44 protein-coding genes and 3 pseudogenes are annotated in these 46,258 nt (G+C 44.8%); 42 read left to right on the plus strand and 5 right to left on the minus strand.

Going from position 1 to position 46,258, the window contains the following annotated elements; genetic code table 11:
* Positions 1-180 (minus strand): annotated as a pseudogene (locus tag BVJ53_RS05965) (hypothetical protein); the annotation flags it as partial.
* A 225-nt stretch (positions 181-405) separates the two neighbouring features.
* Here BVJ53_RS05965 and BVJ53_RS05970 point away from each other — a divergent pair.
* From BVJ53_RS05970 to BVJ53_RS06065, 20 genes and pseudogenes are all read left to right on the plus strand, one after another.
* Positions 406-762: a type II toxin-antitoxin system RelE/ParE family toxin gene (locus tag BVJ53_RS05970; RefSeq protein WP_129301614.1), complete on the plus strand. Its 357-nt coding sequence runs from the start codon at positions 406-408 to the stop codon at positions 760-762.
* Positions 752-1,018, plus strand: a complete 267-nt coding sequence (locus tag BVJ53_RS05975) for a helix-turn-helix domain-containing protein (RefSeq protein WP_049170578.1) — start codon at positions 752-754, stop codon at positions 1,016-1,018. Before BVJ53_RS05970 ends, BVJ53_RS05975 begins: the two co-directional genes overlap by 11 nt.
* Positions 1,019-1,359: 341 nt before the next feature.
* Positions 1,360-2,886, plus strand: a complete 1,527-nt coding sequence (locus BVJ53_RS05980; protein WP_129301615.1) for a flavocytochrome c — start codon at positions 1,360-1,362, stop codon at positions 2,884-2,886.
* 183 nt (positions 2,887-3,069) lie between these two features.
* Complete coding sequence (locus BVJ53_RS05985) at positions 3,070-3,378, plus strand: PTS sugar transporter subunit IIB (protein WP_129301616.1); 309 nt, start codon at positions 3,070-3,072, stop codon at positions 3,376-3,378.
* Between the two features lie 19 nt (positions 3,379-3,397).
* A complete protein-coding gene (locus BVJ53_RS05990; protein ID WP_129301617.1) occupies positions 3,398-3,757 on the plus strand; it encodes a PTS lactose/cellobiose transporter subunit IIA in 360 nt (119 codons plus the stop codon).
* 20 nt (positions 3,758-3,777) lie between these two features.
* The gene (locus BVJ53_RS05995) at positions 3,778-5,100 is read left to right on the plus strand and encodes a PTS sugar transporter subunit IIC (protein WP_129301618.1); all 1,323 of its coding nucleotides are present in this window, start codon (positions 3,778-3,780) and stop codon (positions 5,098-5,100) included.
* Between the two features lie 25 nt (positions 5,101-5,125).
* Positions 5,126-7,063 carry a BglG family transcription antiterminator gene (locus BVJ53_RS06000; RefSeq protein WP_129301619.1) on the plus strand — a complete coding sequence of 646 codons (1,938 nt, stop codon included), beginning with the start codon at positions 5,126-5,128 and terminating at the stop codon, positions 7,061-7,063.
* Complete coding sequence (locus BVJ53_RS06005; RefSeq protein WP_129301620.1) at positions 7,056-8,495, plus strand: glycoside hydrolase family 1 protein; 1,440 nt, start codon at positions 7,056-7,058, stop codon at positions 8,493-8,495. Before BVJ53_RS06000 ends, BVJ53_RS06005 begins: the two co-directional genes overlap by 8 nt.
* 177 nt (positions 8,496-8,672) lie before the next feature.
* Complete coding sequence (locus tag BVJ53_RS06010; RefSeq protein WP_129301621.1) at positions 8,673-10,769, plus strand: BglG family transcription antiterminator; 2,097 nt, start codon at positions 8,673-8,675, stop codon at positions 10,767-10,769.
* The gene (locus tag BVJ53_RS06015; protein WP_129301622.1) at positions 10,770-11,081 is read left to right on the plus strand and encodes a PTS sugar transporter subunit IIB; all 312 of its coding nucleotides are present in this window, start codon (positions 10,770-10,772) and stop codon (positions 11,079-11,081) included.
* 150 nt (positions 11,082-11,231) lie between these two features.
* Positions 11,232-12,518, plus strand: a complete 1,287-nt coding sequence (locus tag BVJ53_RS06020) for a PTS sugar transporter subunit IIC (protein WP_129301623.1) — start codon at positions 11,232-11,234, stop codon at positions 12,516-12,518.
* A gap of 14 nt (positions 12,519-12,532) precedes the next feature.
* Positions 12,533-12,955: a hypothetical protein gene (locus tag BVJ53_RS06025; RefSeq protein WP_129301624.1), complete on the plus strand. Its 423-nt coding sequence runs from the start codon at positions 12,533-12,535 to the stop codon at positions 12,953-12,955.
* Positions 12,956-12,977: 22 nt separating this feature from the next.
* Complete coding sequence (locus BVJ53_RS06030) at positions 12,978-13,838, plus strand: class II fructose-bisphosphate aldolase (RefSeq protein ID WP_129301625.1); 861 nt, start codon at positions 12,978-12,980, stop codon at positions 13,836-13,838.
* A 21-nt stretch (positions 13,839-13,859) separates the two neighbouring features.
* On the plus strand, positions 13,860-14,492 hold the full coding sequence (locus BVJ53_RS06035) for a P-loop nucleotide/nucleoside kinase family protein (protein WP_129301626.1): 633 nt from the start codon (positions 13,860-13,862) through the stop codon (positions 14,490-14,492).
* Complete coding sequence (locus BVJ53_RS06040; protein WP_238150144.1) at positions 14,485-14,778, plus strand: hypothetical protein; 294 nt, start codon at positions 14,485-14,487, stop codon at positions 14,776-14,778. Before BVJ53_RS06035 ends, BVJ53_RS06040 begins: the two co-directional genes overlap by 8 nt.
* Before the next feature lie 5 nt (positions 14,779-14,783).
* Complete coding sequence (locus tag BVJ53_RS06045; RefSeq protein ID WP_129301627.1) at positions 14,784-15,293, plus strand: hypothetical protein; 510 nt, start codon at positions 14,784-14,786, stop codon at positions 15,291-15,293.
* A gap of 963 nt (positions 15,294-16,256) precedes the next feature.
* A complete protein-coding gene (gene mazE / locus BVJ53_RS06050; RefSeq protein ID WP_129301628.1) occupies positions 16,257-16,487 on the plus strand; it encodes a type II toxin-antitoxin system PemI/MazE family antitoxin in 231 nt (76 codons plus the stop codon).
* A gap of 303 nt (positions 16,488-16,790) precedes the next feature.
* Positions 16,791-16,976 (plus strand): annotated as a pseudogene (locus BVJ53_RS06055) (TrmB family transcriptional regulator); the annotation flags it as partial.
* Positions 16,969-17,829 (plus strand): sulfite exporter TauE/SafE family protein, encoded by an 861-nt coding sequence (locus BVJ53_RS06060; protein WP_129301629.1) that lies wholly within the window; start codon positions 16,969-16,971, stop codon positions 17,827-17,829. The pseudogene BVJ53_RS06055 and the gene BVJ53_RS06060, both read left to right, overlap by 8 nt.
* A 30-nt stretch (positions 17,830-17,859) precedes the next feature.
* Complete coding sequence (locus BVJ53_RS06065) at positions 17,860-18,855, plus strand: ornithine cyclodeaminase family protein (protein ID WP_129301630.1); 996 nt, start codon at positions 17,860-17,862, stop codon at positions 18,853-18,855.
* A 137-nt stretch (positions 18,856-18,992) separates the two neighbouring features.
* Here BVJ53_RS06065 and spxB read toward each other — a convergent pair whose 3' ends face one another.
* A complete protein-coding gene (gene spxB, locus BVJ53_RS06070) occupies positions 18,993-20,795 on the minus strand; it encodes a pyruvate oxidase (RefSeq protein ID WP_129301631.1) in 1,803 nt (600 codons plus the stop codon).
* A gap of 394 nt (positions 20,796-21,189) precedes the next feature.
* Between spxB and BVJ53_RS06075 the strand changes: the two are divergent.
* From BVJ53_RS06075 to BVJ53_RS06155, 17 genes and pseudogenes are all read left to right on the plus strand, one after another.
* Positions 21,190-21,480 (plus strand): annotated as a pseudogene (locus BVJ53_RS06075) (HTH domain-containing protein); the annotation flags it as partial.
* Positions 21,481-21,855: 375 nt separating this feature from the next.
* Positions 21,856-22,173, plus strand: a complete 318-nt coding sequence (locus BVJ53_RS06080) for a PTS sugar transporter subunit IIB (RefSeq protein WP_129301632.1) — start codon at positions 21,856-21,858, stop codon at positions 22,171-22,173.
* 9 nt (positions 22,174-22,182) lie between these two features.
* Positions 22,183-22,506 carry a PTS lactose/cellobiose transporter subunit IIA gene (locus BVJ53_RS06085; RefSeq protein ID WP_129301633.1) on the plus strand — a complete coding sequence of 108 codons (324 nt, stop codon included), beginning with the start codon at positions 22,183-22,185 and terminating at the stop codon, positions 22,504-22,506.
* 19 nt (positions 22,507-22,525) lie between these two features.
* Complete coding sequence (locus BVJ53_RS06090) at positions 22,526-23,020, plus strand: PTS cellobiose transporter subunit IIC (RefSeq protein WP_129301634.1); 495 nt, start codon at positions 22,526-22,528, stop codon at positions 23,018-23,020.
* 20 nt (positions 23,021-23,040) lie between these two features.
* The gene (gene celB, locus BVJ53_RS06095; RefSeq protein WP_129301635.1) at positions 23,041-24,405 is read left to right on the plus strand and encodes a PTS cellobiose transporter subunit IIC; all 1,365 of its coding nucleotides are present in this window, start codon (positions 23,041-23,043) and stop codon (positions 24,403-24,405) included.
* A gap of 46 nt (positions 24,406-24,451) precedes the next feature.
* Complete coding sequence (locus BVJ53_RS06100) at positions 24,452-25,888, plus strand: 6-phospho-beta-glucosidase (protein ID WP_129301636.1); 1,437 nt, start codon at positions 24,452-24,454, stop codon at positions 25,886-25,888.
* A gap of 170 nt (positions 25,889-26,058) precedes the next feature.
* Positions 26,059-26,796 carry a GntR family transcriptional regulator gene (locus tag BVJ53_RS06105; RefSeq protein ID WP_129301637.1) on the plus strand — a complete coding sequence of 246 codons (738 nt, stop codon included), beginning with the start codon at positions 26,059-26,061 and terminating at the stop codon, positions 26,794-26,796.
* A 302-nt stretch (positions 26,797-27,098) separates the two neighbouring features.
* A complete protein-coding gene (locus tag BVJ53_RS06110; RefSeq protein WP_129301638.1) occupies positions 27,099-27,941 on the plus strand; it encodes an SAM hydrolase/SAM-dependent halogenase family protein in 843 nt (280 codons plus the stop codon).
* A 109-nt stretch (positions 27,942-28,050) separates the two neighbouring features.
* The gene (locus tag BVJ53_RS06115; RefSeq protein WP_129301639.1) at positions 28,051-28,611 is read left to right on the plus strand and encodes an ECF-type riboflavin transporter substrate-binding protein; all 561 of its coding nucleotides are present in this window, start codon (positions 28,051-28,053) and stop codon (positions 28,609-28,611) included.
* A 1-nt stretch (position 28,612) separates the two neighbouring features.
* Positions 28,613-30,313 (plus strand): ABC transporter ATP-binding protein, encoded by a 1,701-nt coding sequence (locus tag BVJ53_RS06120; protein WP_129301640.1) that lies wholly within the window; start codon positions 28,613-28,615, stop codon positions 30,311-30,313.
* Positions 30,310-31,134, plus strand: coding sequence for an energy-coupling factor transporter transmembrane component T family protein (locus BVJ53_RS06125; RefSeq protein WP_129301641.1), 825 nt, complete (start codon positions 30,310-30,312; stop codon positions 31,132-31,134). Before BVJ53_RS06120 ends, BVJ53_RS06125 begins: the two co-directional genes overlap by 4 nt.
* A gap of 22 nt (positions 31,135-31,156) precedes the next feature.
* Positions 31,157-32,737 carry a hypothetical protein gene (locus tag BVJ53_RS06130; protein ID WP_129301642.1) on the plus strand — a complete coding sequence of 527 codons (1,581 nt, stop codon included), beginning with the start codon at positions 31,157-31,159 and terminating at the stop codon, positions 32,735-32,737.
* Positions 32,738-32,974: 237 nt separating this feature from the next.
* The gene (locus tag BVJ53_RS06135) at positions 32,975-33,310 is read left to right on the plus strand and encodes a PTS lactose/cellobiose transporter subunit IIA (RefSeq protein WP_238150145.1); all 336 of its coding nucleotides are present in this window, start codon (positions 32,975-32,977) and stop codon (positions 33,308-33,310) included.
* Positions 33,303-34,694: a glycoside hydrolase family 1 protein gene (locus BVJ53_RS06140; protein WP_129301643.1), complete on the plus strand. Its 1,392-nt coding sequence runs from the start codon at positions 33,303-33,305 to the stop codon at positions 34,692-34,694. Before BVJ53_RS06135 ends, BVJ53_RS06140 begins: the two co-directional genes overlap by 8 nt.
* Before the next feature lie 19 nt (positions 34,695-34,713).
* Positions 34,714-35,004: a PTS sugar transporter subunit IIB gene (locus BVJ53_RS06145; protein WP_129301644.1), complete on the plus strand. Its 291-nt coding sequence runs from the start codon at positions 34,714-34,716 to the stop codon at positions 35,002-35,004.
* A gap of 3 nt (positions 35,005-35,007) precedes the next feature.
* The gene (locus tag BVJ53_RS06150; protein WP_129301645.1) at positions 35,008-36,327 is read left to right on the plus strand and encodes a PTS sugar transporter subunit IIC; all 1,320 of its coding nucleotides are present in this window, start codon (positions 35,008-35,010) and stop codon (positions 36,325-36,327) included.
* Positions 36,328-36,382: 55 nt separating this feature from the next.
* A complete protein-coding gene (locus BVJ53_RS06155; RefSeq protein WP_129301646.1) occupies positions 36,383-38,260 on the plus strand; it encodes a BglG family transcription antiterminator in 1,878 nt (625 codons plus the stop codon).
* Positions 38,261-38,392: 132 nt separating this feature from the next.
* Here the strand turns inward: BVJ53_RS06155 and BVJ53_RS06160 are convergent, their stop codons facing one another.
* Positions 38,393-39,877, minus strand: a complete 1,485-nt coding sequence (locus BVJ53_RS06160) for an SLC13 family permease (RefSeq protein WP_129301647.1) — start codon at positions 39,875-39,877, stop codon at positions 38,393-38,395.
* A 1-nt stretch (position 39,878) separates the two neighbouring features.
* Positions 39,879-41,156 (minus strand): FAD-dependent oxidoreductase, encoded by a 1,278-nt coding sequence (locus BVJ53_RS06165; RefSeq protein WP_129301648.1) that lies wholly within the window; start codon positions 41,154-41,156, stop codon positions 39,879-39,881.
* 146 nt (positions 41,157-41,302) lie between these two features.
* Between BVJ53_RS06165 and BVJ53_RS06170 the strand changes: the two genes are divergently transcribed.
* On the plus strand, positions 41,303-42,199 hold the full coding sequence (locus tag BVJ53_RS06170) for a LysR family transcriptional regulator (protein WP_129301649.1): 897 nt from the start codon (positions 41,303-41,305) through the stop codon (positions 42,197-42,199).
* 169 nt (positions 42,200-42,368) lie between these two features.
* On the opposite strand, the gene BVJ53_RS06175 is transcribed toward BVJ53_RS06170, so the two are convergent.
* Complete coding sequence (locus BVJ53_RS06175) at positions 42,369-42,980, minus strand: KpsF/GutQ family sugar-phosphate isomerase (protein ID WP_129301650.1); 612 nt, start codon at positions 42,978-42,980, stop codon at positions 42,369-42,371.
* 275 nt (positions 42,981-43,255) lie between these two features.
* Between BVJ53_RS06175 and BVJ53_RS06180 the strand changes: the two genes are divergently transcribed.
* Genes BVJ53_RS06180 through BVJ53_RS06195 form a run of 4 tightly spaced genes read left to right on the plus strand, consistent with a single transcriptional unit; the run spans position 43,256 to position 46,241 of the window.
* Positions 43,256-43,729 carry a PTS sugar transporter subunit IIA gene (locus BVJ53_RS06180; protein WP_129301651.1) on the plus strand — a complete coding sequence of 158 codons (474 nt, stop codon included), beginning with the start codon at positions 43,256-43,258 and terminating at the stop codon, positions 43,727-43,729.
* Entirely contained in the window at positions 43,722-44,012 is a 291-nt protein-coding gene (locus BVJ53_RS06185; RefSeq protein ID WP_129301652.1) for a PTS sugar transporter subunit IIB, read from the plus strand. Before BVJ53_RS06180 ends, BVJ53_RS06185 begins: the two co-directional genes overlap by 8 nt.
* A 24-nt stretch (positions 44,013-44,036) precedes the next feature.
* Complete coding sequence (locus BVJ53_RS06190) at positions 44,037-45,296, plus strand: PTS ascorbate transporter subunit IIC (RefSeq protein ID WP_129301653.1); 1,260 nt, start codon at positions 44,037-44,039, stop codon at positions 45,294-45,296.
* Between the two features lie 45 nt (positions 45,297-45,341).
* A complete protein-coding gene (locus tag BVJ53_RS06195; protein WP_129301654.1) occupies positions 45,342-46,241 on the plus strand; it encodes a dihydrodipicolinate synthase family protein in 900 nt (299 codons plus the stop codon).
* Positions 46,242-46,258: the final 17 nt, after the last annotated feature.

Here is a 46,258-nt window from a genome sequence, read left to right on the forward strand (position 1 = left end):
TGTTTCAAAGGCTTCAGGCGTCCACCGTTTCGGCGTTTGCATATACATCGTTGTACCAAACGTTTGCAAGGTTGCCGTGATCGTTTCGATGTCAGTAAAGTACAACGTTGCGTTTGGGATAGGTGAACTGACAAAAGTGTTGATGGTGTCTTGAATACTGTTGAGTTCTGCTTGCGACATTGGTTTTGCCTTTCTATCGCTGTAGCTGCGTTTCACGACCGTTGTGATTGGGCTGTATGTCGTTATCATAAGCGAGTTGGGGTAGTGAAACAAGGCTGGTCAAAAAGTAGTAAGTGTCAAATAATACAGAGTGCTTTCGTGGGATGTGTCCAATGCGCATATTTTCGCAAAACAAATATATGCATAAATTGATCGAAGAAAAATATACGATATAATTTAGACGCGATGAATAATCCAAAATTCGAATCTTATAAGCGACCCAACGGACACGATGAATTCAAGGAATGGCTTTATGCACTTCCAGAAAAAGATGCTGCAAAACTTCTGCGAGTGATTGAAGAAACCGAAAAAAACGGAATGCTTGTCGCACAGCGTTTAAACTGGGCTAAGAAAATTAGCTCAAACTTGTATGAAATTAGAAACAACGTAGCATCTAAAATTCAACGGACCCTTTATTTTCACGTCACAGATAATCGCTACATTATTACGCATGGCTTCACTAAGAAGACAAACCAGACTCCTACAGCAGAAAAGAAACATGCTGAAGAGCTGAGGAAAGAATGGTACGCTCATGAAAATTGATGACATGATTAAGGAAAAACGTAAAAACCCAGAATTCAACAAGGCATACGAAGCGGAGGGCGAAAAGCTTGCCACTGCGGTCGCACTTTATCATGCAAGAGAGGCTGCTGGTTTGACTCAAGCCGAGTTAGCTGAAAGAGCCGACACGACACAAGCGACTATTGCGAAGATTGAACGAGGAGATAACGTCTCATTTGAGAAGCTTCAGTCTCTTGCCCATGCACTAGGTAAAAAGCTCATAGTCAAATTTGGCTAACAGAATCAAGATTCTACCAAATGCTAGTACTCGACAAATCACCCACCCTATCAACCGCATATTGTTCGAATACGTAGACGCCTTACAGCGTATTTGTAAGCATACTTAGCTACCGCGCTATGACTATTGCGCGGCAGTGACGGTGGCGGCTTTCTCACAAGGGGAGCCGTTTTTTTTGCAAAAAGGATCCAGTGTAGTCAGCACCAAACCTCTGCATAACTTACCACGTCGACCACAATCTGCAGTATCTAACCTAACTTTTCCAAAAGTTGAGAAAAGCTCCTAACTTTGTTAATCTATTCACGTATATTGGCAAGCGCATTCACGGAGGAGGACTTATTTTGAAAAAGTGGGCTAAAATTACGGGGATACTGGTATTGCTGAGCGCTATTTTGGTTGGCTGTAGCAGTTCGGCCAGTTCAAAATCCAGTTCGTCAAGCTCGAAATCGAGCAAGGCGGCTAGTACAAAAGTCACAAGTGGCGCCTCGCAACAGACGTACACGGATCCGAAAACGATGAAGGACAAGTATGATATTGTCATCGTCGGAGCCGGTGGTGCGGGGATGACGGCCGCGATTGAAGCTAAGCAACAAGGGATGAATCCGGTTATTTTTGAAAAGATGCCGGTTGCTGGCGGGAACACCCTGAAGGCTTCGAGCGGTATGAATGCCAGCCAGACGAAAGTTGAAACTGCTCAAGGCGTTAAGGATAGTAATGATCTTTTCTATGAAGAAACGTTAAAAGGCGGTGGCGGCACGAATGACAAGGCGCTGCTCCGTTATTTTGTCGACAACTCTGCCAGTGCCATTGATTGGCTCGATTCTATCGGCATTAAGCTGGATAAGCTGACCATTTCTGGCGGCATGTCCGTGAAACGAACGCATCGGCCACATGATGGTTCGGCTGTCGGCGGCTATCTGGTTGACGGACTGGTAAAGGAAGTCAAGAAGGAAAAGATTCCGCTGTTTGTTAATACCGATGTCACCAAATTGAACAAAACTGATGGCAGGATTAGTGGCGTGACAGTTAAGATTAATCAGGATAAGACGCGAAAAATCGCAGCGAAAGCCGTGGTTGTCACGACTGGTGGTTTCGGCGCAAGTAAGCAGATGATCAAAAAATATCGCCCGGATCTGGCCCATTACGTGACGACCAATCAAGCCGGGGCAACCGGCGATGGCATTAAGATGATCGAAAAAGCCGGTGGTTACGCGATTGATATGAACAAAATCCAGATCCATCCAACCGTTAACCAAAGCAAACACATTCTTATCGGTGAGGCAACCCGTGGTGAAGGCGGCATTTTGGTCAACCAAAGCGGAAAACGTTTCTATAATGAAATGAACACGCGCGACAAGGTATCCGCCGCCATCAACAAGCAAAAAGGCAAATATGCATGGGTAGTCATCGACTCAGGTGTGCGGCAACGTTCAAGCGCGATTGATTTTTATATTAAAGATAAGCTTGATGTTGAAGGCAAAACCCTCAACGAGCTCGCCAAGAAAATGAAGGTGCCAGCCGCCACCTTGACTAAAACCGTCACTACTTGGAATAAGGCAGTCGCCGCCAAAAAGGACGCGGAATTTGGGCGGACAACTGGCATGGATCACGGACTCACCACCGGCCCGTTCTACGCTTTCAAAATTGCACCGGGTATCCACTACACAATGGGCGGCGTGAAGATTAACACGAAAACCGAGGTGTTGACTAAGCAACAGCAGCCAATTCCGGGGCTTTATGCAGCAGGCGAAGTTACTGGTGGGCTGCATGGGAACAACCGGATTGGTGGGAATTCCGTAGCTGACATCGTGATCTTTGGTCGGCAAGCGGGAACACAGTCTGCGGCTTATGTGAAGGCGCAGCAGTGATTTGAGTGAAAAGGGTGAAAGGCGCTTCTCGTGAGGAGGGGCGCTTTTTATTTATGTCCTTAGAGCTTTTGAACGAGGTCGCCTACAAATTATTTCCGGGGGTAGGAAGCAAAAGTGTAAGCGTAAACAAAAGCTGAAGTTAGGATAAAGATGTAAACAAATAAACCAGTGAGGTGGAACAAAATGAAAAAAGTATTGTTGATCTGCGGCTCAGGTGCCTCTTCGGGTTTTATGGCAGCAGCAGGGCGGAAAGCAGCAAAGAAAGCTAAAGCTGATCTCGAATTCAAAGCCCGTTCTGATTCGGAATTAGATGATTATCTGAAGGAAAACGACCTTTTGTTGATTGCGCCGCACCTAAAGTACATGTTGAAAGATGCGGCCAAAGAAGCAGCTCCGTTTGGGGTTAAAGTTGCCATTATTCCACAAAAGGTTTACGGGTCTCTTGACGGTGCGGGTTTGGTCAAGTTTGCCGAAGAAGAACTTAGCAAGTAAAAGAAGGGATGGAAATAAAATGGGAGAAAAGGTGAATGAAGAACAGGAAAAGCTCAATCGGGATGACTTAAATGAAATATCGATGCAAGTAATCCTTCACGCTGGTAATGCCCGCGAGCAACTGCTGAATATTTTAGACAAGTTAGCGGATCCCGTGTTTGACCAAGCGACGATCGAAGCCGATTTCAACAAAGCTAAAAAAGAGTTGAATGAAGCTCACTCAAAGCAGACTGCGATGATCCAAAAGGAAGCGGAAGGCGAATTCATTCCGTATTCTGTTCTATTCGTTCACTCACAGGACACATTAATGACGATTCAAAGTGAACTTTTAATGACCGAGAAAATGATCAAGATCGTCCGATCATTGCGCAACGGTTGATAAAAAAGGGGGAATAACTCATGCAACATTTTATGGATTGGATGACCGATTCGTTTGCCCCAAAGGTGAATAAACTCGCAAAGAATCCTTGGATTGCAGCGGTGCAAGATGGCATTTTGGCGGCAATGCCGATGATCTTCATTGGATCTTTTGCCACTATTATTGGCATTTTGCGTAACTATTGGCCGGCAATTCCCGATATTAGCTATATCAGCACATTCAGTTTTGGACTCTTTTCCTTGTTTCTGTCATATTTAGTTCCAGAAGCTATCATGAGCCGCAAGAAGCATAAAGATGTGTCACGGCAGGCAGGACTTGCTGGCATCGCATTCTTCTTATTGCTGATCTACCCATCCATCACTGCTAAAGGCATCATTTCGTTTGATGTTAACAGTCTCGGTACTGGTGGCATGATTGCAGCTTTGGTGGCTGGCATTTTTGTTGGTTTTGTCATGAACATCTTTGCCAAAATGCAGATCTTTGGAGAAGATTCAGCCTTACCGGATTTTGTTGCAATGTGGTTCAACACGTTGATTCCGATTATCGTCATTTTATTCGTTGGCTGGTTGTTCACCTTCCAACTGCACTTTAACCTTTACAACGGAATCAATGACTTGTTTAAACCTTTATTGGCACTTGGCGGCGGATTCTGGGGTTTTGTAATCATCAACTTCATCGGCTTCAGTTTCCTATATACTTTTGGGATTTCTACGTGGGTGATTTATCCGATTCAGTCGGCGATTGCTTTGCCGGCTATTGCGGAAAACGCGAAGAACTTTGCCGCTGGGGCAGCAGCAACCAATATTTACACGAATGAAGCTGTCGATCTTTACATCATTGGTGGCGGGGGCTCTACACTGGCGCTTTGCATCATGATGGCCTTCATGGCAAGGTCGGCACGTCTGAAGGTGGTTGGCCGTGCCGGTTTGATCCCGTCTATCTTTAACATCAATGAACCGATCATTTTTGGAGCGCCAGTTGCATTTAACCCGTTACTAATGGTCCCGATGTGGATCATGGGCTTGATTGGTCCAATTGTTACTTGGTTTGCACTTTCATGGGGACTTGTTCCTATTCCACATTCGGTCTTCCAGCTATGGTACGCGCCATTTCCAATTTTAGGTTATATTGTCACGGACTCAATCGCAGGGGTCATTTTCACGACAGTCATGTTTGTTATTTCTTGGCTGGTCTATTACCCATTCTTTAAAGCCTATGATCGGCAAGAAGTCAAAAACGAGGCTGCTGAAGATGACGATGAAGAAAATAGTGAGGAGAAAGAAGAGAGTGCCGCAAGCGCTGAAGACAGTGTCAGTGGTGAACCTGTACCGGGAGCTAATTAGGTCGATTTGAGGAGGTGCCTGTGCATTGAAGGTCAACGATACTGATATAGTCGAATTCCTACGTAAACAATCAAGTTGGGTCACCGCGGAAACACTTGCTCATCAATTTGGCGTTTCGGCTAGAACGATAAGGAATCACATTCAATCTATCAATACCGATGACCTTGTTGTGCTTTCTGGCCCATTGGGTTATAAGGCAAAACTGCTACTTCATGGTAGGCAAGAAAAAGCTGATGAGCACGAGAAAAATACAGAACAGAAACTTTTGTATGAATTATTAGATAGTCATGGAAGCAGTGTGTCCTTGGATGACTTTCTTGCGAACCATTATCTTTCTGAATCGAGTGCTCGCGAGATTATCCGTGAATTCAACAAGCATCATGCCCCGGATAAGGTTCAGATTGTGGAGAAAAAGCGGCAGCTAAGGTTGATCGGGGAAGAAAGCGATAAAAGAAGACTATTCAAGTCATCGTTGCACGCTAACAAAGTCGCGTCCGTTCCAGAAGTTAATATTCAGAAAATTCAAAAGTTGATACCGAATATTCCTTTGTTAGATATGGAAAAAATAGTCAATGAGACGGTTAACCAGGATTCACTTACCATCAATCAATACCAGTTGTTTGATCTGTTGATGCACTATGCGATTTCAGTTAACCGAATCCAAAACGGAAAAGCAATGCATCATCTTTCCGCAACCCATGAAGAGTTAGCTGAACGTAATGAATACCGACTAACCTTACGAATCACGGCAAAATTAGAGAAACGGTATCACATTAAGTTTTCCGAAGCTGAAATTGATGGCTTAACACTAGCACTTATCGGCAAAACAATCATCAAGAACTTTGCTTCAATGCATATGGGAAACCTGAGCCGTTTTGTTCCGCAGCGCGTTATTGATGTGACACAACAGGCACTGGAAAAAGCAGATGAGGAATACGGGTTTAATCTGCAGAACCCTAGCTTCAGTGTTAAGTTCATCATTCATGTTAATAATGCTCGCGATCGAGCGACATATCATGACTCGGACCAGCAGGACGTGGATCAATTTAGTTTTCTAAAGCAGGAATATCCGCTGTACTACGATCTAGCTTTGTACATTGGCAAGCAACTGCAAAACAGTCTGAATTTGACGATGAACGCCCAGGAGTTGACTTATATCATCCTGCATTTAGGCGCGTATCTTAACAGCGACAATGTCGACCGCATTAACACTGTTCTGATCTCTCCTTCTTATTACGATATTGGAAATGGCCTGCAAACTGATATTTCTAGAGATTTCAGTCAGGACATTCAAATCTCTGCAGTCTACAATGCATTGCAAATCGAAGCGTTAAAGAAGTTACGGTCTAAACTGGTCATCGCCACTATCGACACTAATATTCCGTTCGATAAGTCTAACTATGTTGTTAAGATTCATCCGTTTATGACCTCTCAGGATCATGAAAAAATCGAACGAACCATCAGTGTTATCCGTCGGGCAAATCGCGTAGACGAAATTGTTGCTTATTTTATGCAATATACGTCGGCAGACAATTTTTTGATTGATCCTCAAATCAGTGAAAGAGATACCCTCTTCAAATATGTGACAAAGTTGCTGACTGAGAGGGGCTTTGTTTCTCCAGAATACTATGATGAGCTGAGTGAACGGGAACAACTCTCATCGACCAGCTTTGGGAACATCGCAATACCACATCCACTCAACATGAAGGCTAACAGGACAGGGATCTTTGTTGTCATCGATCATGACGGTATCAAGTGGAATCCTTCCACAAAAGTCAACATTGCTTGTTTTATTGCGACAAGCAAAGCAAATCAAAAAGTGTTTAGCATTGTTCTTCAGAACCTGATCAATATTTTGTCAGTTAAGGAGAACGTGGATCAAATTCTAAAAGTTGATCGTTATGAAGACTTTCTAAGCGTATTAATTCAAATACTGAAAGGTGGATATGATACAAATGTCTAAACTAAAGTACACCGATAAGTTTCCTAAGAACTTTCTATGGGGCGGCGCCATTGCTGCCAACCAAGCTGAGGGAGCATGGGATGTTGATGGTCGTGGGCCCAGCCAAGCTGACACCATGTTGCTGCCGGACAAATATTCTAGAACTGTCTCACTCAGTACGGATATGCATAAGTCGGATATAGAAGCAGCACTAAAAGATACCAAAGGAAACTATCCACGGCGCCGCGGCATTGATTTCTACCACACTTACCCTGAAGATTTAGAATTAATGCACGAAATGGGCTTCAAGTGTTTCCGCACCTCATTCAGCTGGAGCAGAATTTTCCCAAATGGAGATGAGGAAAAGCCGAATGAAAAAGGAATGGCATTCTACGATCGATTGATAGATAAGATGCTGGAACTCGGTATGGAGCCTGTCATGACGATCTCACACTATGAAATGCCGGTTACTTTGATCACAAAGTACGGCGGTTGGGCTAACCCGAAACTCATCGACTTTTTTGTTCGTTTCTCAAAGGTTTTGATCGACCGTTACAGCAAGAAAGTCAAATACTGGATCATTTTTAACCAGATTAACGATGTTACTGAGTGGGGCGAATATGCAGGTTTAGGTATTTTGAAAGGCGAATATCCTGACCAACTTACGGCACGATACCAAGGTGTTCATCATCAATTCGTTGCTAATGCCAAAGTGGTTAAGTATGCACATGAGGTGAACTCCGATCTGCAAATGGGGGTCATGCTGGGATTAACACCAGTCTATCCAGCTACTAGCAAACCTGAAGACACGATGACAGCTTACAACCTATGGCGTCGAGAAGACCTTTTCTTCTCAGATGTATTGGTTGAAGGTGAATATCCGGGTTATATGATTCGGTATTTCCATGATCACAACATTAAAGTGGACGTTAAATCAGACGATCTGAAGTTGATCAAAGAAAACACGGTCGACTATGTTTCGTTCAGCTATTATTTCAGCACCATCGCAAGCGCTGACCAACCAGATAAGCGTCAACTTAATCCAAACATCGAAAAGTCGATCTGGGATTGGTCGATCGACCCAACTGGCTTTAGATATGGATTTGACTTTTTATGGGATCGATATCACTTGCCGTTGTTTGTAGCGGAAAATGGGTTGGGAGCATTGGATAAAGTCGAAGACGGCAAGGTGCATGATCAATACCGTATCGATTATCTCCGTGCCCATATTGAACAGATGCATGAAGCAATCAAAGATGGTGTGAACATTTTTGGCTATGCGTCATGGGGTCCAATTGACATCGTAAGTTACTCGCAAGCGGAAATGAGCAAGCGTTATGGGTATGTCTACGTGGACTTGGATGACAAAGGTAACGGTAGCGGAAAACGAATTCGCAAAGACAGCTTCTACTGGTATAAAAAGGTCATTGAAAGTAATGGTGAGGATTTATAGTTCGGCAGATTGTTCAGACAGAAGCAGCTTCCTTATTGCGGGGAAGTTGCTTTTTTGCGTCCGATTAAATACATATACCTCGTGAGGTGTACTTCATTTCCGAAACACAAGAAACAGGTTCTACTTTTCCAATTGTAAGCGCTTGCCTAATATGAAAGCTGTAAGGGGGGTAAGACAATGCGAGAAGGATTGACGAATCTTCTGCGTACATTGTTGGACAGTTCAGAAAGTTCGATAGCAGATTTGGGTCAACAGTTCAAGGTCACGACAAAGACGATTCGCAATGAGATTCAAGTTCTAAATGAAGTTTTGGCAGAAAAAGAGTTGCCCTTATTCGATATCAAAAGAGGTGTCGCGTATAACCATATCTCACCGCAACAGCAACGCTCACTGTCTGACGTCCTTGACTTTAACAGTATCAGCCAGGGCGCGTTAACCCCTGAACAACGAAAGGTTTATCTATTGCTGGATTTGCTTCAGGCGAACTCTCCCGTTTATCTCGTGGATGAACAAGCGGCCATGCAGATTAGCAAAAGTACGATGGATGCCGATTTACGCAACTTGCGGGCTGACCTCGCAAAGTACAGTTTGACTCTTACGACAAGCCCAAAGTTGGGTGCGCAGATTGAAGGTAATGAACGATCGATTCGCACCATGTTTGGAGATGTCCTGACACGCCAACATGCGCTAGTAACGTTAATTGCTCAACAATTGATTGCCAGTGGCATGTATGTCAACAAAATGAAGGAAGTTTTTAGCCAAAAAGATGTGACATACATTAACAAGCTTCTGCTGCGGTGTTTTCCAAATGGTGCTTTGTCTGCAAACGACATGTATCGCCAGCAAGTGACGGTGCTGCTCATCATCTGGCTGCATCGGGTTCGCAGAGGACATTACGTTAAGGACGATGAAGCTGCAGTTGATCTTAACAAAGAGAATGCCAACTTTTTGAATGAGCTGATCCAGCATTATGACCTAAAGATTGATGTTAGCAGCGAGCTAGGTTATGTCGGCTTTTTGATTAACAGTTTTAATCGGCGTGGTGCGATTGATCTTGACGACTGGGTAAAGGCACAGATCTTCAGTGTTGCGTTAATGGACTATATGGAAACAGCGATTGGCTTTCCTTTTTCCAAAAATGAAAAGCTTTTTGAAGAGCTGTACAACCACATGACCGCTTTATTCAAACGCTTGTCACGAAATATGAAGGTGGTTAATCCCTTGAGAAAGACAATTCAACAGGGTTATAGCCAAATCTATGACGCGATCAATCGATTCTTTGCGACAGGCCGTTATCAACTCGCGATGTCCGATGACGAAAAAGCTTTTCTCGCCATGTATTTTTCGGCTACTCAAGCGGAAGATCGGCAACGTCAGGACTATCAATATCAAGCGGCTGTGGTCTGCAACTTTGGCACCGCAACAGGCAGGGTTTTGGCTGCCAAACTTGAAGAGCGCTTTAACATTGATGTTCTTGCAGTTCTGAGTACGTCAGAAGTGGAAATTCTCCGAAAGCTGCCGGTTAGTTTGGTTTTTAAAACGGTCGACATGCCAATTGCGGAGATTCCAAGCCTGAAAGTTAACCCGATTCCTTCAGAAGTTGACTTGCAGCGCGTTGCCGCATTTTTAAAAAAATATGCGGCGCTGACTAAATACGAAGGCCGTACGTTAGATCCTACAAAGCTGTTTCAAAAGATTCTGGATGTTTTAAAAACCCGCCGAATCACGGTTGATAAACGCTTGTTAGCCGATTTACAGACAGCTTTTAAAGATAACCATGTCGAAATTAATGAAAGGGAGGTTCAGCCTATGTTGAAAGATTTAATCGACGATCACCAGATCCTGCTTCAACAGAAAGCTGATGATTGGGAAAATGCGATCCGTCTTTCGGCAAAACCATTGCTTGACGAGGATTACATTACCGAGCATTACGTCCAAGCAATGATTGATTCAGTGAAGAAATTCGGTCCGTATATTGTCATTGGACCTTCCATTGCCTTAGCCCATGCACGTCCGGAAGATGGGGCAAAGAAGCTCGGCGTTAGCATTACGACGCTGGCAAAGCCAATCAATTTTGGCAATCCTGACAACGATCCAGTAAAAATCATTTTCTGCTTGGCTGCCATTGACAATTATTCGCACCTTAATGTCATGAAAGCAATTGTTCAACTCATTAATGACCAGCAAAAGGTTGATCAACTGGCTCATCAAACGGATATCCAGGAATTTAAAGCGATTTTGTTCAACGAAAAAACGTCAAAGGAGACGATTTAAATGAGTGAGAAATTAACGATCTATTTCATCTGTGGGGCTGGTTTGGGGTCTTCCTTAGCTTGCCAAATGACAGCAGAAGATGTTCTAAATCGCTTGGGTTTAGATGAAAATCTCGAACACGAAGCGATCTCTTCGACTCCTGGTTTGCACGCGGACATTATTGTGTCGGCAGAAAACTTTGCACCGCAATTCAAGCAGTATGATCTTGATCCAGCCATCAAATTCGTGTTTTTGCACAATATTGTAGATCCTAGTGAAATTGAGGCCAAGTTGGTGCCAGTGATTAAAGAGTTATCAGCGAAGGCCAGTTGAGTTGGCAAAAACGCGTTCACTGGCGCAGGAACTGCGTGTAAGGACCTTGGTCGCAATGGCCTAAGCCCGGGCCATTGCGACCAAGCCCGCTTACACTCCGGTTCCTAACCGCGCCAGTTCACGCTCTCACCATGTTAGGGGGAATCAATCATGGTTGTGGTTAACTTTATTATTCAAAATATTCTAACCCAGGCTGCCATCACCATTGCGTTAATCGCGATGCTGGGTTTGCTCTTGCAGCGCAAATCGTTTGGAGCGGTTTTAACCGGAACATTCAAGACGCTTCTGGGTTTTCAAGTTCTTTCTGCTGGTTCGGCCATTATTGTCACGGCATTAACTTATTTCGGTAAGATTTTCCAACATGGCTTTCATTTACAAGGGGTTGTTCCTAGCATTGAGGCAATTAACGGCCAGGCGATGAACACGCTGGGATTGGGGAATGAAATTGCTTTGACCTTCTTAGGCATTTTCATTGTCAATATCTTGATTGCCAGATTTTCGCCATGGAAGTATATCTTTTTGACCGGACAAGCGCTTTTGTGGATGTCAACGATGACGGTTATCGGTGGCAAAATGGCTGGACTTAGCTCTGTTTGGACCATTGTTGTCGGCAGTGTTATTGGCGGTATTTTTGCCGTCGCGATGCCGGCCATTGCACAGCCCTTTGTACGGAAGATTACGAAAGGTGATGCGATTGCGCTCGGGCACTTTTGTACGATTGGCTACATGGTAGAAGCTGGTGCAGCCTGGTTTTTTGGCGAACGTGGCGAAAAGAAACATTCGATTGAAGATATTAAATTACCGAAGTACATGGAATTTTTGCAAGACACGTATCTTTCGGTTGCCGTTGTCATGGTGCCATTGTTCATGATTACGGCGGCGTTTGCAGGCCCTAAGTATGCGGGGAACGGCACGAGCATGAACTACATCATGAATGCCTTCATGATGGGGATTCAGTTCGTCGTCGGTGTCTATGTTTTGCTCGCTGGCGTTCGGCTCTTACTTGGTGAAATCGTTCCAGCTTTCCGTGGCATTGCGATGAAGCTGGTACCTAATGCAAAACCCGCGTTGGATTGCCCGGTACTCTTCCCGTTCTCGCCTAACGCGGTCATCTTGGGCTTCATTACGACAACCATTGGGACTGTCATTGGCATGTTTTTGATGCCGGTCTTCGGTTTGGCGGTTATCTTGCCAGGAATGCTGACCAACTTCTTTGCCGGTGGGACTGCTGGTATCTTCGGTAACGTTGTCGGTGGTCGGCGCGGCGCTATCATTGGCGGCATCATTCACGGCTTGTTCATCACATTATTACCGGCCTTGCTGGTCACAGCCTTGACCTCGTTTGGCTTCGTGAATGCATCGGCGACTGATTCCGATACCATCGTTGCCATGTTGATATACGCCTGGATCCTGACGCCGATTCTTAAAGCAGTTTAGAAAGGAGCACAGATATGTTTGGCAGTTTGTTTAAAAAGAAAGACACGCAGAAAAACACAGTCACACCGTCTGAAAAGGGTGATCAAGCAATTTCGCCAACCGATACTGCTGCGCTGGAGAAAAAGGTTGCCAGTATAACGGTACAAATTAAGCAGGCATCCGACGACAAAGAGAAACGGCATCTTTTATACAATCAACTCGGCGCTGTCCAAGTCAAACTTGGCAACGATGCAGCGGCGATTACTGCTTACGAAGCGAGTATTCAAGACAAAGAAGAATTTGGTGATGCTTACAACGCCTTATTGAATCTATATGAGGCGCAACGGAAGCAAGCGGCAAAAGCAAAGAACGACGATGACATTCAAAAATGGGTTAGTAAAACAGACGCGTTGCTTGATATGTCCAAACGTGTCATGCGGTCTGGATTTGGGTATTAAACTACTGGGAGGCATTCATATTATGTACAAAAATCTAAAACAGTTAATGAATGAAGCGCAGGCACTCGATTATACAGTTGGTGCTTTCAACGCACACAATTTAGAAATGGTGCCACCGATGATCATGGCAGCCAAAGATACAGGCTCTCCCATTATCATTCAAACAAGTGTGGCAACCGCTCAATATGTTGGTATGAAGAACTTTGTTGCTATATGTAAGTCAATGGCGCAAGACTTGCTGGTCGATGTCGATTTGCACCTTGATCATGCCAAATCGTTTGATGCCATTAAAGAGGCAATTGATGCGGGTTATTCATCGGTGATGTTTGATGGTTCGGCTTTACCGAACAAGGAAAACATGGAGCGTGCACGACGCGTAGCCGACTATGCTCACGAACATGGTGTTTCTGTAGAGTGTGAGATTGGCACCATTGGCGGAACTGAAGAAGGCGTGACCGTTAAAGAAGGCCGCTACACGGATCCTCAACAAGCCATTGCCTTCTTGAAGCACGTTGAAGTCGAAGCACTGGCAGTCGGCGTTGGCACGCATCACGGCCAGTTCAAATCAAAAACCAACTTAAACTGGCCTTTAATCGAAGAACTCCATCAAGAAATCAGCAAGCCAATGGTCATTCATGGTGGCACCGGCGTCAATGAAGCTGACTATCACCGCTTAACCGAAAATGGATTCCGTAAGTTCAACGTTGGCACAGAGCTATTGGTAGGTTGGACCCGCAAAGCCAAAGAAATGTTTGCACAAACCGAAGTCAACAATTCGCTGCGCAACAACATCGAGCCATGTAATCAAGTCGTCTATGATATCGTCAAACACAAGATTGGGCTTTTTCTGAATAAAGACGCGGAAGTTCCGGTAAATGCATAAACGATAAGGGGGAATGACACGATGACTATGGATGCACAGGTTCTAGTTTTGTTAGCAGGCGCACCTGGCACAGGTAAAACGTATGCCGCTAATAAAATCATGCAGGCAGTCCCCGAGTTCGTGTCACTACCACTCGATCTTTTCAAAGAACATCTCTATGATGAACTGGGCTTCGATAATCCTCGGGAAAAACAAATCCTTGATGCCGAGGCAAGAAACCGTTACTATCGCGGAATTGATATCCTGATGAACGAGCACAAAATGATTCTGGGTGACTACCCGTTCAGTCGACTACAAAAGCCAGCGCTTGAAAAATTAGCCGCGACACATCATTACCCAGTCATTACCATTCGATTGGAAGCTGATATCAAAGTGCTCTACCAGCGCCAGCGTCAACGCGATTTGTCTGATCCCCGCCACCTTGGTCACCTCATGAATCATTATCATCGCGGCGACACACTTGCAAATATTGACGAAAAACCCGATGGCATGCCTTCGTTTGAAGTGTTCAGCAATCGGGTAAAGGATCGCGGGTATCGGAATTTCCAGATTGGCAGGTTGATTAGGGTGGATGTCAATGATTATGCGAAGGTGGATTATCAGGTGCTGGTGTCGCAATTGAAGGAACTTTTGAAGGCAGCGCGTGTTGGATAAATGGCTTGAAAGTTTATTAAGATTTCCTCTTGCACTTAGCAAACGCATGTTCGATAATGGCCCTGAGGTGAATATTATGATTGCAAAATTAGAGGACTATCAATTTCCATTACGCGGAGAAGACGCAGCCAGTTATCTTGATTTGGTCATTCAGCAACGAACTGGAAGAAAGACCAAGAGCCATTCAATCGCAAGCTCAGACCTTACGCTAACTTCGACAAAGGACGTCGAGAATATTATCAACGTACTTCAGCACCCAATCGGTATCGCCGACTGCACGAGGTAATTGCTATGACACATTTTGCTTATCCATTAGTTGGTAACGAGGCCCAAGCTGCTGTCCAACAGCGCATTTTCGATCGCTACCGCGAACAAATCCATATCTGCATTGATCCTGGAAACTTCAAGATCGAGTCAGAGGAACGCATGCAAGAATTAGTTGACGAATATGCGCCAATGTTTGCCGAGATGGCTTTTGAACAGAAAATTGAGGATAGTGGCATTGATCCAGACGCCATTCATGTCGAGGTAGCTGATCCAAAGAGTCACGAATTGGTAGATGCATTTGAAGCACTCCATAAATTGACGCGAGACTTGCACCTAAGCCTTGGTCTTCACCCATCCCATGACCACACGAAAAGCTTTGGAAAAATCGTCATCAAAGATACACCAAGAACACATCGAATTGCTTTTGAGTTTGGTCATACCCGTAAGGCTAAAGTGCCAGTTACGCCTAACCCAACTGATTTTGTTATTCAAAACTATCGGGCTTGGGTTGATCAACTCCCCCGACATGCTTGATTTTTCAACTAATTGTAAGTTGACGAATCAGCCATCTCTAACGTATAATTCAGATATTGAAAAGAGGCCACCGGGAGGCACCCCGATGACCTCGACGCGAGTTAGAAAGACGTTGGATGAAGCTAGCCGAGACGGTTAGCTTCTTTTATTATCTTGGTTGCTAGGGCGTAGATGTAATACGCCTTAGCAACGATCAAGATAGACAACGCTATTTCTAGCGTGGCCAAGTCCTCCAATCCTTCCATTTAGCATGGCCGTCACCTCCGGGAGTTAAATATATTGAGGGGTGTATGCCTTGCTAATTCGCTAACCTAAGTGACGAGGGTAATTACTCCTCTTCCTTAGTCTGTATTTAGTGTACAGGGTATACCATATGTCGTCAATAAGAATGAAATGCAGGAAACAAAAATTGGGGGAGATAAGTCTTGATTTATGTTGTGGCGTCCTAAGGGTAGAAAAATTTATGTGCCGCGTACAACAAAAACTTGACGAATCAGTCATTTCTAACGTACAATTCAGATATTGAATAGAGGCCACCGGGATGCCCCCCGATGACCTCAAGCACGGTTTAGATGACGATTTGAGTGAAAAGCTAGCCCTTACGGTTAGCTTTTTTGATTATCGCATATGCGCTGGCCATGCTTTTGATCAGCATAGCCGTTGCTACGATAATTGACGCTACTTCCAGCGTCGCTACTCCTCTCGTCTTCCAAATTTGGCATGACTTCACCTCCACGATTTAAAAATATTGAGGGGTGTATGTCATCTCCAATCCGCTAGACCAAGAAGTGAGGGTAATTAGTCCTCTTCCTAAGTCGTGATTTTAGTTTATAGATTAACACGTATACAGTCAATAAGGACGAACTATAAGCATTGGAAACTTTAAACAAAGAGACGCGCTGAATCGTAAGATGTTGTCGTTCAGTGATCTGATAATGTTAAATTGGTTGTTATAAGGAAGGGATGAGTGCTGCGCTTAAGGCAGAAACGGTTCAATATGGTAAGTCGTTAGCATTGATACTGCCTGATGACAAGGAATTTGAAAAAGGGCAAACCTGGCTTCTTGTACCATTGGACGACAACGAGCCGAAGTATACATTGATTCCTAAACTTAAGGATCCGTATGCAGGTAAAGATAAAGGATCAATGTACGTTCCCGAAGAATGGCCTGAGTTCAGCTACCCCGATGACTAATATGTAGTGTTGTAATAGCAGCGACATATTGAACGAAAGCGACGATTAATTCCGGCAAGACTTTGCCAACCATTGGAATTAATCGTCGCTTTTTGATGTGCTTTATTTTGGATGGTCATAAAAAGAGATTGCTCTGTTAATCATTTAACGGTCAACATATTAAGGCATGAAGGAATTATCAAGACTCAAAAACAATTCTTCCCTATGAGAATACTTGATTGTTAAATAATTAAACTTTATTTTGAAACGACCTTGACTAGTGAAAAAATTCACTTACAGTAGTTACTGAAAGCGAAACACGGTGACATCATTTACACCCGCAACCACGCATTTGTCTTCATCGCGCAAGAGTACGTCATTCACGACGCCTACAACCTGAGAACACTGGAAACTTTAAACACCGTCGCCAAGAAAGCGTTTGGCCCTGATCTTGAAGGCGTCCGAGACATTTACATGTTGGATCGAAAAGGAGAAGCCGATCATGGTTAAGATCTTATTGGGGTTAATTGTCCTTATCAATCTGGGCTTTTTGTTTTACTTTGTTCGGGATTTGCTGCGGCATCGCGCGGAGGTCATGACGGAGCCGGCAGCTACTTGGGCGTTGCCGTTTAGTTCGTTTTTTATTTTCCTGCTATCGACTTTTGGTATTTCCGACTTTGCCATTAGCACCGCACTTTGTCCCAAGGCGAAATGGGTGTCGATCAAGAAGCTCCCGGGTACCCTGAATACGCAATGTGTGATTCCGGTGGCGGCCATGGCGCTTTCGGACATTACTGCTATTACCGTTGATATTAAAACGTTGGCCATTTGCATCATTGCAGCGGTGATCGGTGCTTACATCGGTCCGCGGTTTGTGGTGAAGCTTCCGGCTGACACGATTAAGAAGTTTGTGATGGCGGGCTTGCTGATTGCAGCGCTGATGATTCTGGCCGGAAAGTTCAACTGGATTCCCGCTAACGGAACGGCGACGAGTTTGTCTGGCTGGAAGTTGATTATGACGGCTATTTTATTGTTTGTTTACGGCGCACTGAACAATATCGGTATCGGCTCGTATGCTCTGACGATGGCCACTGTGTATGCGATGGGACTCAATCCGCCGGCGGATTTTCCGATCATGATGGGCGCGGCAACGTTCTCGGTTTCGACGAGTTCCATTCAGTTCGTTAAGTTGGCGGATTACAGCCGGAAAATCACCTTGTTCACGTCGACTTTTGGCGTTTTAGGCGCGGTTTTCTTCGTGAAAAGTCTCGACACCAGCATGCTGCAGTGGTTGGTTATCATCGTGTTGCTCTATTCCGCCATCAGCATGGCCTTGTCGTTGCGGCAAAAAGAAGAAGCATGAGCATTGGATTAAGTATTGGGAGGTTTTAGGATGCGGATTTTAACGAAAAAAGATGTACAGGCAGTTTATAGCATGAAAGATGCGATCGCCGATGACAAAGTTGCCTTGGCAGCGTATTCCAAAGGCGATGCGACCGCACCTTTGCGAACGAATATTGACGTTAAAGCAGAAAATGGACAAAGCCTTTACATGCCGGGCTATGCAGCAGGCGAACAACCGGCGCTCGGCGTTAAAATCGTTTCGGTTTATCCTGATAATATTGATAAAGGCCTGCCGAGTGTTCCCGCAACGATGGTCAGTTTGGATCCGAAAACCGGTATCGTGTCGGCGATCATTGACGGTACTTACTTGACCCAGCTGCGAACTGGTGCGCTGCAAGGTGCTGCCACTGACTTGCTGGCGAATCCCGATGCCAAAGTTGCCACGCTAATCGGGACTGGCGGTCAGGCAGCAACACAACTAGAGGCGATGCTCAATGTTCGTCAGTTAACGCGCGTGTATGTTTCAGATATTGACCACGAGCGCGCAACCAAATTTGCTCAAGACATGACCGCACGTTTCGGCAAGCAGTTTCATGTCGACATCCTGCCAGTCAATGATCTTTCGAAGGCGATTCGCGCGTCCGATATCATCACATCCGTTACGACATCGAAGCAGGCCACGTTTGATGCGGCCGATGTTCAGTCCGGCACCCACGTTAACGGCATTGGCGCCTACACCCCGCAAATGCATGAAATTCCGGTTGAACTCGTCAAGCAAGCAGATGTGGTCGTTTTTGACACGATGGACGGTGTTTTGGCCGAAGCCGGCGATATGATCACGCCGCTGAAAGAAGGGCTGGTCACCAAAGCGCATTATGCCGGTGAACTTGGGCAGTTGATTAATGGCAAGATTAAAGGCCGGAAGAATCATGATCAAGTGACGCTGTTTAAGGCTGTTGGGACAGCGGTGTTAGATGTCGTCGTGGCTGAGAGAATTTTGCAGGCGGCGGAGAAGAAGCAGGTGGGGACGAAAGTTGAGCTTTGATCAGCTGACTGTTCCTGTAAAAGTCCCACAACAAAAAGCCGCCTCGATTTTCCTTTTCGAAAATCGAGGCGGCTTTCTCATGTACTAACAATGAAACAAGATGAAGTGGCCGGAGAACTGCAGTAGCCACCCACTAACTAAAACCCGCCTTCACTGTTACCAGCCTTACGCACAGACAATCCCGCTTCCTTCAAGAAATCCGCAAACGGACGCAACCCTTGCGCCTCATAACGCTTAACAAAAGCATTGATCTCTTCTTTGGAGAACTTGGCCGGATCCAGTTTCAATTTCTCAACTGGCATCGGCCGATCCCCTGAGATCACCGCATCGATCAAAACTGGTTCTGTCTTGGCGATTTTCTTTGCCTTGGCAAAAGTTGGCGCCAATTCCTCGATTTTAGTGACGCGGAAGCCTTTCATATTGACGGCTTTGGCGACCAAACTAAAGTCAATGTCATCGAATTCGACACCGATGAAGTCGTTTTTGTTGGTGTCTTCCTGCTCGTCTTTGATGAAGGCATATTGCTTGTTGGTGAAAATGACGTTGATGGCTGGCAGGTGATATTGAACTTGGGTGACGAGATCCTGCATGGTCATTGCCGCGCCGCCGTCTCCGGACAGGTTGAAGATTTGCCGATCCGGGAAGTCCAGCTTGGCCGCAATTGCACCGGGGATGCCGACGCCCATCGTCGCAAACAGGTTGGATGTGAAGTGGCGATGCTTCGGCGTTAAATTCAGATTGCGGTTGGCGTTTAGGTTGATGTCGCCAACGTCAATCGAGAAAATGGCATCTTCGTCGGCAATGTCATTAACAGCCTTGAGAACCTGATAAGCTTGGAGTTCGCCGGATTGCTTATTTTCCAGTTTTGTGAGGTAGTCACGCCAATTTTGTCGGTTGGCTAGGTTGGCTTTCCACCACGGGGTTTCCTCGCGTTCGCTGACTTGTTCAAGCACCTGTTGCAAGGTGGCTTTGGCATCAGCTAAAATGGCAACCTCTGCTTGATGACGTTTGCCTAACTTAGCCGGATCAACGTCAATCTGGAGGAAGTGCTGCGTATTTTTAAACGCATTCGAGACTTCCGCAAATGGATAGTTGTTCCCGATGAATAAAACAGTGTCGGCCTGCGCCAATGCTTCATTGGCAGGTTTTTGCGCGACTCGGTTAGCGGAACCTAAGTATGCAGGGTAACGGTCAGGAACAATGCCTTTTGCAGGATAAGTACTCATTAATGGAATCTTCAGGAGTTCGCTGAGTTGTTGCAGCTCCTTGCCAGCCGTGTACGCACCAATGCCGTAATAGATGACCGGGCGTTTGGCATCGACCAGCTCCTGTGTCAGTCTTTTCACCAAGTCGGGATCAGGAACGGGTAAAAGTGGCTTTTGGTGGTTGATGGCGGAAGCATACCAACTATTTTGCGGGATTTCCTGCCATGGCAGATCAACCGGAATTTGCACCACAGACACGCCTTGGTTGGCATAAGCGCGGCGAATCGCTTCATCAATCACGTGCGGCAAGGTTCGCGCGCTAACAGCCGTTACATTATAAGTAGCCACGTCAGCATAAATCGGATTCTCATTCATTTCCTGAAAAGTATCCATATTCATACCGGTCGTGCCGAATTGGCCAATCAATGCCAACACCGGCACGTGGTCTTCACGCGCGTCATACAACCCGTTCATCAAATGCGTGCCACCCGGTCCAGCCGAGCCAAAGCAGACGCCGATTTTACCCGTCAGCTTGGCATCAGCCGCGGCAGCCATCGCCCCGACCTCCTCATGCCGAACCTGAATATAATGGATGTTTTCCTTCTCAGCAGACAAAGCATCCATGATTGAATTAAACGAGCCACCCGGAATCCCGTATAAATGATCCACCTGCCACGCTTCCAAAACCTTCACGACGGCAAGCCCAGCTGCAATGGTTGAACGATCATTGGGCATTTTCAACTTCACTCCTCATTGTTGACAAACACTGCTGCACCATTAAATTTTGCACAATCTAACGGTTTTAATATAGCGCGCGTTTTATTTAGGGGCAAGCGCTTACACGGCGAAGGGTGGTGTGGCGCTGTTTTTTTGGTGGTTTTTAAGGAGGGTATGTGTCCATTCAACGTTGGCGAGACGACTTGGATTGGTTGGAATCTCCGCTGAAGATATCGCTTCGTTGCAGTCTTTTGAAAGTAAGATTGCTTTTCACTAGTGGAATGAACACCGTATAGTGGAAATGTTGAATTTGGTTGAGAAGCGCAACTTTTGTGTCCCCTCCAAAGGACAGAATTCTGTAAGCGCTTATCAAACAACTTGCGATAATGATGATGGAAGGAGATGAGACCAGATGACCACCGATCTTGCGCAGTCAGTGATTCATCTACTTCAAGACCAACAGGGTTTCATGACTTCTAATGAGCTGGCCGGAAAGCTTCAGGTTTCTTACAAAACGATTCAGCGAGTTGTGAGTCGCATCAATCGAGCCTATGGCAACAACGTGATCACTTCTGAGAAAGGGCGTGGGTACAAACTAGATTATGAGCGCTTTTTGTTAAGCAGACTGAGTGGCAGATCGCCGAAAGATCTCTCGTTTCCTGTTGTTCGGGGATTACAGGAAGTTGTCACAGAGAAAAGCCTGAAGACGTTGATGCTTCAGGCTTTTTAAAGCCATGGCAACAGAGGCTGACACATTAAAATGCCGCACACCATTAAGGAATATTTGCAACGGAACATAGCCGTTGTAGATTGACCCAGAATATCATCCCCAAGCCTGCCAGTCAGGCTTGGGGAGTTTTTATTGGTTGAATTTATTTAAAAACTTGGCCACCAAATTGAAAATATATAAACGCAGCAACCACAAAAAAATGAGCCGAAAACGTTTACAAAACGGATGTGACCTGTTAATATAAAGTCATTCGAACGAATATTCATTCGAATGATTTTACAACAACGCGCGTCGTTTGTGTTTGTGACATTTGCAAGGAAAAAATAAAAGTAAGGAGATAAGTTTGCTATGAGCAAGAGGACAATCATGCTTGTGTGTGCTGCTGGTATGTCAACCAGCATGTTGGTTAAAAAGATGGAGGATGCTGCAGCTAAAGAAGGCGTTGATGCGAAGATTTTCGCAACTTCTACTGCAGATGCTCACGATAAACTGGATTCCGAAAAGCCTGACGTTTTGATGTTAGGACCGCAAGTGCGGTATTTAGAAAACGACTTCAAGAAGGATTTAAATATTCCGGTAGAAGTTATCAACATGCAAGATTATGGATTGATGAAGGGCGATAAGGTTCTTAAGACTGCTCTTGATTTGATTGATAAAAAGAAGTAGGGGACTTTCATGGACGAAAAACAACAGTTGATGGTGATGCAACTAATCATGGCAGGCGGTAATGCCAAAGGATCTGCTTTTGAAGCGATTAAAGCTGCTAAAGTCGGTGATTTCAACACTGCGGAAGCTAAGCTCAAGGAAGCCGACAAGTTCTTGGCAGACGCCCATAATGCGCAAACTGGAATGCTGACAGATGAGGCTCAGGGCCATCATCAACCGGTTTCGTTGTTAATGGTTCACGGGCAGGATCACGTCATGAACGCGATTACTTTCCGTGATTTGGCAGGAGAAGTTGTCGATCTTTACCGTAAAATTTTAGACAAATCGAAATAGGCGAAAGGATGAGAACGCAATGCCATCACAAAGTAAAGCGACGCATAATCAAAACCGTCAAGAGCTGAGCTTAACAAGTATGTACTTTAATCGCTATCTATTGATTCGGTATACAACCGCTGTTTTCTTCTTTGCCAATTTATACTGGTTCATTTTGAGCTTTAGTTCTGGAGGATTTATTAAGTGGTGGCCAATGATTTTACTGATCGTTACCACAGCAGTAGCTATTGAACAAGTCAGCAAATATTGGCGACGTGATCATAAACTGCCGGTGACGAAAACAGGCTACCTTGTGCAACTGATCAGTAATTTTGTTGCATTAGTACTCATTGTAATGGGTTATGGGACAAAGATATTTCCGTTTTTCGGACCAAAGGGGGTATCGCTCATGACAACAGTCCTACTCATTGGCATGGGAGGATGCTTCTACATTTTGGCTCGAGTTCACTTGATTGAGACAGACCGTGATCGTTATCTGAAACAGATTCAGCGCTTTGCTCAAAGTCTTCAATAAACCGAAATGGGGAGAATAAGATGGATTCAAGCAACAACAAATTATTTAAGTTTATGAATGCCCATTTAATGGGACCGATGGGGAAACTCGCCTCATTTAGAATTGTTCGTGGCGTTATGGCGGCAGGGATGGCATCGATTCCTTTTACGATTGTCGGATCAATGTTCTTGATTATTAATGTGTTGCCACAAAGTTTTCCTGCTCTGGCAGGCATCTGGAAAGTTTCGTTTGACAAAATTTCCAATCTTTACATGTTGGCAAATGGAGCCACAATGGGTATTTTAGCACTCTACTTTTGTCTGGTCTTCGGATATGAATACACGCGGATTCAGGCACAAGAAGAGAAGATTGATGTCAACCCACTAAACGGTGCACTGCTTTCCATGATGGCTTTCTTCATGTGCATTCCGGAATTAGTCTTTAAAGGTGGAACAGCAACTTTAATCACACAAATCACAAAAGATAGCAAGATTATTGACGGTTACGCGATTTCTGGCGGCGTTACCCGACTTGGTACGACGGGCATTTTCACAGCCATCATCATGTCAATCATTGCAGTGAAGTTATACGCGTGGTTTGTCAAAAAGAATATTGTTGTTCGGATGCCTGATACGGTTCCGACAGGGGTTTCGCGTTCATTTACTGCTTTAATTCCAACCGCAGCTATCGCGTTAACGGTTATTGTCATCAATGGCATTTTGATGGCCTTCAATACTGATATTTATAAAATTGTGGCGATTCCATTTGGTTTTGTGACGAATCTGACAAGTACGTGGGTGGGGCTATTAGTTGTGTACTTCATCATGCATGCCTTATGGATTGTCGGCATTCACGGAGCGACGATTGTAACGTCCTTCTTAACACCAATCGTGCTTTCAAATATGCAGTTGAATCAAAAAGGTGCCAACATACCGTTCGCGGGAGAATTTAATAACTGCTTTGTCACAATCGGTGGATCTGGTGCGACACTCGGTATGGTTATTTTCATTGCCTTTTTCGCAAAGTCAGCTCAATTAGGCGCTTTAGGTAAAGCCTCAATTGTTCCTGCTTTCTTCAATATTAACGAGCCGATTTTGTTTGGTATGCCGGTTGTCTATAACCCGTACACCGCGATTCCATTTTTCTTAGCACCTATGGCTTCCATGACCATCGCTTATTTTGCCATTGATTTTCATCTGGTTAAGCCGATGATTGCTCAGCCGGCATGGCCGACTCCGATTGGCTTATCTGCATTTATCGGCACTGCAGGGGATTGGCGGGCCATCATTCTTGCATTCATCTGTGCATTTGTCGCTTTTCTAATCTGGTTCCCATTCATTAAATTTTATGATGGTAAGTTATATAAAGATGAACAAGTCAAAGGTGCAGAAGAAGCTGCTGCTTAATGAGTGAAAATTGTTAGTTGTGTTACGTTGAAGAGGAGGGAAAATCTTGTCAGCATTCTCTAAGGGTTTTTTATGGGGTGGCGCAGTTGCTGCTCATCAATTTGAAGGCGGATGGGATTCAGGCGGTAAAGGTGTTAGCATTGCTGACGTTATGACTGCCGGAGACAACCAAAACAAGCGACAGATAACGGACGGCGTCAAACCAAATGAAAATTATCCGAATCATGAAGCTATTGATTTCTACCATCGTTATAAAAAAGACGTTGAACTTTTTTCGGAACTAGGCTTGAATTGTTTCCGGACGAGCATTGCTTGGAGTCGCATTTTCCCAAATGGGGATGAAGACCAACCTAACGAGAAGGGTTTGAAGTTCTATGACGATCTGTTTGATGACCTTTTAGCCCACCATATTGAACCTGTCATTACGCTATCGCATTTTGAAATGCCATATCACTTAGTAAAGGCATACGGTGGTTGGCGTAATCGCAAGCTGATTGATTTCTTTGTTAGATTTGCAAAAGTTGTCTTTGATCGGTATAAAGATAAAGTTAAATACTGGATGACGTTTAATGAAATTAATAATCAAGTTAGTATGATGAACGAATGGTCCTTGTTCACAAACTCAGGACTAGTTATTCAACCTGGCGAGAATAAGGAACAAATCATGTTTCAAGCGGCGCATTACGAAGCAGTCGCAAGTGCTCTGGCAGTTCAAGTTGGACATGACATTAATCCCGATTTTAAGATCGGCTGTATGGTTGCGATGGGCCCGGTTTATCCAGCAACACCGAGTCCCAATGATGTGTTTAAAGCAGAACGACTGATGCAAATGAACTATTATTTGGCTGACGTTCAGGTAAAAGGTTGTTATCCAAGATTCCTGAAACATTATTTTGATCGGCGCCAATTTGATTTAGACATCACGTTGGAAGATCGTGACGTTCTGTTAGCCGGTAAAGTAGACTATATTGGATTCTCTTATTACGCATCGCATGTTGTGAAAGCGGCGAGTGACGAACCTGCTGACTTTATCACACTGGGTCACAATCAAGAAGTTAAAAACGAAACCCTTCAGCGCTCAGATTGGGGTTGGGAGATTGATCCTGTAGGTCTCCGGTATGCGCTTAATTGGTTTAGTGATCGCTATGATGTACCGCTATTCATTGTCGAAAATGGATTGGGCGCCTTCGACAAGGTTGAAAAAGATGGCAGTATTCATGATGACTATCGCATTGACTATCTACGCCAGCATATCGAGCAGATGCGGTTAGCTGTTGAAATTGATGGCGTCCAACTCATGGGTTACACACCATGGGGCATCATTGACCTTGTGTCTGCGGGAACAGGCCAGATGGAAAAACGTTATGGTGTTATCTATGTTGACAAGAACGATCAGGGAAAAGGAACGCTGGCTAGAAGTAAGAAAGATTCATTCAACTGGTTCCGCAAGGTGATTCAAAGTAATGGAGAAGATCTCACCTGATCATATGCCCAGAGATTTTGCCGAAGCGCCTTTGCCCCATAAGCAAAGGCGTTTTTATATGGCATCAAACACGAATAAGCGCTAGTTCACAAGTTTAAATGGCGTTATAATTCAACCTAAGACTTTGCTTAAGCGTATTAACTGGCGAATCACTAGGGGAGAGAAAAAGGTTGTCACAGCGAGAAAGTAAATATGATACAAAAGGACTTGTGAATCAGCTCCTAAAAGATATTCAACAAGGGGTCATTCAAGATGCGGAAGGTCAGCTTCCAACCGAACCCGAACTCATGGATCAGTATCATGTCACGCGATATACACTGAGACAGGCCTTAAAGAGTCTCGCCAATCTCGGTTATATTTATCAGGCTCATGGTAGTGGTACCTTTGCGCGTCCGCACCACGTGGAAGGCGCTATTTCGCTTCAAAACAATGTTGGACTGACTGAAGAAATGGCGAGACAAGGGAAAGTCGTTAAAACGACTCACATCAGTCAGGAAGTTGTTCCGCTGGCAGAAGCAGCATTTGTTCCTGAAAATCAGAAACTGGATAAATCCACTGAGCTTATCTCGGTGATTCGCCAACGAACGTTAGATGATGAGCCATTTTTAGTAGAACATTCTTATTATTTAAAATCTATCATAGGCGAAATTCCTGATGAGGCACTTAAAGGCTCATTGTTCGCATTCGTCAACAAAAAGCCAGGATTGAAAGTGGGTTTTATTGACTCTGTCATCGAGTGCGAGATGGTATCCGGACTGCCTGCGAAATTCTTTCATGTTCCAGACGGCAGTCCCAGTCTCGTTGTTCGGGATGATTCGTATTTAAGTTCGGGAAAATTGTTTGCGTTTTCAAAAATTTTTTATGACTTCCGAAAGACAAAATTCTTTATGCTTAAGAAGATGCACTGATCCTAAGACATTTGAACAATTTAACGAAAAGTCGCTTATGCTTCGCAAGCTTGATCGAGGGGGTATAAAACGGCTTTTTTTCTTTTCTCATAACGCTTGGCATCAAATTATTCCCCGTTCCGCCTTTACACCCGAACATTTCTCCGATAAACTCAAAATACATTCAGGTAATACGGGCCCAAACATTCTGTGTAACAGCCGCGCAGAAAAGGCGTATCATCTGAAATAACCGAAATAAACACACGCATTCAGTATGTTTGCCAATTTTCGGCTTTCATACGGATGCACAGGGGGGACAGAAAATGGCGAAGTTAGTGTTACAGACGGATTTTGGCTTGGTTGATGGAGCCGTGGCGGCGATGTATGGGGTCGCTTATGGGGTGGATGGCGACTTGTCGATTCATGATTTGACGCATGAGATTCCGCCTTATGATATTTTTGCGGCGTCTTATCGGTTGTATCAGACAACGAATTATTGGCCTGAAGGAACAGTTTTTGTGTCGGTGGTGGATCCGGGCGTTGGCAGCGATCGGCGGAGCATCATCGCAGAGACGGCGGATCATCATTTTGTCATCACGCCGGATAATGGGACGTTGACGCATTTGGCGAAGTTTGTTGGGTTAAAGCGTGTGAGCGTGATTGACGAGGCGTCGCATGCGTTGCCTGGGAGTCAGGAGAGTCATACGTTCCATGGCCGGGATGTTTATGCGTATAACGGTGCGAAGTTGGCGAGTGGTCAGATTGCGTTTGAAGATCTCGGCCAACCGCTTGCGCCTGAGGATGTGGTGATGCTGCCGCTGGGCGAGGTGACGGAAGGCGATAACCAGATTGCTGGTACGATTGATATTTTGGATATTCGCTTTGGCTCGCTGTGGACGAATATTCCACTGGAGACGTTTAAAAAGCTTGGTGTGGAACCGGGCGAGTTGGTGCAGGTGTCGATTTATTATCGGGATCAGATGCGTTACCAAAACCAGATGCCATTTACGCGGACGTTTGCGGCGGTGCGGGTTGGCGAGCCACTGGTGTATGTGAACTCCTTGCTGAATCTGGGTGTGGCGATTAATCAGGATTCGTTCTCGAAGCTGTATCATATTGGCACTGGGGTCGATTGGCATATCACCGTGAAGCGGCTTTCGGTATAATGGACTCGTTGCGCGGATCATGTCGATTTGACGCGATCCGTGTTGATGGGACGTTTTATCCAACCTAACAGTGGAAAAATAGCGTTCATTCTTATAGGAGGATTCGGTTATGCGAGATCACAAAGTTTTGAGTGTGCGGACAGTTGTTGCGATTGGTATTGGCACGGCTATTTTATTTATTTTGAAGCGTTTTGCAGTTATTCCAACAGGCATCGCGAACACGAACATTGATATTTCCTATGGCTTTCTCGGTTTCATTGCCACGCTTTTTGGCCCAGTCGCCGGCTTTTTCATCGGCTTCTTGGGTCACGCTTTGAATGACTTTACCCAGTATGGCCAGCCGTGGTGGACATGGGTGTTTACGACCGGACTAGTTGGTATGGTGATTGGCTTGTTCTGGAAACGATTCAACATTGAAGCCGGCAATTTTGGCACGAAAAAGATTATCGCGTTCAATGTTTTGCAAGTGATTACCAATGTGGTGAGTTGGAGTTTGATTGCGCCGACACTGGATATCATTATTTACAGTGAACCGGCGAATAAGGTTTATGTGCAGGGGATTGTTTCGGCGATTTCCAACAGTATTGCGACCGGCGTGATTGGCACGATTTTGCTGGTGGCGTATGCGGCAACTCGGACGCGTTCTGGCAGTTTGAAGAAAGAGTCTTGATATGACGGTACCAGCAATTCAACTTGAACATGTGACCTTTCAGTACGACAGTCAGGCCGAGCCGACGCTGCACGATGTTAACCTGACGATTCAGCCTGGCGAAAAGGTGCTGATTGTCGGGCCATCAGGATCGGGAAAATCAACGCTTGGCAACTTGATTAACGGCTTGATTCCGCATGCTTTTCCCGGGAAATTAAGCGGGTCAGTCAAGGTTAACGGTGCCGAGGTGAAAGATCAGAGTTTAGCCGCCTTGTCTGTGAACGTCGGGACGGTTTTGCAGGATCCTGACGCTCAATTTGTCGCGCTGACAGCTGGCGAAGACATTGCGTTTGCCTTGGAAAATAGTGCAGTGGCGCCGAGCGAGATGCATGCGCGTGTTAAAAAATGGGCGGACCGCTTGAAGATTGGCGATTTGTTAGGGCAGGCGCCGCAATCACTTTCTGGCGGCCAAAAGCAGCGGGTGGCGATGGCAGGCGTCTTGATTGATGAAGGCGACGTGCTGTTGTTTGATGAACCGTTGGCGAGCCTTGATCCGGCAACCGGTGAAGCATCTGTGGCGCTGATTGACGAGCTGCATCAGGCGTATCACGTTACCGAAGTCATCATTGAACATCGCTTGGAGGACGTTTTGCGACGGCCGGTTGATCGCTTGGTCGTGATGGCGGATGGACGCATTTTGGCGGATGACACGCCGGAGCACTTGTTGCGCGGTCAATTATTGCAAAAAATCGGCTTGCGCGAGCCACTGTATTTGGAAGCGGCTGAGTTCGCGGGGATTGACTTGAAGCAGGCAGCGCATTTGTCAGATGCTGAAGCGTTTGACGCGCCGGAGCTGGGTTCGAAACTTGCAGCGTTTACGGAAGATGCACCCACTGTGGTCGCGGAGAAACCGCAAGCCCCGCTGTTAACAGTTGATTCCTTACAATTTGCGTATCCAAAGGGCCGCCAGATTTTTACCGATTTGAACTTGGAGCTTCATCATGGCGAGATGGTGGCGCTGGTTGGACGGAATGGCGTTGGCAAGTCAACGTTGAGCCATTTAATTGCCGGATTTTTGACGCCGGATGCCGGTCAGATTTCGTTGGAAGGCAAAGATTTGGCTGATTGGTCGGTGAAAGAGCGGGCGGATCAAATCGGTTATATTTTGCAAGATCCGAACCAGATGATCAGCAAGCACCTGATTTTTGATGAAGTGGCGCTTGGACCGCGGTTGCGTGGTTGGGACGAAGCGCGCGTCAACGAGGCTGTTTTGGAAGCACTCAAAGTCTGCGGACTGTACCCATTCCGCTCCTGGCCGATCAATGCGCTGAGCTATGGCCAGAAAAAACGCGTGACCATTGCAGCGATTCTGGTTTTGGAGCCGGCGTTGATGATTCTCGATGAACCGACTGCCGGTCAAGACTGGCGGCATTTTACCGACATGATGCGTTTTTTGACGAAGCTGAATGCGCAAGGGATTACGATGATGCTGATTACCCATGACATGCATCTGATGCTGGAATATGCGCAGCGGGCGATTGTGCTCGGCGATGGCGGCGTGTTGATGGATGCCACGCCGGCGACCGTTTTGACTGATCCAGCGGTAATCCAACATGCGTCATTGGCGCAACCGAGCCTTTACCGGTTAGCCAAACGCCTGGGACTCGATCCGCTGGCCTTCACGCAAGCCGTCATCGATCAAGAACGGAGGGTCCGCCAATGAACTCACTTTTTGGGTACGACCCGAAAGACACCTGGCTGCATCGCTTGACCGGTGCCACCAAAATGCTGGCGTTTCTCGGCATCTCGGTGATTGTGATGGCGAGTTACGACACGCGCTTTGTGTGCGCCGTGATGCTGGCGTCGATTATTTTGTTTGCCCAAGCCAAAATCCGCTGGCACCAAATTAGCCTCGTCGTGAAGATCATTACGATTTTTGCGGTGGTGAATCTGTTGCTGGTGTTCGTCTTTTCGCCACAATATGGCGTCGGGCTATACGGCAGCAAGCATGTTTTGCTGAACGCCGGCTACTTCACGATCACGCAAGAGCAATTATTCTATGAACTAAATTTGGCGTTGAAATACATCGTGACCGTGCCGCTTGCCTTGATCTTCTTGATTACCACCAACCCCAGCGAATTCGCGGCCAGCCTCAACAAGTTGCACGTTTCGTATCGCATCAGTTACTCGGTTGCGTTGGCACTCCGCTACATCCCGGATGTGCAAGCCAACTTTCGGCAGATCAGCCTCGCGCAACAGGCCCGTGGTTACGAACTGTCACGCAAAGCCAAACTGTTCCAGCGTTTAAAAGGCATGGGGCAGATTTTGATGCCATTGATTTTTACCAGTCTTGATCGCATTGATCAGATTAGCCAGGCGATGGAGCTCCGGCGTTTTGGCACAGGTAAACGCCGGACGTGGTATATGGATCAACCGTTGCGGACGCCGGATTGGTTGGTGCTGGTGGGCGTTGTGGTGATTATTTTGGTTGGTTTGGTGCTGTTTAAGGTGAATGGTGGACGGTTTTATAATCCGTTTCGGTGAGACGTAGGAGGAGCAGCATTTGATGTTCGATAATCAGGTATCCCCTGAAGTAGCAGCTCAATTTAATCAATACTGGCCAAAGTTTGTGGACAGTGAACAATACCAAAACTTAAAGGTGGGAAAGGATTTTAAGGATGTGCCAGCAGCGGTGGTTCAGCAGTTTCTCGGCTCGATGGCTGATCTCGGTGAGTTGGCGCTAAGTCAGTGGCGAGTTGATAATATTCGTGAGAGTGTCGAGGCGCTTGTTAATGCAGCTCCCCAAGATGTTTATGGCGCGATTATAGCGACAACGGGATTATTGACCATTCAACAATTCTTGGATTGGCTACTGGCGACGCATCAACTGCCCTTGCCTCAGGCCGATGTTGATCACGTGATGCTTGATGTCATGACGCAGGCTAACTCTGAATTTGCTCCTGAAAAATTTTCTTTGGGTAACGACGATGATCAAGCTGATGATCAAGTGAACAACCTTGCATTAGCGTTTGCAAGTGAAGCAAGGCAGGGCAGATTTGATTCGTCGCTTCCTCAATGGCGCGAGGCAACAGCTAATCGCATTAAAGCAGAAATCGAATCACTAGTTGACCGGTTTTTTGACGATAAAACGGTCCGGCAAGCGTTGCCGGAAAAAACATCGCTGGCCCATGTAAAAATGCTCGTCTCAACGCTGACTATGAGAATATACGATCAGTTTCGCAAAACCCCAAAAGCTTGGACGAAAGAAGCTGTCGAACATGTCATGACGGGCTACTTTGTTTCCAATCTTCTTATTACTGCAGAAGCCTATACGACGATCGATCCAATTTTGACCGCTTTTGTCGATTTTATGGTGTCAAAAAATTATATTCGGCCAGTTGTTGGCAAACGTGTTCAACGTGGTATCAAAGAGGCGGCACCAAAAATGATTGCTTTGGCCCAAGATTCAGACAATTATGGGCCAGCTAAAACTGTGGGCATGGCGATGCTGACTGCCGGCCTTGACCCAGCCGATCCGGTCGCGGCAGATGAATTTTTAAATGATTATCATGAGGTTGAACAAGTACGGCGGGCGGTTCAAGGTTTGCCATATCATGAGGAGGATGTCTACCAACCTGACGATGCGTATCACACGCTACCACATGTTGATACATTTGATGGCCAGCAATGGCAGTTAGCAACAGCGACACAGGTTCATCATCAAATGATCAAGTATGCTCGCTTGCTTTGGATCGATGAGGATAGTGCAGATATGCGTGGCGCGTGGGCACAGTCCGATATTGTTGATGCCCTTGTAACCATGGGGGATGCGATGTATGCGGAATATTTAGAGACCCCCGAGACATGGCACGCTGACAATTTCTATATGTATCTCGAACATGTTGTGGACCATCGACCGTTAATCGACTTCCAAAGAATCCTTGCTGGCGGGACGTACCTGATCGTGTATTTGTTGAAGACCGGAAGAATGACACAAGAGCGAGAAGAACAGTTGATGGAAACGTTTGTCGATGCTGAGGGTCATTTATTGCAGCGGAATAGTCCATTTAAGAAAACCACTTTCCAACCGCATCGCAAGCAAAAGAAACACAAAAAGCCGAAAAAGAAGAAGCGTTGGAAACGTTAGCTGGGGTTCACGAGTAGCAGTCTGTTTTCGTGGTTTATAAAAAGTTCGATGGTCATTTGATCGTCGGGCTTTTTTGTCATGTAAATTCCTGCGAAGCTTCGTCCGAGAAAGCTATTTTCCGGAAGTTTACGGAAAGCACAATTGCCATAAGTGTTATGGCAAAAGAAAAACTTAAAGCGCTTACTTTCTTGGCTATACTAGGTTTACAAGTTAGCTGAGAAACAAGGAGGATCCGTTGTGGAGAAAGAAATTAATACCGATGAAGGTTCAATGCAGATTATTCTGCACGCGGGGAATGCTAAAAGTAGTGCATTTGAAGCATTGAAAGAAGTCAAGCTTGGCCACATTGAGAGCTACAGAAAGAACTATCAAACAGCGAAGTCTGAACTGGTTTTAGCTGAAAAAGCCCATGCGGTTTTGTTGCGCGATTTGGCTAACGCGAATCGAATGAAAGACGTTGATCTACTTTTAGTCCATGCTGAAGGGCATTTATCATCCACAGATATCGCAGTTCAGTTGATTGGTGAAATCGGTGAGATCTTGAAGTGGAAAGGGGAATTAGAGAATGCGTAAAGATTTTCTATGGGGAAGTGCGACCGCTTCTTACCAATGTGAAGGAGCTTGGAATGAAGACGGTCGGGTCGAATCAATATGGGATCGCTACTTGCACGAACATCATTTGGAAAATGGTGACGTTGCCAGTGACTTTTACCATCATTATGAAGAAGATATCAAGATGATGAAGGCGGGTGGTCAAAATGCTTATCGCTTTTCGCTATCTTGGCCGCGAATCATCTCAGATCGCGAAGGGACGATCAATCCTTTAGGCGTTGATTTCTATAACCGTGTGATCGACTGTTGCCTGGAAAATGATATTACACCGTTTGTGACCATCTATCACTGGGATCTACCGCAATACTGGCAAGAGACAGGCGGATGGTTGGATCACAATGTCTGCGCAGCTTATGATCAATATGCTAAAGTTTGTTTTGACAACTTTGGTGATCGTGTGAATTACTGGGCAACGTTTAATGAACCAAAATGGTGTTTAGTCAATGGCTATCTGATCGGTAACTACCCGCCTGGCGAACATGACGTACAACATACAATGGATGCAGCTTATAACATGATGTTTGCGAGTGCTTTGGCTGTACGCACCTTCCGACAAGGAAACTATCAAGGCAAGATTGGCATCGTCCATAGTTATACCCCCGTTGATGGTGTGGATAACACGATTCAGACCCAGATTGCAGTACGCAATGCCGATAATTACAGCAATAATTGGGTACTTGATACTGCGGCCCTTGGCGAATTTCCGATTGATCTCGTAACGCGGCTTTCCCATGACTATGACATCAGCTTGATGAAACCTGACGAGCTCAAAATTATTAAAGATAATACGGTGGACTTCTTGGGGCTTAATTATTATGCTCGCTCACTAGTTAAGCCTTATACTCGTGGCGAAACGCAATTACAATTCAATAATACTGGTAAACCGGGATCGACCAAGATTGTGCTAAAAGATTGGTTCGAGCAGGTCATGGATCCTAAAAGTGAATTTACAGAATGGGATACGGAAATCTATCCGCGTGGCTTGTATGATGGCTTGAAGAAAGCTTATGCCAAATACAATATACCAATTTATGTCACAGAAAACGGTGTCGGCGTACGTGAGGATGTGTCTGTGCCAAAAGTTCAAGATGATTGGCGCATCATTTATATGAATGATCATATCAATGCCATTATGAATGCGGTTGATGATGGTTGTGACATTCGCGGATACTTTGCATGGTCGACTATGGATCTTTATTCTTGGAAAAACGGCGTAGAAAAACGCTATGGGCTAGTCGCGGTTGATTTCGATCATCATTTAGAGCGGCTGCCAAAAGCTTCTTTTGACTGGTTTAAGACAGTAGCAGATTCAAATGGGGACGCGATTAAGCGGCAAGCGTATTAATAACTCAAGGAGGAGAATCATGAAAAATATCATGTTAATTTGCAATGCAGGTATGTCGACAGGAATTTTGGCGAAGAAGATCCAAGCAGCATCTAATGACACGATTAAGGTTCATGCTTATGCTGAAGCTGAGTACGAAGACTACTTGGATGGCGTCGATTTGATTTTAGTCAGTCCGCAGATTCGTTTTTTAGCCGACGATATTGCGGCAAAATCGCACAAGACCGTCAAGACTATCGCTCCACAAAAGTACGGCATGATGGATGGTAAAGGAATCTATCAGGACATTGTGAATGAGATCGGGGGTTAAATCATGCACTTTGATGCCATTACGACCTATATGGAACGACATATTACGCCGTTAGCTGCAAAGTTATCAAAGCAACGTCATTTGAGAGCGATTCGGGATACTTTTATGTCAATCTTGCCTATTACCTTGTTTGGCTCCATACCAGTCATCTTAGCGGCTGCACCTCCAGTAGATAAGCACACGACAAACGGCTTTTTACTTGCGTGGGCAGGCTTTGCCAAGACAAATGCCATGACGCTGACGTGGATTAGTGCGGTGACTTTGAACGCCATGTCGTTAGCGATCTGTATCGGGGTCGCCTATTATTTATGCAAACACTATAACGAAAATCCGTTACACCCCATGTTATTCTCAACAATTGGTTTTTTGATGCTTGTGTTGGACCCACAGAAGTTGGGATGGGAAGGGAACATTGTTGATATCAGTTATTGGGATGGTCGAGGGATCATTATCGCATTACTGATTTCAATACTGACGGTTGAAAGCTATCACTGGATGAGGCAACACAACATCGGCCGTATCTCAATGCCAGATAGCGTGCCAGCGTCACTCTCTGAGACCTTTGCTATGTTGGTTCCTTCCATGGTGATCTTAACCGGATACACGTTACTCTTCATCATTTTCCATGCTATGAATACAACGATGGTGGCATTTATTTATACCGTTTTAGCACCGAGTTTTAAAGCTGCTGATAGTTTGCCAATTGCCATCTTACTGATTGTTTTAGTCCATGTGTTCTGGTTCTTTGGGTTGCATGATGCAGCGTTAGCAGGGATTTTAGGCCCGATCCGTGATGGAAACCTTTCAATCAATGCCGCAGAGAAGATGGCAGGACAACCATTGTCACGAATCTTTACGACTCCTTACTGGACTTACTTTGTTATTATTGGTGGCTCCGGATCGGTTCTGGCTTTAGCTTTCTTGATGATGCGATCTAGGTCGAAGCAATTAAGTACGGTCGGTAAAGTTGGCCTTATCCCTTCTTTCTTTGGCATATCTGAGCCTTTGATCTTTGGGACGCCTTTGATGTTAAATCCCGTGTTCTTCTTCCCATTTATTTTTACCTCGACTTTTAACGGGATCGTAACCTATTTGTGTATGCAATTTGGGATTGTAGGGAAAACATTTGCGGTCTTTTCGTGGCAAATGCCCGCCCCGATTGGATCATTCCTGTCAACGATGGATTGGCGGGCAGTGGTGTTAGTCTTGATCCTGATCGTGTTGGACGGCATAATGTATTACCCGTTCTTCAAGGTTTATGAACGCAATCTTGTTAAGTTAGAAACGATACCAGATGACGGAACTAATAAGGAAACAAAATAGAGAAAATGGCTAGGTGACTAGCCTTTTTGTGCATGTGAAGGGGGAAGTGTGCAGGATGCCGATCACAGTCAGACAGAACACCCTGTTGGAATATTTAGCACAGGCCGGTCAGCCCTTAACCAGTGAAGACTTAGCCGCGCATTTAGGTGTTTCGCCCAAAACCGTTCGTAATGATATTCGAGTTTTGAACCATATAGGAAAAGGTGTGATTATTGATTCTAAGCGGGGCGTGGGGTATTTTATTGCCGATAATTCTAAGACTCACATCATGACCCATCAAAATGAAGAAAATTTTCAGTATGAAGTACTGAAAGCGGTGATTGATTCGCCACAAGTTAATTTATATGAACTGGCAGACAAGCTTTTTATTAGCGATAGCGCCTTAATGACGATGGTCAGCAATTTAAATAATGTTATTGCTCAGGCGGATCCTAGTTTGCAAATCAGACGCGTTAATAATGATCTGCTTATCAGTGGAACTGAAGGGCAGAGGAGGCACGTGTTCAATTTATTTCTGGCACAGGAGATCCGAGAGAAAAATTTACCACTAGATAAGTACGCTTCCTATTTTGCCTTCAGTGATTTGCGAGAGCTCTATTCTTTGATTAATACGTTGCACGAGCAAGAACACATCAAGATGAACGGATTCGCAGCGATTTCCTTTGTATTGCATATTTCGGTTTTGCTGGAGCGTGTCCATGAAGGTAATTATGTTTACCAAAAACAAACGGACTTAGATCATGATCGTTGCCGCGAGTACGCCGAAGCTTTAAAACGATTGCTAGAAAAGAAGTTTCAAATTGCGTTACCTGACCAAGAGTTAGCATACATTTATCATCTATATTTAGGGCAATTTCAGACTGTCGAACCTGTGAATCAAACTAAGTTAGATCAAGTCATTCATCAGGTTTTAACGGCTATCCGCGAGGCTTTTTATGTTGACTTTTCCCGCGATATAGACTTAGCATCCTACCTTCGGAATCACATGGAAAGTCTGTATCAACGGGCACAGACTAATCATTTTCTGATCAATCCATTGACCAGTGATATTAAAACTCAGTATCCATTCATCTACAACTTAAGCGTTTTTGCAGCTGTTCTCTTTCAAAAGAAACTTAAGTTCCAAATCCCTGACGATGAGATTGCTTATATTGCTCTTCACTTTCTTGCTTCTTACGACACGATTCAATCGGAACGAACTAAGAACATCCTCTTAATTACGCCATATGGGTTGGGGAATCAAAGATTAATTCAGGTCAAGTTAAATCAAATTGAAAATTTTGAGATCAATGTCAAAAACACACCAACAGTTAAAGATGCCCAGCGTGTTATTCATCAAACACGTAATGTAGATCTGGTTCTCACGGCCGAGCTAATCCACGTCAATCTCGGAGTTCCAATTTTCAATTACCACGGACTGCTCTCTAATGAGGATGTGGACGGGATTTCCCGACTTCTGCAAGAGGGAGAGAAAACAACACACCAACTTGTGATGGAGAAGTTTATGGATCCACGTTTGTTTTTCCCAGGTAGAAATTTGACCCATCCAGAAGCTGTCATTCGATTTTTGTGTCAAAAATTGGCTGATAATGGTGATGTAGATGCGAACTACGTCAACTTAGTTCTGGAGCGGGAACGTCTTTCCAGTACGGCTTATGAAAATAATCATGCCATCCCGCATGCCATCCAGCGGGTGGCAAGGAACAGTGCCATTGCAGTTTGTTCCTTGCCGCGGGCGATTGATTGGAACGGTAAGAAGGTCAGATTAGTGCTCTTGTTGGCTCTTACGGCTGAACGTAATAGTGACTTTGAGGATTTATTTGGTGAACTCGTGAAAGTACTAGACTCGACTAGCTTTGTTAACCGATTGGCACGAGTGACAGAATTTGAAACTTTCATTAAGTTGTGCAAAGAGAAGGTTGCAATGCCATGAATAGGCATTTGTTATGGCGGTATCCCAATTCGGTTATTTCTGTCCATTAGTGCTGCTTCACTACAGAAAAAAGATTCAGGAGCTCAAATTTCGAGGCCCTTGAATCTTTTTTGCTTAACCTTGTAGGATATATTATTTAAGGATCATTGAAGCCAATGGATAGCCAACAAACGAGAGAATTAGAACGCCTGCTAATGCGAGTGCCAAACCATAGCGGAGCATGACTTTTAAGTCGACCCAGCCTGATCCGCCAGCAAGTGCCATTGGAATTGTTGAAGGTGGCGTTGACCAAGCATAGGAAGCGCCGGCTGCGATTAGAACGGTTAATGCTGCAACGTTAATGTTACCTAAAGTCAATGCTAACGGGATCAGCAAGGAGTAAAAGACGGTGGCCATGATGGTACTTGAAATAAACTGCTTGAGCATGACCAGCAAGAACATGGCAACCAGTATGAATAGAAAACTGGAAAAGTCACTGACAACTGGGCGGACAATTTTAGTGAAGTATTTGGTGATGCCAAGTTTGTCCTGAACGAGTGCTGCAGAAAGAACCAAAACAGCCGCATTAAAAATCAAAGTATTCCACGGCACGCCTTGGGTTGATGCTTTTTTGAAATCCATGACTGGCTTACCGTCGACATTGATAAGACACAATAGGATGACGCCAATGAAGGCAGGGATGGCGTTTCCAATCGAAGATAGATAAGCGCCAATTTCTGGGAGAATGTTGCCAATGGTTCCTTGAATGATCCAAATAATGATAACAGCAACAAAGACAGAGGCAGTGATCTTTTCCTGCCGCGATATTGGTGGCAATTCAGCCCGTAGTTTTTGAGCGTCAAAACTTCGTAAAGGTTTAACGTCGGGGCGGTAGAAAAATTTATAGATTAACATGAACACGATAAAGACCAGCACGCCTGTTGCAATGCCGACAATGCTGTAAGAGAGCACATCAATGTTGATGTGAGCATCGCGGGCCAAAAAGGTAAGCGGGATGAGGACAATTGCATGGCCAATAGGTGTCATGGAAGAGCCAATACCAACACACATTGCCAGTCCTAAGATAATCATTTGAGGCAAGCGGTCACCTTTTTTTAAACCAAGTTCTTTGAACAACTCTTCAGCAATTGGGATAAAGACAAGCAATGCCGCAGTTTGCGACATAAAAGCTGAAAGAAAAACCGATGCAAACAGGAAGACGACGATGAAGGTCCATGGTCCGCGACTTGCTAATTTGTTTGAAACAGACCAAATAGCAATTCGTTTCGAAAGGCCAGTCTGGGTCATCACATAACTGATCATGAAGAATGCATAAAGAAATGAATTGACCCAGTTGCCCAAACCACTAGCAAATACTTCTGCTTGCGTCATGATTTGAAATAAAACGATGACGCTCATACAAAGTAAGCTTGTCCAACCAATGCCAGCGAAGTTCCAGAGTAGAAGCATCCCGACAAAAATGCCGATCATTTGCATACTGTCAGCAGTTAATCCGGAAGGTGCTGGGATAAAACGGGACAGAAAGATGAACGCAAAAGAGACAACTTGCATCAGTTTATTAAGATTGAAATGGCCGAGGATGGCATGACTATTCGCTTGTTTGACTGTCGTTTGCATTTTAGTTTACCTCACAAGTTTGGTTGACCAGTTCTTCGTGCATCATTATTTTTTTAACTTCAGCTGGGGTTAACGCATAAACATCTTTGTGATTCTTGATAGCGTAGGCGAAGATGGCACCGATTGATTCGCCAACGTTCATCACAATCGGCATTACCCGGGTTGCAGCAAATGTTTCCATATCAGTAGAAATCGCCTTGCCAATAACTGCTAAATTGAGATCTTCTTTGGGGAGACAAACGCCCAGAGGAATTTGATAAACACCATCAATTTTCAAGAAGTGAACCTTTTTCGTGACGGGATCATGAATATCGACTGGATAGCAACCAACCCCGATGCAGTCTTCAAACTGGCGCATTTGTTTAATGTCATCAAGACGAAGGGTGGCTCGCCCATTGAGTTTGACACTTGCGCGAACACCTAAAATTGGGGCAATATTGGACAGATAAGCGTTTTGGCACCCAGGAATTTTTTCTTTAATAAACGAAGCAATTCGATTGATTTGACTTCGGGTCTCGTGCAGCCCTTGTGAAAGTTGTTTAGGGTCACGATAATCAACATTTGTTCGAGTTACATTGACACTGGTGTCATTTGTGCCAGGAATAGGTGCAAAGGCGAGGATTCGACCATGGATAATATTGTTTTCGAAGGCTTCACTGATAACGTCTGAAAGCTTTCCACTCGCAATAAAGGCCTGTAGTGTTGGCAGATCAACGTTAGACAATCTAAATAATTGCGTTGAGACAGCGATATCCTCAGCAGCAAGTCGTTGTGTGTGGCAACGAAGGCTTGTTGCGACCAATGAGTTACTTGTACCGTCTATCAAGTATTTTGTTGAGAACCGGTAAGGCGTTCCAAAATTAGTTACCTGAACCGTAAAACCATTTGCTTCCCTCTTAGCTGCTTGGAAATAAGTGTTATAGAAAACCTGAACGTGGTTTTCGGCTAACATCTCTTCCAAAATTAGCTTCAACACTTCAGGATTGTAACGAAGGCGGTCAACCTTGATCTCTTTATCAGATGACATTGGGAGTTGGTAATAATATTGGCCGGCTTGACGCTCTACAAGTCGGTCAAAAATCATTTGCTCAAAGCCATGATAAAGTGGCTGTTTTAAAAATGTTGCTGCATTAAACTCCGCTAAACCAGACAGTGTGGCATTACCACCGCAAACATTTTGCTGTTCAATAATCGCAACACGAATACCTTTAGATGCTGCCTTTATTGCGGCCAAAACGCCACCAGTACCGCCACCAATAACCATTAAGTCAAAATCCATTAATTTGTCCTCCTTTAGTTTTAAAATCAGATATGTTCAACTCTTCACTAAAGGCAGAATAAGGCATCGCTTTCATTTGTACAATCGATTCTGTATACTGTTTCTATCGATAAAAGCGATGATACTTTTTCAAAGGGAGAACGATTATGAATCTCAATCAGCTGCGCTATTTCTTAGTACTGGCAGAAGTTGGCTCATATAGTGAAGCAGCTTTTCAGTTGGACATAGCTCAGTCGACGTTAAGTCAATCAATGATCAATCTTGAGCAAGAACTGAATACACCGCTGTTTTATAGCGAGAAAAGAATCAGTTACCTAACTGGAGCTGGAGAAGTTTTGCGGAACGAAGCGCAAAAAATTCTTGCGGACGTAGCGGAAAGCAAGGAAAAGATAGCGCAATATCTGGATGGCAATCTTGGCAGTGTGACGATTGGCGTATCTGGCTCGTTTGGTGTGACCATTGTTCCTCAAGTCATCAATCTGTACCGCAAATATCATCCGCAAAATCAACTGACTGTGCGATTAGTACAGGGAAACACGGAGCAACTCATCCAACGATTAAGTAATCACGAAATCGATTTGGGTATCTGTTCTTATTGGCGGCGTAATGAGTTCGTCGAGTTTTCTGCCATTAAACGTGAACCTTACGTTGTTATTACGCCTGTGAATCATGAACTTGTCAGGCAGACGTCAGTTTCGGTTGCAGATATTCTGAAATATCCAATGGTGACGTTTAGTACGCGCAGTGGTGCCTATTATGATGTTGCAAACATCTTAAATGTTGACATGGAACAATTGGACATTGCGATGCAAGTTGACGATCCTGCGATGATGGCTGCTTTGGTGGCATCCGGTGTCGGCATTGCGGTTATACCACGGATATATTTACTGGATCATTTTGAAGTCAAAATATTGCCACTAGCAGAAGCACGTCATCGAGATGTGTACTGTGCATGGCTTAAGTATCAAATGCTTTCACCAGTTGCTAAGGAGTTTCGGTCATTGATTCAGCAATCGTGCGAGATGTCAGGCAGCAACACATAAGAACTGTTGTAGCAAATAAGCTAAAGAGCCCAAATTCGTGCGTTAAGGACAACGAATTTGGGCTTTTTAATTTTTGCTTGTCTGTATTGTTAATATTCAGGCAAACTACTTCACTCCAGAAATAGCTAGATTAAATTTGCAGATTTCGAGAAGGTCTATTTAGCTGCTATTATTTCAGGCTTCCTTCTTTTAACAGCTTTTGTCCGAGAGCACCGCCTGGATGGAATATTGCAAAGTCGGAAGCTGTGAAACCTTTCAATTTTGAAACTGTGCAAGCGATCGCGTCACCGACCATCAACGCTGCCGTTGAGCTGTTTGTTGGCGCTAATCCCAAATCGTCTGCTTCATTCTTGACAGGGATGGTTAGCACGTTTTTGCAAGCTTTAGCCAACTGCGAAGATTCATTCCCAGTTAATGCTACCGTTTCTGCACCAATTAAGTTCAGAGAAGGTATTGGTGCAAGCGTCTCTTTTGTCTCGCCACTATTCGAGATAATAATAACTAGGTCCTTTGAAGTGATCATGCCTAAGTCCCCGTGCATTGCTTCAGTTGCGTGCACAAAGATTGATGGGGTGCCAAGACTCGCAAAAGTAGCTGCAAGTTTAACACCAATATGTCCCGTTTTACCGACACCCATAAAAACTAACCGACCCTTTAACTTCATAATCTTATCAATCAGAGATTCATATTGTGATTCATCAACGTGTGACGCGATCAACTGCATAGCTGAAATTTCCCTCTGCATGTATGTGTGTATTAAGGACATTTTGTTTTCGATCATGTGGATAACCTCCTTATTCCACCTTCATTGTTGACTGCCACAGCAGTAATGACAATCATCGATGATGTGTTGTTTTGTTGGGAAGCAAACATATTTCGAAAACATAGTTCTTTTTGCGAGAAGAAATGCGCATAACCAAGGGATTTATTCTCGCGGGACGCGTTGCTCTTTGTTGAAATTGTGAGCACACAAACAAAACCTGTTACCAGAAAGCATTGATCGATATTCAGATAGCGCTTACATTGAGCTTGTAGAAACGAAGAAGGTGATGTTGAATGATTGAGAAAATTATCACAGAACCATTAATCCAGTTGAAGGTAAAAGCGACAGATTGGCGTGACGCCATTCAAAAAGCGGGAAGCGTTTTAGTCGAAGACGGGGATGTAACTCCAAATTATGTTGATGAAATTATTCGTTCAGCAGAAAAGTTCGGCCCTTATTTCGTGATTGCACCACATGTTGCGCTGGCGCATGCCCCTCGTCAAGCCGGCGCCAACACACTGGCAATGGGCATAACGACTCTGGATCCGCCAATAGATTTTCATAATGAGGCGAATGATCCAGTTCGATACGTGTTTACACTAAGCGCGCCGGATGCGGATTCGCATCTTAAAGCGATGCAAGAGTTTGTCAGATTGCTTTCAATGGATGGCTTTTATGATGTCCTTGATCGAGCTACATCCGGTCAGGAGATTATGGCGTATATTGAGTCAACTGTATCAACGAACAGGAGTGATTGTAATGGTTAAGGTATTAGTTGCATGTCGTGCAGGTGTTGGGTCAAGCCTTATGTTAAAGATCAAATTAAATGAGGTTATTGCTGAACACAAGTGGAATATGGAAGTGATCCATTCCTCTTTAGATGAACTAAGTAGCTTTGATGGCCCGATTGTTGTTACGCTGAGCGACGTTGCTGATGAGCTAAAAGAAGAAGGTGTCAAAAAGGAAATTGTCGGGATTAGGAATTTACTGGATAAAAAGGAAATTTATACGAAAGTAGCAAAAGCTTTACAGGATATTGGCGTCAACTGACAAGAGCAAGATGGGGGATTAATCATGAAGTTTTTAGTTAGTCTGCTTTCCAATCCGGCAATACTTTTAGCGGTTGTGTCTTTAATAGGGCTAATTTCGCAACGAAAAAGTCCAACGGAAGTTTTTACTGGAACGGCTAAAACAGCAATTGGGTTTTTGATATTTGGAATTGGTGCGACAACGATGACGGGCACGCTGCAGAACTTTAACAAGCTGTTTACGGAAGGATTCCACATCAATGGTGTGATCGCATCACCAGAAGCAGCCACGGCACTTGCTCAAAACAAGTTTGGCTTTGCAGTGTCCATGACCTTAATTATTGGATTCATTATGAACTTAGTATTTGCGCGAATAACACCGTTTAAAAATGTCTTCTTCACTGGAGGCCATAGTCTATTTTTTGCGTGTGTTCTTGCCTTGGTTATGAAGGCACACGGTTTTAACAATACTTGGACCATTATTGTGGGTGGAACAATTTTGGGCTTTTGTTCGGCAGCACTACCACAACTTTGTCAGCCGTTTATGCGGAAAATTACTGGTGGTGACTTTCAGGCAATTGGTCACTTCAACATGCTTGGCTACGCACTTTCAGGACTACTTGGTAACGCGTTTAAGAAACATGCCGATGACACAACGGAAAATATTAAGTTTCCTAAAGCGCTATCATTTTTCAAGGATTTCTTAATGGGCTTTGCATTTGTCATGCTGATTCTCTTTTATTTAGCAGCAATTGCCGCGGGTAAGTCAGCTGTCATGAAGATTTCTGGCGGGGTTGATTGGCTAGTTTTCCCACTGATTCAGGCTTTGACATGTACGGCTGGTATTTCGGTCTTAATGACAGGTGTTCGGATGTTCTTAGCAGAGATAACTGCTGCATTTAATGCTTTTGCCGAGAAATTCATTCCAGGATCCCGACCAGCGCTTGACGTGCCAACAATCTTTCCATTTGCACCTACCGCTGTCCTTGTTGGATTCTTAAGTTCATACGCTGCTGGACTTATTGGCGTCCTTATCATGATCATTTTTCATTTTGATATGGTTATCATCCCAGCTGCGCATATCTGCTTCTTCTCGGGCGGAACTGCAGCAATTTTCGGCAATTCAACTGGTGGCTGGAGAGGCGCAGTTTTCGGATCCTTTGTCGTCGGTTTGCTGCTTGTTTTCTTACCAGTGCTGTTGTATCCAGTCATTTCAAGTATGGGCGTGTCAACTGCAATGTTCCCGAATGTTGACTATAACGTTGTTGGCTCACTCTTAAACAGTATCTTGGGACTGTTTCATTAATGATGCTTGGTGGTCACCTAAAAATTAAAAGAGGGAGTTACAGTCATGGCACCTTTGTCAGGAATTTTAGTTGCGATGGTTACACCATTAACCTATGATCAAAAAATCAGTTTTGAGAGAACTGACCGACTCTTAGACCATCTGTTAACTGAAGCCATTGCCGGGATCTTTATCTTAGGAACAAATGGAGAAGCATACGTTTTGAATGAGGAAGAGAAGCTGGCGTTTACTGCTCATGTCATAGGTTATGTTCATGGAAGAACCAAAATATTAGTTGGAACAGGATTAAACGGTACAGCTGAAACAGTGCGTTTTAGTCAAAAAGTGGCCTTAATGCATCCCGATGCGATCACTTTGGTTGCTCCTTCGTTTGTTGCACCTTCGCAACAGGAACTTATCGATCACTTTGCAGCCGTCATTCAAGCCGTTGACGTGCCGGTCTTACTTTATAACATGCCGGCAAAAACAGGGATCAACATTGAACCTTCATCCATGAAGCAACTATCAAAGTATAAGAATTTGATTGGCATAAAGGATAGTTCGGGAGAATGGGATAACTTTGATGGTTACTTGAAAAATCGGCCAAATCGACCATTTTCCGTCATCATGGGCTCGGATGGACGGATTCTTGAAAGTTTGCAGCATGGTGGTGACGCTGCTATTGCCAGCACCGCTAATCTCTTAACAGCTAATAATGTGGCACTTTATCAAGCTTTTGTTAATGCTGACATTGATGCAGCAAAGAAATACCAAGATCATATCGAACCTCTCAGGACGGTATTGCACAAGGCAACTTCGCCTGTATCACTTAAGACGGCGCTTAATATTGCGGGGATTACGGTTGGTCCGACTAGACTACCTGCTAAGATGCCGACCAAAGAGGACTCTCTGTATCGGGAGACGCAAAATGTCATTAGTGCTTATCAGCAGCAGGGCATTGTTTAGAAAAGGAGAACAACATT

The organism is Lacticaseibacillus chiayiensis (assembly GCF_004123795.1).
Taxonomy (GTDB): domain Bacteria; phylum Bacillota; class Bacilli; order Lactobacillales; family Lactobacillaceae; genus Lacticaseibacillus; species Lacticaseibacillus chiayiensis.

Bases quoted from the DNA above. Each gene is read 5' to 3' on its own strand.
- BVJ53_RS06090 (WP_129301634.1), top strand. From the start codon at position 22,526: ATGCCATCACAAAGTAAAGCGACGCATAATCAAAACCGTCAAGAGCTG.
- BVJ53_RS06160 (WP_129301647.1), bottom strand. From the start codon at position 39,877: ATGCAAACGACAGTCAAACAAGCGAATAGTCATGCCATCCTCGGCCAT.
- BVJ53_RS06195 (WP_129301654.1), top strand. From the start codon at position 45,342: ATGGCACCTTTGTCAGGAATTTTAGTTGCGATGGTTACACCATTAACC.
- BVJ53_RS06005 (WP_129301620.1), top strand. From the start codon at position 7,056: ATGTCTAAACTAAAGTACACCGATAAGTTTCCTAAGAACTTTCTATGG.
- BVJ53_RS06165 (WP_129301648.1), bottom strand. From the start codon at position 41,156: ATGGATTTTGACTTAATGGTTATTGGTGGCGGTACTGGTGGCGTTTTG.
- BVJ53_RS05975 (WP_049170578.1), top strand. From the start codon at position 752: ATGAAAATTGATGACATGATTAAGGAAAAACGTAAAAACCCAGAATTC.
- BVJ53_RS06020 (WP_129301623.1), top strand. From the start codon at position 11,232: ATGGTTGTGGTTAACTTTATTATTCAAAATATTCTAACCCAGGCTGCC.
- BVJ53_RS06190 (WP_129301653.1), top strand. From the start codon at position 44,037: ATGAAGTTTTTAGTTAGTCTGCTTTCCAATCCGGCAATACTTTTAGCG.
- BVJ53_RS06150 (WP_129301645.1), top strand. From the start codon at position 35,008: ATGCACTTTGATGCCATTACGACCTATATGGAACGACATATTACGCCG.
- spxB (WP_129301631.1), bottom strand. From the start codon at position 20,795: ATGCCCAATGATCGTTCAACCATTGCAGCTGGGCTTGCCGTCGTGAAG.
- BVJ53_RS06125 (WP_129301641.1), top strand. From the start codon at position 30,310: ATGAACTCACTTTTTGGGTACGACCCGAAAGACACCTGGCTGCATCGC.
- BVJ53_RS06145 (WP_129301644.1), top strand. From the start codon at position 34,714: ATGAAAAATATCATGTTAATTTGCAATGCAGGTATGTCGACAGGAATT.
- BVJ53_RS06030 (WP_129301625.1), top strand. From the start codon at position 12,978: ATGTACAAAAATCTAAAACAGTTAATGAATGAAGCGCAGGCACTCGAT.
- BVJ53_RS05995 (WP_129301618.1), top strand. From the start codon at position 3,778: ATGCAACATTTTATGGATTGGATGACCGATTCGTTTGCCCCAAAGGTG.
- BVJ53_RS06170 (WP_129301649.1), top strand. From the start codon at position 41,303: ATGAATCTCAATCAGCTGCGCTATTTCTTAGTACTGGCAGAAGTTGGC.
- BVJ53_RS06120 (WP_129301640.1), top strand. From the start codon at position 28,613: ATGACGGTACCAGCAATTCAACTTGAACATGTGACCTTTCAGTACGAC.
- BVJ53_RS06085 (WP_129301633.1), top strand. From the start codon at position 22,183: ATGGACGAAAAACAACAGTTGATGGTGATGCAACTAATCATGGCAGGC.
- BVJ53_RS06015 (WP_129301622.1), top strand. From the start codon at position 10,770: ATGAGTGAGAAATTAACGATCTATTTCATCTGTGGGGCTGGTTTGGGG.
- BVJ53_RS06140 (WP_129301643.1), top strand. From the start codon at position 33,303: ATGCGTAAAGATTTTCTATGGGGAAGTGCGACCGCTTCTTACCAATGT.
- BVJ53_RS06155 (WP_129301646.1), top strand. From the start codon at position 36,383: ATGCCGATCACAGTCAGACAGAACACCCTGTTGGAATATTTAGCACAG.
- BVJ53_RS06080 (WP_129301632.1), top strand. From the start codon at position 21,856: ATGAGCAAGAGGACAATCATGCTTGTGTGTGCTGCTGGTATGTCAACC.
- BVJ53_RS05990 (WP_129301617.1), top strand. From the start codon at position 3,398: ATGGGAGAAAAGGTGAATGAAGAACAGGAAAAGCTCAATCGGGATGAC.
- BVJ53_RS06010 (WP_129301621.1), top strand. From the start codon at position 8,673: ATGCGAGAAGGATTGACGAATCTTCTGCGTACATTGTTGGACAGTTCA.
- BVJ53_RS06110 (WP_129301638.1), top strand. From the start codon at position 27,099: ATGGCGAAGTTAGTGTTACAGACGGATTTTGGCTTGGTTGATGGAGCC.
- celB (WP_129301635.1), top strand. From the start codon at position 23,041: ATGGATTCAAGCAACAACAAATTATTTAAGTTTATGAATGCCCATTTA.
- BVJ53_RS06185 (WP_129301652.1), top strand. From the start codon at position 43,722: ATGGTTAAGGTATTAGTTGCATGTCGTGCAGGTGTTGGGTCAAGCCTT.
- BVJ53_RS06025 (WP_129301624.1), top strand. From the start codon at position 12,533: ATGTTTGGCAGTTTGTTTAAAAAGAAAGACACGCAGAAAAACACAGTC.
- BVJ53_RS06060 (WP_129301629.1), top strand. From the start codon at position 16,969: ATGGTTAAGATCTTATTGGGGTTAATTGTCCTTATCAATCTGGGCTTT.
- BVJ53_RS06115 (WP_129301639.1), top strand. From the start codon at position 28,051: ATGCGAGATCACAAAGTTTTGAGTGTGCGGACAGTTGTTGCGATTGGT.
- BVJ53_RS05985 (WP_129301616.1), top strand. From the start codon at position 3,070: ATGAAAAAAGTATTGTTGATCTGCGGCTCAGGTGCCTCTTCGGGTTTT.
- BVJ53_RS06175 (WP_129301650.1), bottom strand. From the start codon at position 42,980: ATGATCGAAAACAAAATGTCCTTAATACACACATACATGCAGAGGGAA.
- BVJ53_RS06045 (WP_129301627.1), top strand. From the start codon at position 14,784: ATGACACATTTTGCTTATCCATTAGTTGGTAACGAGGCCCAAGCTGCT.
- BVJ53_RS05970 (WP_129301614.1), top strand. From the start codon at position 406: ATGAATAATCCAAAATTCGAATCTTATAAGCGACCCAACGGACACGAT.
- BVJ53_RS06035 (WP_129301626.1), top strand. From the start codon at position 13,860: ATGACTATGGATGCACAGGTTCTAGTTTTGTTAGCAGGCGCACCTGGC.
- BVJ53_RS06065 (WP_129301630.1), top strand. From the start codon at position 17,860: ATGCGGATTTTAACGAAAAAAGATGTACAGGCAGTTTATAGCATGAAA.
- BVJ53_RS06130 (WP_129301642.1), top strand. From the start codon at position 31,157: ATGTTCGATAATCAGGTATCCCCTGAAGTAGCAGCTCAATTTAATCAA.
- mazE (WP_129301628.1), top strand. From the start codon at position 16,257: ATGAGTGCTGCGCTTAAGGCAGAAACGGTTCAATATGGTAAGTCGTTA.
- BVJ53_RS06180 (WP_129301651.1), top strand. From the start codon at position 43,256: ATGATTGAGAAAATTATCACAGAACCATTAATCCAGTTGAAGGTAAAA.